This is a genomic window from uncultured Clostridium sp. (assembly GCF_900547735.1).
GTDB lineage: Bacteria > Bacillota > Clostridia > Lachnospirales > Lachnospiraceae > Otoolea.
Window position 1 is genome coordinate 1 of record NZ_URHZ01000008.1, and the last position, 57,671, is coordinate 57,671.

The window sequence follows — 57,671 nt, forward strand, 5'->3', positions numbered from 1 at the left end:
ACAAGCGGGAGCGAGTCCCCGTAGGAATTTTTTCTCCTGGATTCCCCCTCACCACTACCAACCGCCGGGACTGAAGACTCATATACACCCTCCCACCACCCCGTCCGCCGTCTTACAGAGGCGTCCTCGCATCTCAACTAAATCCTCACTTAAAGCAGTACCACCACCGCACAACCTACTTTTCATACATAAACAGTTGACCAAAATTTTAACCTATAGTAAAATTAGCAGAAGTTATTATCGATATAATTATGATATAATCATAATCACAGGAGGATACAAATGAAAATCACGGGTATGAAAATTGAAAAAGTCCAGATTCCGTTAAAAGAGCCTTTCAAGGTGGCCTTTACCGTCGTTAACTATCTGGAAAGCGTATTGATTCAGGTGACAACGGATGAGGGTTATGTCGGATATGGAGAGGCCGCCCCGTTTGCACCGGTAACCGGAGAAACGGTGGACGGCGTAATTGCGGTTCTGGAAATTTTCAAACAGGGGCTGATTGGGATGAATCCGATGGACATCGAAGCGGTACATGCCATGATGGACGGCGTGATTGTAGGAAACGGAGCCGCAAAATGCGCCGTGGATCTTGCAATGTATGATCTGATGGGTAAATCTATGGGACAGCCTGTCTACAAACTGCTCGGCGGCTTCAGTAATACGGTGCAGAATGACATCACCATTGGAATCGGCGCTCCGGAAGCAATGGCAGCCGAAGCAAAACGTCTTGTAACGGAAGAAGGATACCACATTTTAAAAATCAAGGCAGGCATCGACTATAAGGAAGATATCCGCGCTATGAAACTGATACGTGAAGCGGTCGGCCCGGACATCCGCCTCCGCGCAGACGCAAACCAGGGATACACGGTTTCAGACGCGGTCTGCGCTCTGGAGGGTTTCCGTGAATTCGGTATCGAAGCCGTGGAACAGTGCCTGCCGCACTGGGATATGGAGGGTTCCGCCTTTATCCGCAGCAAGGTTAACGGAATCCAGATTATGCTGGACGAATCCATCCATGGCCCGGTGGACGCCGCCAGAGCCTGTCGGATCGGAGCAGCCGATATCCTGAATATTAAACTGATGAAATGCGGCGGCCTTTATCCGGCTGCAAAAATCAATGCCATCGCCGAAGCGAACGGCGTCACCTGTATGGTAGGCTGTATGCTGGAGACAAAGCTTGCAATCACCGCTGGTTTGAGCCTTGTAGCGGCCAAAAAGAATGTGACGGAGGCAGACTGCGACAGCTTCCTCTATTACAGGGAAAATCCGGTGGAAGGCGGATTTATCCAGAAAAATGACACCTTTGTGCTGCTTGATGAACCGGGATTCGGCGTAAACTTCAATATGTAGCCGCATTACCCTGTCATTACATAATGAGAAACCATAGTAAACAACGAAAGAGGTACAATTATGCAATTCCCTATTTTTCAGACAACAGACGAATTACTGACGGTTGTTTTGGTGATGGTGGCATTTTCCCTGTGGGTCCAGCGCTTTAAGGTATTTAAATACATCGGTCCGGCCCTCACGGTAATTGTCATCGGACTTGTGCTCGTCAATCTGCACATTGTTCCCGGGTATCAGGACGTGTATGGCGTTATCATCACCTACTGTGTCCCGATGTCCATCTCCATCTATCTGCTAAACATTAACTTAAAGGAACTGGCAAAGCTGTCCGGAAAGGCCGTGGTCGGCCTCGTATCGGCTGTTTTCAGCGTCTGCCTGGTAGCCACCGTGTTCGGTGTGATTTTCAGCGGAAAGATGTTTGAGGGCTGGAAAATCGCCGGAATGTTTGTCGGAACTTATACGGGAGGCAGCTCCAACCTGACCGCAATCGCGGTCGGCCTGGATGCGGCCAACGAAACCATCGCCGCCGCCAATGCCGCAGACTATGTGGTGGGCATGCCGACGCTGTTTCTGATGTTCGCCGCCCCGGCCCTGTTCCAGAATATCAAATTCCTGAGGAAAATCTGGCCGTACCGCCTGTCCGACGAAGACCGCTTCGGCGACGGGGAGGAGCCGGTCCTGATGGCCGAACAGAAATGGAGCATTCAGGATATCGCATGTCTTCTGGCAATCTCAATCACCATCGTGACAATTGCCACCAGGCTGGCGGCCTTTCTGCCGTCCGACTTTGCAAGCGCAGGACGGATACTCCTCATTTCCACACTCTCCATTGCGGCTGCTCAGATTCCGGCTGTTGGAAGGCTTAAGGGAAATTTGAATCTGGGACTGTTCTTCGGAATGATGTATCTGGCCATCATTGGATTCAGCGTGGATCTGGCTTCCTTCTTCGGCTCCACCATGACGATCACGCTTTTCTGCTTCTGTGTCATCGTTGGAAGTATCACGCTCCATCTGCTCCTGTCCAGACTGTTCAGGGTACCGTATGAATATGTAATTCTCGGCATCACCGGGGCGATTGCAGACGGAACCACCGCCTCCCTGGTCGCATCCAGCGCCAAGTGGAACCGGCTGGTCAGCGTGGGCCTGCTCATGGGTGTCATCGGCGGCGTCTGCGGAAACTATGTGGGTATTTTAGTTGCCTATCTGATTAAATTTATCATAGGGGCATAAGGCATAAAAAAGGAGTCAGCATATGGAACAATGGAATTTTTACCTGTCCGGAATCCTGTACGGAGTCTGTGAGCGCAGGGATAATCAGATCTTTCATCAGCCCCTTGACGTGTACGCCGGCCGTCTGGAAGAATGGCAGGAACTTACGAAGGAAGACATCTGGTATTTGGAACTTGGAAAAATGAATGTCCGTGAAGCCCTTCTGCGTCTGCCGGACTATGAAGCAGGTATCGCAGAAACCGCCGGGCGAACGGATCCAGAAGACTCAGAGACTGACGGCACTTCCTGTTGCAGGCGTCAATTTCAAACCGCGCACGGGGAAACTTTCGAAAAAAAAGACAGCCATACTTTTATCCAGCGTAATATAAAATTCCCTAAGGATCTGGTTACGGAGGATGAAAAAGTAATCGCATTTATCACCCCCTTCCGCGATCAGTGCGCGGTGCTGGTAAAAGAAGGATTTGAGGACAGAACCATTTTAAAGGACTGGAAAGAAATGGACGTAAGTCCCCTTTTCCCTGTGGAACCTCCGGTGACGGAAATGGTTCCGATGCGGGATCGGATACGCCTTGCGACCGACGTTTACCTTCCAAAGGGCGCCGGGAAAGTACCTGCCGTGTTGGTACGCACCCCCTATGGAAAGGGTGTCGGAACCGCAGCCTATTTCCGCTTCATACAGCGCGGCTATGCCGTGGTGATACAGGACGTGCGGGGGCGCGAAGACAGCGAAGGGGAATGGCTCCCCATGTACTATGAAGTTGAGGACGGCGACGATACCCTGACCTGGATTGCGGCACAGCCGTGGAGCGACGGAAATGTCGGCATGACGGGTGGTTCCTATCTGGGATACGTCCAGTGGGCGGCCGCCGCCAGCGAAAATCCCCATTTAAAGGCAATGCTCAGCAGCGTCTGCGCCGGAAGCCCGTTTATCGACGTTCCCCGGCGGGGCGGCTGTTTCAACTCCGGCATGCTGGCATGGGCATTCCTGGTTTCCGGACAGCACGCCAATCCAGAGCTGATGGCGCGTGACGACTGGGAGGAAGTTCTGGACATCAGGCCGCTCGAGGATCTGGCGCCGAAAGCGCTCGGATATGATATCCCCTTCCTGAAAAAATGGTTTGAGCATATGGATTACGACGATCTCTGGAAACGCGGAAACTGGAAGGAGCGGACCGGAAATCACCGCGTCCCCGCCCTGATTATGTCCGGCTGGTTCGACGACAACGGCATGGGCACAACGGAGGCCCTGGAGCTTTATCATGACTATGAAGAAAAGAAGGTCATCCTGGGCCCATGGATGCACGGCGGCAATGCCGACTATGACATTCACGGATTTGCACTCGGTAACAATGCCCTCCGTTATGATATGGATCTGGTCTGCCTGGCATGGCTGGAACATTACTTAAAAGGCGTGGACAACGGCATTGAGAAGACGCCCCGGGTCGAGTATTATACCATGGGCAGCAATGAGTGGAAGACGGCCGATAACTGGCCCGTTCCGGGAACGCGGGAACTGAGCCTCTATCTGGACGGAACGCGCCCAAACGCGGCTACGGCCAATGAGGGGCTCCTCTCTTCTTCCGCCCCGGTGCATCCCTCCTATGATTCCTACCTCTATGATCCAAAAAATCCGGCTGTCCATCTCGTGGACATGTCGGAAAATGAGCTGGAAGTGCCGGAAGATTATACGGAAGAGGAAAAACGGCCCGATTTTCTGTGCTACTCCACCGGTATGCTTACATCGGATTTAACGATTACCGGAGATGCAACGGCAGAACTGTTTATCTCCTCCGACTGTGAAGATACGGATTTGATGGTCCGAATCACGGACGTGGATGAAAACGGCCGCTCCATAAAGCTGGCCGACGGTGTCATAAGCGTCCGCTACCGCAACCAGTTTGAGCATCCCGAGTTCATGGAGCCCGGTCAGGTCTATCAGGTAAAGATCCGCACTACGAAGCTGTCCCACACCTTTCAAACAGGCCATCGGCTTCGCGTGACCGTCACCTCCAGTGCAAAGAATTTCATCTTCCCGAACCGGAATACACGGAACGGTTTTAACAGCGTGACGGTTCGGACCGCCGATAACCGGATTCACCGGGGAGGCGCTTATGCATCACGGGTGATTCTGCATAAGGAAGGGTAGACGGTAATCTGCGGGGAGCGTGCACGGGGTTCCGCTGCTAATAATAACGATAATAATAATGAAGACGTCAAAGATATCGTCTGTAAAGACAAGGTGATATCGGCAGAACGTAAAAATCCCCATCAGGAAACATGAACTGATGGGGATTTTTACATTTCGCATTTGAACTCCGATTTTTTATCTTCTGTTTTCCGTTACTTCCTGAACAGCACGATTTGTTCTTTCCCAATTCCTATCACATTTACAAATGCCCGGATCCTTTTTAAATCAGAGGAATTATGCCAGCCCAGATTCCATACCGCCCTGCCTGTTTTCTGCTTAATTTCTTTAAAGTATGGATAATCCACATATGACAGGGAATGTCCGATTACCACAATGACTTTTATATCACTCAGCGCTTCAAAACGTTCCCTGTTATTTTCAATTATCATATCTGAACGCTTCGTCGTAATATCATAATACTCCGCCACATGCCGTCCGGCCGTCATATGCATATCATAGGAAGTTTGGTTATGAAACCGCGGTTTCCACTCCTTTTTATGATACTCCAGCGCCTCTTCCGCCCCCGGCGCATGGCCGAGAATTAATTCCTGTTTTTTCTTTCTCCTGTCGCCGTGGATATACAAAACATTTTCCGACGGAACACCGTAAATCGACTCAAGAAATACTGTATAATTAAAGTTAATATAATATCCGTTATTATTGATGACCGATACCAACGGCTTTGCCGTACCAGCGGGCCTGAGACGTTCAATCCACTTGCGAAACCGTTTTGGAAGTTCCGCCTCAATAACCTGCAAAGGATAAACGGCCCATTCCGCCGCAGAAAAGAAATCGGCCGCCGAGAAATCATCGTCGTCCTCTTCAGGAACCCCCATAATATCCATCATATCCGGAACCGTTCCCATCATTCCTTCATCGTCCATATGAGCCAGACTATCTTCAAGGTCGGACCACAAATCCTCTTTCAGGTTCCAATCCTCCAATTGTTTTCTAAGCTCAGAATGTTTTCCGAGATAATCCCGGAACTCAGTATATCTTGACGGGACACCATGCATTAAGTCGAAGCCGTTTCCTATAATGTAAAGCGTACGCATTGAATGATCCAAAGGCAGCTCTGCCAAAGCTCTATCTTCCGCTTCTTTTTTTAGTCTGTCAAATCTTTCTTTTTTTATTTTGCGGCAACCCTTACAACGTTTAGGGGGAAATAAATGATGTTTATCGTAATATGCTTTTTCCCCTGCAGTAAAGAAAGGTCTGCCACACTGAAAACATGTTAGGAGTAATTATTCCGGCATAAATAGCTTCTTCCTTTCCCGTTCACTCCGGCGTATGAATGTGCTTATTGGATAGAACTTTTTATGGGATCTTACTTTTTGCTTCTTTACTTTTAATTTGTACAGTCCTCGCGGACTGTGACGTGATATCCATCCAATCCTCTTGTGTGTCCATTGAATTTCAATCCACACAGTCCTCGCGGACTGTGACCGCAATTATGCATGATATTCTCCGCCAATCATAGCACATTCTCACACATAATGCACAATCATCATCTCATATTATACTATATCTTCACTTGAAATCAAATATTATATGCCTTATTCTGGTGCGAATCTCCTGGGTATTTTAAGTTTGCTAGGGATTCGCACCAGAATTCTTACACCACATTTTCATTATAATTAATTCAAACTGCCTATTCCATATCCTAAAGCAGTCTTTACTCCAATCACATACTGTTTAAGTATGCACTTAACAATAATTTCTATTTCTTTCTGCCAACGTTTCCACACAACTTCATTGTTCAGCCATATATTTTCATCTAGATAGCGCATCTCAAAGCTATCTGTACTATCTAAAGAGCATAAAGAATATCTCCTTACACCCTGCATTTCTGAATTCCCTATTCTACAATACCCTTTAAAATTAACTTATCCAGGGTTGTGTTAAGTTTATAACACCCTTTCTGCCATTTTATATATTAATCGGGAACATTCTTCGATAGTCTGACGTTCTCCCCATTTATATACATCGCAAGCCGGTATCCCCTAACCACATTGTTTTCCCGACCCGTTTATCCTGCATAGAAAATATATTTATACATTTAAAACTCTATTGGGCTATTACTTTTTTGCTCTCTCTGTAAAATAAAATCACTTATCATAAAAAAAGTCCTGTTCTTCTGTCTCCGCATTTAAGACCAACTCCATAGTTTCATCTATATCTTTACATTCTGCATATAATTTCCTTGCAGCTTCAGCCTTCGGCATAAACTCTTCCGCCCTTTTTCTTTATATCAAACAGAGGCGATGCTAAAAGCCAGCTTTACCAACCTTTCAGACCCTAACTGTGTCATTTATCATACCGAAATTATATCAAAAGAAAAGGCGTAAAGAAATTTTTCTTTACACCCTTCCATATTCACCATATTTTAACGAGATTACTTGATCCAAACTCCATTCTCATCCACCTTAAACCCATCCGGTGTCGTCCCTCCCGTAAACAGGGAGCCGTTATCATCTACATAATACCACATTCCATTGGTCTCCACCCATCTGGTCTTCGCCAGGCCGCCGCTGTTTCTGAAGAAATACCAAACGCCGTCGATCTGGTTCCAGCCTCTGACCATCTGGCTGTCGTTGTTGAAGTGGTAGATTTCATTATTGATCATCATGGACTCATTCTTTGCATACGTTCCGTCGGACTTTATAAACTTCCATACATCGCCGTTCTGATCCCACTTATTGACGTCCTGGGAGGAAACTCCCGGGCCTGCCGAGGGTGAGGAGGACGGTCCGCCTCCCGGGCCTGTCTGCTGGCCGCCGGCCGGGCTGCCCGTCTGGTTCTGCTCCTGCGTCAGATAGGCAAAACCGTAATCGAGAAGCGCCTTGGTATCTGTATAATGCGTCTGCTTGCTCTTCAGCACAACGGCAATCAGCCGTCTGCCGTCCCGCTCCGCACAGGTGACGAGCGTATTGCCCGCAAGGGATGTATATCCCGTCTTTCCGCCCACGATGCCCTGATAGTACTCCGCATTGGCGGAACTTATCATCTTGTGGCCTATCGTCAGCTTTCTGACGGTCGGAACACTGGCCGTAGCAGGGAAATCGTAGCTTATCGTGGAAGCAATCTGCGAGAGTGTCGGGTTCGCGAATGCCGCTTTAGCAATCAGGGCCATGTCTCTGGCCGTTGTATAATGTTCCGTATTATTGAGGCCGTTCGGATTGACAAAATGTGTATTCGTGCATCCGAGGGAAGCCGCTTTCTGGTTCATCAGATCGGCAAAGCCGCTGACGCTGCCGGATACGTGTTCGGCCAGGCCGTTTGCCACCTCGTTGGCTGATTTAAGGAGCAGGGCGTATAGACAGTCTTTCACGGAAAACTTGTCCCCTGCCTTGATTTTCAAAGTTACCGCTCCCGATTCCAGGTTTGATACCGCGCTCTGGGAAAAGGTTACCGTGTCGTTTAAATTGCTGTTTTCCAGCACCAGCAACGCCGTCATCAGCTTTGTAATGCTGGCCGGATAAAATCTTGTATCCGCATTCTGTTCGAACAGGAAACGGTTGTTGCTAACATCGTACAGTACGGCTCCCTGGGAAGCCACCACCGGTTTCTCGGCCGCTCCGTTTGTCTGTCCCTGCGATGTACCCGCACCGGATGCCTGGTTCCCCTGGGAGGTCGTAACGGTGCCGGAAAGCGCCGGAAGACGCGAAGGGCTGGATGAACCGGTCTGGCTCTGCACCGTCTGCTGGCCCGCTCCCGGTCCGGCGGCAGGTGTGGAAACGTCTGCTGATACGGTAGAAACTATGGCCATCGACATGGCCAGTCCAAGACAAAGGGCTGCTTTTATGTTTTTCCATCTGTTCATCGGTAATACTCCTGTATATTTCTGTATTTTTATTGCCTGCCTGAAAATATGATATCTCATATTCCACATTTCGTACTTTACCATTGTACAGCATTTCAGTCTTTATTACAATCCGATCCGAAAGTTATAATTATTACAATTTTATTACAGACTATTGGTATATGATCAGAAAAAAAAGGATATCGTTTAAAACACTACATTTCTCACAAATCGCAGATTTTAATCGGACAGATCGGCGTATATATCATGCCAGACCGGACACAATCCAGTCATATATACTTTAAAATCATATACAGGGGTGATAAAATGTACGAAGAATTATTTTATAAAAGATTAATTGAATTACGCTTGAATAAAGGTGTCTCAGCCCGCGATATGAGCCTCTCAATCGGTCAGAGCGCGGGATATATTAACTCGCTTGAAAATAAAAAAGGCATGCCGTCTCTGACCGTCCTTTTTTATATCTGTGAATATCTGGGCGTCACTCCCTCGGAGTTCTTTGATGAGGGAAACGGTTATCCCGCCGAACTGAAAGATATTATGGAAGATTTGCGCCACCTCAACCGGTCTTACCTGCAGAATATAGGGGTGATTATAAAGGGACTGCGCAAGTGAACAGGCTTAAGGATGGAGTCCGGGCAGGCGGACTCATCTATTCCTTTTCTATCTGCTCCTCAGAGCCTGATCACTCTACGCCCGGACTCCCGGCGCCTATCCCAGCTTACACACATCAACCCACATCTCATACCCGGAACACCGCTCCAGCTCCTCCATCGTCAGCTCTATCGCGCTGTTGCTGCTTCCGCATGCCGGAAATACCGTCTCAAAGCGTTTCATCGATTCGTCCAGGTAGACCTTCACCCCTTCATTAATGCCGAAGGGACATACGCCGCCTATTCCGTGTCCGATCTTCTCCGTCACTTCGTCCGGTGAAAGCATCTTGGCCTTAACCGAAAACTGTTCTTTATATTTGTGATTATCGATCTTGGCGTCGCCCGCCGTAACGATGAGGATCGCCTCTTCTCCGATCTTAAAGGACAGAGTCTTTGCAATCCTGGCCGGCTCGCAGCCGACCGCCAGGGCCGCCAGCTCCACCGTGGCGCTGGACGTCTCAAACTCCAGGACTTTGTCCTCCATTCCCCATTTTCTCATATGTTCTCTTGCCCGTTCAATTGACATTTCTTTTCCCTCTCTGTTCAAAATGCCGAATCCGGCAGCGGTTCCTGCGGATTCGGCAATCTATATTATAAGTATTTCTTTCTCAGCTCCGCTGCGCTCTCTGCAACGAGATAGCCCGGCGCAATGTCGAATACGGTCCTGCATCCGCTCTGCCCTTCCGCATTCATCTTATAGGCCGCCCTGGCATAGGCGACAATGATTGAGGATGTGAATTCGGGATTGGAATCCAGTTTCAGGCTATACTCGATCACATGGCCATTCTCTTTATTCCAGCCTGTCTTTCCTCCCCTTAATACGAAACCTCCGTGAGGGAGACGGCTGTGGTCTCTCTTCATCTCTTCTTCCGTTATAAAATGAACGGTCGTATCATAGTCGGAGAAGTAGTTCGGCATTGTCTTGATTTCATTCTCGATTTTTGCCTTATCTGCCCCGTCCTCCACTACGACGAAGCACTCTCTCGTGTGTTTCTGTCTCGTGGTCAGTTCCGGGTTTGTCCCGCTTCTGACTTCCTTAAGCGCGCTCTCCACCGGAATCGTATACTGCCTGGCATCCTTCACGCCCTCAAGCCTTCTGATGGCATCTGAATGGCCCTGGCTTACGCCCTTACCCCAGAATGTGTAATTCTCCCCATCCGGAAGGGCCGCCATCGCGTATAAACGGGTAATAGAGAACATGCCCGGATCCCAGCCGGCCGAGATAACGGCAATCCTGCCGCCCTTCTTTGCCGTCTTGTCCACATCGTCAAAATGCTCCGGAATCTTTGCATGTGTGTCAAAGCTGTCCACCACATTGAACCACTGTGAATAATGAGGCGTCTGCTCCGGAAGATCGGTAGCGCTGCCTCCGCAGAGAATCATGACATCGATCTGATCCTTCATCTTCTCCGCCTCTTCCACCATAAGCACCGGAACACCCTCAGTGAGGATCTTCACCGTCTCGGGGGCACGTCTTGTAAATACGGCCTTTAATTCCATGTCGGGATTCTGCCTGATTGCGCATTCAACTCCCCTTCCCAGATTTCCATAGCCTAAAATACCGATTCTGATACTCATATTCTCTTTCCTCCATCTGTGTTTTTGGGCATAAAAAGGGAGTGATTCCTCACTCCCTCGTCAGTTGTTCCCTATTATACAATAAATTAATAAAATTTTCCAGATCTATTCTTTATATTCTTTCTACAACTGTTTTTCCTTTTGCTGCCCGCTCCTGCCGGCCTGTTTAACCGTTCTCTTTAAGAGACATCTGTTCAATCCTCCTGATCCAGGTTGTTGAACAAATCACAGGCATAGAATTCCCGAATCGACATGTTGAATCCTTCGGCAATCTTTTGGATATTGACTATGCCCGGATTTTTACTGCGTCCATTGAGAATACATTTCAGCGTTGAGAGCGGCATCCCGGCCTTATACGACAGGGCATACAAAGTGAGCCGGTCCCTTTTGAGAAGCTCCCTGATCCTTTTCACAGTCGCCTCACATATCTGCATCTTATGACCTCCAATCTTTCGTATGAATCTAGTTTATACGAAAAATCGCAAAGAGCCGGGCGATATATCATCCTGAATGTAAGGTTGTGGAAATTTTTTCCAGCTTACAACTTTTCCGCTGTCTAAGATAGCTCTCCGGTATCCCAATTATTACCGGTTTGCGGAAAAATGCCTTCTGGACAGTTACCGTAAAAGTACATTATTCCAGCTCGCTTAGTCCGGTGTACAATTGATAGTAGCGGCCTTTCTGGCGGATTAGATCTTCATGATCACCTCTTTCTATTATCTTACCGTGCTCCAGCACCATAATGGCGTTGGCGTTGCGGACCGTGGAAAGGCGGTGCGCGATTACAAGCGTTGTCCTGTCTTTCATCAGCCGGTCCATGCCGTGCTCGATATGCTTTTCTGTCCTGGTGTCTACCGAACTTGTCGCTTCATCTAAAATCAGTATCGGCGCCTTTGAAACCGAGGCCCTGGCAATGTTCAGAAGCTGCCTCTGGCCCTGGCTTAAGTTGGCTCCGTCCCCTTCCAGCATGGTGTCGTATCCTTTCGGCAGACGCATGATAAATGAATGGGCGGAGGCCGTCTTTGCAGCATCAATTACTTCCTCGTCAGTCGCGTCCAGGCGGCCGTAACGGATGTTCTCCATGACTGTGCCCGTGAACAGATGGGTATCCTGAAGAACCATTGCGATATTCTGCCTCAGTTCGTTGCGTTTCATGTGACGGACGTCAACTCCGTCCACCGTAATGCTTCCCGACTGGATGTCATAAAAACGGTTAATCAGGTTGGTGATCGTCGTCTTACCGGCTCCCGTGGAACCGACAAACGCGATTTTCTGCCCCGGTTTTGCATAGAGGCTGATATCATCCAGAATCACCTTATCCGGATTGTATCCGAAGGTTACGCGGTCTAGCACCACCTCGCCTCTTACCGGCTGAAGGGACACCGCATCCGCATCGTCCGCCTGCTCCGGCTCCGTATCCATCACGGCAAATACACGCTCCGCACCGGCCAGCGCGGAAAATACGTTACTGATCTGCATTGAAATTTCGTTGATCGGCCTTGAAAACTGCCTTGAGAAGTTCAGGAAAACCGTGAGGCCGCCCACATCAAAGTTTTTAAATACGCAGAGCAGCCCTCCGATACAGGCCGTCAGCGCGTAATTGACCTGGCTTAAGTTTCCCATTACCGGTCCCATAATTCCGCCGAAGAACTGGGCCCTTATCTGTTTATCCCTTAAATCGCCGTTCAGATAGCCGAATTCCTCCTTCGCTACCTCCTCATGGCAGAATACCTTCACTACCTTCTGTCCCTGGATCGTCTCCTCAATATAGCCGTTGAGGGCGCCGAGGGCCGACTGCTGGGCCGAGAAATACTTCTGGCTTCTGGATGCCACAAAGCCTCCCGCCTTCATCATCAGCGGAATCATCACCACCGTGATCACAGTCAGGTAAATATTCGTGTAAATCATCAGTATCAGCGTCCCTATAATGCTGAGCGCTCCCGAAAACAACTGTACGAGCGTGCTGCTCAGCATATTGCCGATGGTGTCCACGTCGTTTGTAAAACGGCTCATCAAATCGCCGTTGTTATTGGTGTCATAAAATCTCAGCGGAAGTTTCTGCATCTTTGCAAACAGCTCTTCCCTGATACGCTGCAGCGCGTTCTGGGCAATGGTCAGCATAATGCGGGACTGCGTATAGTTGGCCGCCACGCTGAGCAGATAGATGGCCGCCATCACGATCAGCGCCCGGAACAGGCCTGCGCTGTCCCCTCTGCTGCCGTCCAGAGGCACGATATAGGTATTGATAATCGGACGCAGCATATACGCTCCCGCCAGATTGGTCAGGGTGCTCACAATAACGCAGGCAAATGCAACAATCATCCACATCCTGTCTTTTTCCAGATAAGATAAAAGCCGTTTTACCGTCTCCTTACTGTTCTGCGGTTTTCCGCCGCCTTTTGCCGCCATACGGCCGGGTCCGTGCTTCTTCTTCGGAGCGTCCGCCACCCTGTTTCCGTAGCGCCGTTTCAGGCTCTCAACTCTTCTCTGATCCATCATGCCTGCACCTCCTGTCTGCCGTTTCCGTCCGTCACTTCCTGCGCCGGCTCTTCTGCGTTTACGCCGTTCTCTTTTTCACTGCCGTTCTTTTTGCCGTACTGGGTTTCATAAATCTCCCTGTAGGCCTCACAGGAGGCGAGAAGTTCGCCGTGCCTTCCCATACCGATGATTTTTCCGTCATCCAGTACAATAATCTTGTCGGCATCCTCCACGGAGCTGATTCTCTGTGCAATGATGAATTTCGTCGTATCTTTGAGCGTTGTCCTGAAGGCCTTTCGTATCCCGGCTTCCGTGGCGGTATCCACGGCGCTGGTGCTGTCGTCCAGGATCAGGATTTTCGGTTTCTTCAAAAGCGCCCTGGCAATACAGAGCCTCTGCTTCTGTCCGCCCGACACATTGACTCCGCCCTGGCCCATTTCCGTATCGTAGCCCTGGACGAATGAGGTTACAAAACCGTCCGCCTGGGCGCTCTCCGCAGCCAGCCTGACCGTCTCCATATCGGCCTCCTCATTGCCCCATTTTAAGTTCTCTTCGATTGTGCCGGAAAACAGCACGTTTTTCTGGAGCACCATGCCCACGCCGTCTCTCAGATGTTTAAGCGAGTAGTCCCTCACGTCGATTCCATCGATCAGCACCTGCCCCGCCGTGGCCTCGTAAAGCCTTGGTATGAGCTGTACCAGGGACGTCTTCCCGCTTCCGGTGGAGCCGATAATTCCCACCGTCTCGCCGCCGTTCACCTGGAAATCAATATGCTCCAGGACGTAATCGCGGTCATTGTCATAGGAAAAACAGACATCCTTAAACTCCACACGCCCTTCCGTGACGAGCGCATCCTTTCTGCCCGCATCCTCATCGGTCAGATCAATTTCCGTATCCATGACCTCATTGATACGTTTTACCGAAGCCATGGCCCTGGAACTCTGTAAAAATACCATGGACAGCATCATTAAGGACATCAGGATCTGCACAATGTAGGTGGTAAATGCGGTCAGATCACCGACTGCCATCCCGCCTGCAATAATGATATTGCCTCCGTACCAGACAACGGCGATTGTCGTCACATTCATTGCCAGCATCATGACAGGCATTGTTGCAATGACGATACGCATCGCTTTTAAACTGCTCTCCTTTAAGTCCGCATTCATCTCTTTAAAGCGGCCGCTTTCATAATCCTCCCTGACGAAGGATTTCACTACCCTGACATTGGTCAGGACTTCCTGGATGCCGCTGTTGAGACGGTCCAGTTTCTTCTGCATCACCTCAAACCGCGGGAACGCCAGCCTCAGTATCGTTGCAATCGCCGCCGTCAGAAGCGGGATGACAATCAGGATGATCACCGCCAGACGCGCATTCATCAGAAATGCCATGATAAGCGCCCCGATCAGCATTCCGGGAGCGCGCAGCATCAGGCGCAGTCCCATCATCATAACGTTCTGGACCTGCTGGATATCATTGGTCAGCCTGGTGACCAGGGAACCCGTGCTGAATTCGTCTATATTTTTAAATGAAAACTGCTGGACTCTGGAAAATACATCCTTCCTCAAATCACTGGTAAAACTGATCGATGCCTTAGCTGAAAAATAGGCGCCCAGGATTCCTCCCGCCGCCATCAGCACCGTAGTCAGAATCATCACAAATCCGATTCTGATAATATAGCCCGCATCACGTTCCGCCACACCGTTATTGATAATCATCGACATCAGTTTCGGAAGCATAATCTCTCCGAACACCTCCGTCAGCATCATAAGCGGCCCTATGATAAAGGCGCTCAGATACGGGGTGACATATTTCTTATATCTCTTCATATTATTTTGCCCTCCAACTAATCCTGTGTTACCGTCCGCTCCGTAACCGGCGGCATGCTTAAGGAGCAATGCAGTGAACGGTAACCATCCTATTCTGTCTTTGTATCACTTTCCTGGAAAAGATATTCCAGATTGAGGCGTACTTTATCCAGGAACCCCTCAAACTGATCCAGTTCTTCGTCGGTAAATCCGGCAAAAAGGGCGTTCTCCACCTTTTTAAATATTTTCTCACTGCCTTCCACAACCGCCTGGCCCTTGGGTGTAATGCAGATCTGGTTAAAACGATTGTCGTCTTTATCCGCGACGCGGCTGATATATCCGCCTTTTTCCATCTTTTTTAAGGAGACGGCTATGGTCGCGGTAGAAACATGCTGCCTGTTTGCAATTTCCTTCTGTGATGCGTTAGGGCATCTGGAAATGAACATCAGGATCTGATGCTGGCTCCGGTATACTCCCGATTTATTCAGTTCCCGCTCAAGATACATCCTGTGCAGTTTATTTGCCATAAAATATTTTTCTACCAGTTCATGATTACGGGTTTCCATATTGTCATGAAAGTCACAGTTCATTTTTTAACCTCCTTGTTAGCCTTCTAATAATTAACTATATGATAATTAGTTAGTTAACTTATGTCAAGTGAATTTTTTGTGAAGAGAGGGGAGGCGCTTGTCGCTGCCACTACATTTCTATAAGAATGCCTGAAAACTACATCCTGTTCACTATGAGACTATGTAAACTTATAACCTTATAATCTTAGAGTGTTTATTCTGATACTCTTTTATGTATCCCAGGATATCGTCAGAATGTAAAATAGTTACGACTATATCGTGGACGCGACAATACCGCCTCCACACTTGACGAAAGAGACAATCAGCCCCTGAAGCCGGCGGACGGGGCAATCACCTTCCCTGAGTCTTCAGTCCCGCCAACCACCTGCCCGGGGAAGGAAGGAGAAAACTTTCCGAAGGGGACCTTGGAATCCGCCGGTGCTTGCTGACACATTGAGCACTTAGCGAGGTCCTATCGAGCTTAGTGCAAAAGCGTGCGGTGGCAGGTTTCTCACGAAGCTAGCATCCGCTGCGCAGTCCACAAGCGGGAGCGAGTCCCCGTAGGAATTTTTTCTCCTGGATTCCCCCTCATCACAACCTATAAACCGGGACTGAAGACTCATATCCACTCTCCCACTCCCCCGTCCGCCGTCTTCCAGAGGCGTCCTCCCATCTCAATTAAATTTTTCCTGAAACTTTTTCCCCTCCCCGCCCGTCTAATCTCTGAAAAACATAAGAGGAGGAAATTATCTATGAAAAAAAGTAAATTAATTATCGTATCTCTGCTGGCCGTTGCCGTTATGGCAACCGCAACCGCATGTGGGGGTAAAAAAAACGAAATTTCTAAGCCGCCGGTAACCACGTCGGCCGAAACAGCAGCCGCATCTACGGCTAATGAAGAAACGGAAACGGTTGAGAAAAATGAAGCTGATGATACAACAGCCTCATCCGATTCCAAAGAAAGCGGACAGATGACAGGCACGCTGGATGAAAATAAAGGGTTTATGTTCCTGATTATTTCCGATGAAAACAAAGAATCCTATGCATTCAGCGTCGATGATGAAAATGCCCTGGCCGGTTTCAAGGAGGGTGATAAAATCACTGTCTCCTATGAAGGCGGAGACCCGGCCGACCATGATAGCGACTGTGTAGTTACAAACATTGAAAAGGCGAAATAATATCCGGAACATTCTGTGGCCGGGATTATGTCATCAATAACAGGCCGGCCATATTATACAGAAAACCGGAATCCCCCTATAAACCCAAAATCCCTCTGTAAACCCGGAATCCCTCTGTAAACACAGAGTCCCTCTGTAAACACAGAATCCCTCTGTAAACACAGAGTCTCTCTGTAAACACAGAATCCCTCTATGATCCAAAAAGGACTGCTCCCGTATGCAGTCCTTTCTTGGATTATGATTATTTTATTCTCTACGGCTTTATCAGTACAATCCCGTCTTTGTCATATATTCATCCAGTTTTTCCAGCCGTTTTCTGCCTTCTTCCCCACTCATCTTTCCCGTCAGCGTCACGATGATTTCCATCGAAAGCGCCAGTGAGGATATGGAGTTGGCAAAGCTGAACGAATCCACCTGGTTTACAACCGTAACTTCGGCGTTCTCCGCCACCGGGGACGTCACGCTGTCCGTAAATACAATCACCGGACAGCCCGCTCTGTGCGCCATCTCCGCTACCGTCAGGGCATGGCCCGAATAGCGCGGGAGGCTGAACAGGATCAGGACATCTTTCTCCCCCATATCCATTGCCTCATCTTCAAATCCGTCTCTCCGGTTGACGTTTCTGACATCTTTCAGAATATGGGACAGAACCGTTGTAAAGTAGTCGGCTAGCCCGGCCGTATTTCTGAATCCGGCAATATATTTTTTCTCCGCTTTTAAAAGCATCCCGGCGATTTTTAAGTACTTTTCATTCCCGTTCTCCACCTGATCGCAGGCGGCCCGGCTGGCGTGCTGCCTCCTGACCGCATCGGGAATTTCCTCCGGCGTGAGACGGTCGGCGTTCTTAATCTTCTCATATGGAAGCCTGGAACGGCTGATGGCCTGTTTTACCGTCAGGGCGTCCTCCTGAAGGAAACGGCGGAAACTCCTGAAATTCTCAAACCCCAGCGTTTTAGCCAGACGGATTACCGAGGTGTCCCCCACTCCCGATGCGGCGGCCAGCTCCATGGATGTCATGACGGCCGCCTCATTCCTATGGGTCAGGAGATAATCAAAAACAAGCTGTTCTTTTTTAGACAGTTTTACCGTCCCGGCAATTTCTTCGAGCCGCACCGCTCTACTCCGCTTTCACTTCTGCGGCAGCCTCCAGCTCCAGGAGGCAGCCTTTATTCAGTCTTCCAACCGGAAGCACAATTCTGGCCGGTTTATGCGCTCCGAAAAATTCACTGTAAACCTTATTTACGTCACCCCAGTAATCCATGGAACTAACATAAATCCGGCACATTACCACGTCTTCTTTTGTACATCCGGCCGCGTTCAGCACGCTCTCCATCTTTCCGAGCGCCATCCTTGTCTCTGCCTCAATACCGCCTTCCGCCGGCAGTCCCGTCGCCGGATCGGCGGATGTCTGCCCCGATATGTAAAGCGTTCCGTTGCTGATCATTCCCGGTGTGTAGTGTCCCGATGGGCTGTTTTCATTAAATACCTGTTTCATTTTAATTTTACCTCCTTCTTATAAGTACTTAGCAGATTGATTCAAGCTTCATTATCTGATCGAGACCGACATTGCCGCCGGAAACGACAAAGCAGACCTTGTCCGACTCTTTTACATCCCATTTTTTAAGTTCTCCCTGGAGCGCCGCGCCAATCCCAATACAGGAGGACGGCTCGGCCAGAATTTTTCCTTCCATGAGGAGAAGCTTCATTGCCTTTAACATGAACTCGTCTTTTACTCCCACAAAACCCTCTACATTGGCGGTGACAATCGGATAATTCCTCTCGCCCGGTTTCTGGGTCAGCAGCGCATCGGCAACCGATTTCTGCTCTTCCAGGTTTACCCGCTCTCCCACTTCCACGCTTTTCGCATATCTGCGGAGGACGGCAGGCTCCGCGCCGATTACTTTAGTTCCCGGAATCTTAGACTTAACCGCGGTGCTCACGCCTCCAATCAGGCCTCCGCCTCCGATTGGTACCACCACATAATCGGCATCGGGAAGCTGCTCGGCAATCTCAAGTCCCAGGGTTCCCTGGCCTGCAATTATCTGGTAATCATCATAGGGATGGATGATCGTATAACCGTACTTTTCGCTGAGCTGTCCGGCGATGACATGGCGTTCGCTCAGTTTACACTGGACCACCTCGGCTCCCAGATTCCTGATTCCGTCAACCTTCACCTGCGGTGCATTGTCCGGTATGACGATGGTTGCCTTCACTCCAAGAAGTTTTGCCGCAAATGCCACCCCTTTACCGTGGTTTCCCGAGGATGCGGCTACCACTCCGTTTTTAAGCTCCTCCTTTGGCAGCGTCAGCATCTTATTCAGGGCGCCCCTGATTTTAAATGAGTTCGTGCGCTGCATGCACTCCGGCTTGATATACACCTGACATCCCAGTGTTTCATCCAGATTCTGCAGATGAATCACCGGCGTCTGGTAAATATAGGGAGCAAGACGCTCCCTTGCCGCCTGGATTTCTTCGATTCCAAACATGGTAATTGACTCCTTTCATTGCTGTTCGATTGACATAGTATCTGCTTGATTGACATAGTATCTGCTTGATTGACGTAGTATCTGCTTGATTGACGTAGTATCTGCTTGATTGATATAGTATCGTTATTCGAAAATACATAATAAATATTTAAAATTATTTCATATCAATATAAATGATAATATTTATTTTATCATTTTTACCAGTCTCTGTCAAGAAGCCGGTACCGTATTTTACACTGCGAATCACACTATTACACTGCACTTGTGCTTCACTCACAAATCGCCGCCCGGGACAGCATACCTCCTCTTCGCCGGGTATACCTTCTTATATCTCCTTTGAACAGTGACAGGAAACCGGCCGCCTTCTTCCCTGGAAAACAACGAAAAACAAACTTCGCGAACTTTTCATTGCCACTCAACAAAAAACCGCTGTCCGGTCACTTTCTTATACCGGTACAGCGGTCGTTCTGTAAACGAATATTTTATATTTCCAAGACACATTTGCTATACAAGCGGCCTGTGGCAGAGCACATAATGCCCCGGAACCGGTTCCTGCATCTTCGGCGTCTCGCAAAAGCATCTTTCATCCGCATACTCGCACCTGGGCGCAAACCGGCACCCGGGACGCGGATCAATGGGCGAGGAAATCTCCCCCTTCAGCAGCACACGCTCGTTCTTCGCATCCACATCGGGGATGGGAACCGCCGCCAAAAGCGCCTTTGTATACGGGTGCATCTGCCGCTCGAAAAGTTCATCCGTGTCGGCATATTCCACCATATTTCCCAGATACATCACCAGAATGTGGTTTGAAATATGTTTCACCACCGACAAATCGTGGGTGATAAACAGGTATGTCAGTTTCCGTTCCTCCTGCAAATCCTGCATCAGGTTCAGAATCTGTGCCTGAATCGAAACATCCAGCGAGGAAACGGGTTCATCACAGACAATGAATTCCGGGTTGAGGGCCAGCGCCCTGGCAATTCCGATTCTCTGGCGGCGCCCTCCATCCAGCTCATGAGGATAGGAATCCGCAAGCCGTCTGGAAAGTCCGACGATGTCCATCAGCTCCTCCACCTTCCTGTCCGCCTCCTCTTTTGTCGGAAACATCTTATAGATGGTCAGCGGTTCGGAGATAATCCGGCTGACCGTCATCCTGGGATTGAGGGATGAAAAGGGATCCTGAAATACAATCTGCATATTCCGGCGCAGATCCTTAAACTGTTTCTTTGTGATGTTGGTGATGTCATTTCCATTGAAGAAAATCTGTCCGCCGGTATTGTCCAGCAGATGGAGGATGGTTCTTCCAAGCGTAGATTTACCGCATCCGCTCTCCCCAACGACTCCCAAAGTCTGTCCCCGTTCCAGGCGGAAGCTGATTCCGTCCACTGCGTGCAGCATCCCCTTCGGTGTTTTAAAATACTTTTTTAGTTCTCTTACTTCCAGAAGCACATCCATCAAAAACCGGCCTCCTTTCCCTCCAGGCACAGCCTGCATTTTACAAAATGGCCCGGCTCTACTTCACATATTCCGGGATCGGACTGCTCACACGCCTCCGTCTTCATATCACAGCGGTCTGCAAAGCTGCATCCGGCCGGAAGATTCGACGGGTCCGGCATCAGGCCCTTGATTGGTTTCAGCCGCTTCACCTTGTCTTTCAGATTGGGAAGCGAGTTAAAAAGGCCCCTGGTATAGGGATGTTTTGTATTTCTATAGATCTGCCGGAGAGTCCCGCACTCGACGATTTCCCCCGCATACATAATCGCCACTCTGTCGCACACTTCCGCTACAACGCCCAGGTCATGGGTGATCAGAATCATGGACGTGTCAAACTGCTGTTTTAACCTGGTCATCAGTTCCAGCACCTGCGCCTGAATTGTCACATCCAGAGCCGTCGTCGGCTCATCGGCCACTAAAAGCTCCGGGTTGCAGGCCAGTGCGATGGCAATCACCACCCTCTGTTTCATGCCGCCCGAAAACTGATGCGGATATTCTGCAAAACGGTCGGACCTGATTCCCACCAGTTCCAGCATGTCCATTGCCTTCTTCTGGGCCTGCTCCGGTGAAATCTTTTCATGCAGGCGGATCACCTCGGTAATCTGGTCTCCGACCGTAAGCACCGGATTCAGCGCCGTCATCGGATCCTGGAAAATCATTGAGATCTTATGGCCTCTGATTTTCCTCATTTCCCTGGATGACTTCTTCAGAAGATTCTCCCCCTCAAACTCAATTTCCCCGCTTACAATTCTTCCGGGAGGATCCGGAATCAGTCCCATGATTCCCAGGGCCGTCGTCGTCTTTCCGGCTCCGGTTTCACCCACCAGTCCCAGCGTCTCACCCTTTTGCAGGCTGAATGATACCCGATTGACCGCCTTTACGACGTTCTCATCCGTTTCATAATATATGGTCAAATCACTGACCTTTAATAATTCTTCCGCCATGATGCCGCCCTCCTAATTCTTTAAACGTGGATCCAGCGCATCCCGCAGGCCGTCACCAAAGAGATTCAGCGAATAAATCGTCATCATAATCATCAGACCCGGGAATGTAACTATATACCAGTAATCCCGGATATACTGACGACCTGCCGAAAGCATGCCGCCCCAGTCCGGTATCGGCGGCTGGATTCCAAGGCCGATAAAGCTTAAGCCCGCCGCATCCAGAATGGCCGTTGCCACTCCGATGGTTGCCTGTACGATCATCGGCGCCAGGCAGTTGGGCAGAATATGGAACAAAATAATATGGAAATCACTGGCTCCAACCGCCCGGGCCGCCTCCACAAATTCCTGATCCTTGACCGACAGAATCTGTGCGCGCACCACTCTGGCATACCGCGGAATTTCACTGACTCCGATGGCTATCATCAGATTAAACAGTCCCTGCCCGAGCATGGCCGCGATGGAGATCGCCAGTAGAATACTGGGAATCGAAAGGACAATGTCAATGGCGCGCATGATCACATTGTCCAGCACATTGCCGTAATATCCCGCAATAGAGCCAAGAATTGTTCCGAATACAACGGAAATGCTCACGGAAACAAGACCGACCGCCAGCGAGATACGGCTTCCGTAGATCACGCGGCTCAGTATATCACGGCCCAGGTTATCGGTTCCGAATGGAAACTCCCGGCAAGGAAATATAAATCTCCGGCTCAGCAACTGATCATCATATCCGTATGGTGCGATAACGGGCGCCAGAACGGCACAGATAATCAGGAGAATAATGACAATCAGACCCAACATGGCCGCCTTATTCTTTTTCAGTCTGCGCCAGATTCCTTTTAGCTGGCTCTGCCGCTTTCTGGCCCCAGTTCCGTTCTTTTTTACATCTGCTGCCAACACAAAGCCACCCCCTTATTTTCTATCTGTTTCCTGATTCGCCGTCTGAACCGCTTCGCGGCTCACGGTCCGTGTGTTTTCTTTTCTTCGTTTCTGCGCCTTATACTGTGATTTTATCCTTGGGTCAATAAAGGCGTATAAAAGATCGACGACAAGATTGACCAGGCTGACCACAATGGCTACAAACAGGACACCGCCCTGCACCACCGGATAATTCCGGGCATTGATCGCATCCACCATCATTTTCCCGAGTCCGGGGATGGAGAAAATCGTCTCCGCCATGACGGCTCCGCCAAGCAGGCCGCCGAAGGACAGGCCGGCTACGGTGATAATGGGAATCAGTGCATTTTTAAGCGCATGCTTTACAATTACGACCCGCTCCGTCTGTCCTTTGGCCCTGGCCGTGCGGATATAATCCTGCCGCAGGACTTCCAGCATACTGGAACGCGTCATTCGCATAATTGTAGAAGCGGTGCTGGGTCCGATGGCCAGCACAGGCAGAACCCAGTAGCGCGGACCGGAAAAACCGGATGCAGGCAGAACCCGGAGCCAGACGGCAAATACGATAATTAACATTAGTCCCTGCCAGAACGTCGGCATCGACACGCCTAACAGAGACAGCCCCGTGGCCAAATTGTCGAATATGGAATACTGTTTGGTCGCCGCGATTACGCCTGCCACAATTCCGATAATCAGCGCCAGCGTGATACTCAATGTTGCCAGCAAAAGCGTTGTCGGGAAGCGATCGAGAATTTCTTCCAGAACCGGACGCTTGGTTGAATAGGAAATTCCCAGATCTCCCTCCGTGACGATTCCTTTAATGTACTTTCCATAGCGGACGAGAAACGGTTCATTTAACCCCATTTCCTCCCGCAGCTCCTCCACAACGGATTCCTCTGCACGCTCTCCCAGCAGCATTCTCGCCGGATCGCCCGGTGTGAAATACATCATTGTAAAAATAACAAAAGAGATGCCAAGCAAAACCGGCAGCATCATAAATAAACGTCTGACTATATAACGATACAACGATATTTCACCTCACTTTGCAGCTGCCATACAGCCGCGTTTTCCGTTTTCTGCATGGCAGCATATCACTATGTCATTTCATTATTCATGTACAATAACCTTGGCCAGATTCGGCGTGTTTCCCGGGCTGCATTCCAGATTTTCGACTTTTGCGGAAGTCGCATAGACAACATCGGAGAATGCAATCGGGATCATGTAATGTGTATCCCACATATATTTCTGTGCTTCTTTATATAATGCGGCACGTTCGGTTTCATCGTAAATCGTGCGTCCTTCGTCCAGATATGCGTCGATCTTATCGTCATTTCCCTGTAAAACGCCGCCGTAGCCGCTCTTCCATAGACCCAATGCCTGATCCGGATCCCCGGAGCTGGCCGTAAATGCGGAGATTCCAAGCTGTACTTCACCGGCTGCTTCCTGCTCTGCAAAGGATGCATATTCCATGATATCGACTTTGGCATTCACGCCCACTGCCTTCCACATATTCTGGGCGATTTCCAGAATATCCACAAACTGTGTATTATCATATCCTTTTACCGTAATGTCCAGACCGTTCTCATAACCGGCTTCTTTCAGAAGCGCTTTTGCCTGATCCGGATCATAGGGGTTGATTCCCATCGATACATAACCAAAGATATTGGGTGACATAACGGAATCCGAAGTTTTTGCGGTGCCTGTAAATACGGCGTCTACAATCGAGTCCATATCCAGGGCGTATGCCAGAGCCTGGCGCACACGGATGTCTTTCATCACCGGATCTTCCATGCTGATACTGATATAGGTGTGTTTCAGGCCTGTTCCGCTGACAAGGCGCAGTTCCTGGTTCTCTTTGATTCTGTCAATATCGTTTGTGGAAACATCGTAGATCAGGTCAACTCCGCCTGTTTCCAGCTCAATCGTCCTGTTGGCCGGTTCTGCGATAAATTTGATGAGAAGTGTCTTATAAGTTGGCTTCTCTCCCCAGTAATCTTCGTTGCGTTCCAGTTCGATACTGGTTCCCGTTGTCCAGTTTTTCATTTTTAGAGGACCGGAACCTACAGGATTGCGGCCGAACTCATCGTCGCCCATTTCCTCGACAGCTTTCTTACAGAGAATTCCACCTTCCGGCGCGGACAGGAAGTTGAAAATCGGAGCCATCGGCTCTTTCAGCTTCAGCTCTAAGGTCACATCGTCAATCACCTTTGTATTTTCCGTGTCAATGGACTGGAACAGAGGAGCGCTTCCCGATTTTTCGCTGGCGCGCACCAGTGTGTAACGCACGTCCTCGGCGGTCATTTTTTCGCCGTTATGAAAGATTACGTCGTCACGAAGCGTAAAGCGGATTGTGGTGTCATCCACGTTTTCCCAGCTTGTGGCTACGGATGGAACCAGATTTCCGTCCTCATCCTTTACCACCAGGAAATCGTATATTTCACGGCGCACCGCCTCGGAAACAAGCTGGGTGTTCAGATGCGGATCCAGGCTGGCCGGTTCGTCCCTAATCGCGACGGACAGCGTGTCTTTAAATTCGGAGCCTTTTGCCCCGGAATCGCCGGCTCCGGCGCTTTCTTCCGATTCTGCCGGTGCGCTTTTTTCAGGAGCGGCGCCCGTTTTCCCGGAACCGCAGCCCGTCAGAATTAAAGCGGCCGCCGTAATCAGTACAAAGCTTTTTTTCATCAGGCTTTTCTTAACAAAATTTTTCTTCATAATCTCCCTCTCTTTCTCTTGTGTGTTTTTGTTACTCCTCACATTCTGTTTATTCTTCAAACTGGGCAAACAGCGAGCCAAATCCTCCCGTATGCAGGAAGCATACATTGCCCTCTGTCTTTCCTTTTCGAATCCGGTCAATCATGCCTGCCATTACTTTGCTGTTATAGACATTTTCAAGGTACAGGCCTTCCTCCGCCGGGAATTGTAACACCATTCCGGAACTTTCGGGCGTATTGCTTCCCCAGCCTCCGCCCCTGTAATCATCAAGGATAATGAAACCTTCCTCCGTTCCCCGTTCAAAGGACAATCCCGTTATTTTCTCCACCTGGGAGAGCGCCGATTCTATTCCTTCCGACAGCAGGATTCTGTCGTCATCCACGCTGATTACATTAATGCGGAACGGACACCCTAGCTGCGCGTTTCCGAAGATCAGTCCGGCCGCCACTCCGCCGTTGCCTCCGGGTACAAACAAATCGCGGATCCCCAGTTTCTGTTCCTCATTCTGGCGCATCAGCTCCACCGCCGCATTCACATATCCAAGCGCCCCAAAACCGGTTGTGGCTCCATTTTCAATGACATACGGGTTCCTCCCCTGGGCACGGTATGCCTCGCACAGGTTTGATACGTACTCGTCTCTCCGGGGGCGGCTGATTGCTCCTGCATAATACGTCTTGACCTGGCTCAAATGGTTAAGCAGTTCGTTTCCGCAGAATTTTTCAGGTTTTTCACCATTGTGGACGATGACGCATTCGACTCTCAGCCTTGCGCAGGCATTGGCTGCAAGCGTACACAGGTTGGACTGCATCGGACCCGAAACTATTACGAGATCGTGATGTCCGTCCAACACCTGCTTCATAATAAATTCAAGGCTGCGGACCTTATTTCCCCCGGGTCCCAATCCGGTCATATCATCTCTTTTAATAAAGATTTTCCCAAACTCAAGCGTCTCCTCCAGATTGTACAATCGGTGCAGCGGCGTGGGGAAAATTCCTATTTCAGTTTTCCCAATCTTTTGCAGGCAGCCGTTCAGCCGCTCCATTTCCGTATCGGTGATGACCATCGTATTCCCTCCCTTCTCTTTACTCTATAAAACAGCAATTTGCGTGCCAAATTTTAAAAAAACAAAATTCAGCACGCAAACTCAACAAAAATCAGCTTTTTTAAGTTGTTCTTGACGATTGCACAGAAAAGACAGGCTTTTTTCTCCTTCATTTTCAGGTTGTTCTGGTTGTTTATTCAACCAGATATTCATGTAAACATGACAGTACGGAACGTACCATCCCGTTTTTTCTCTCCTTTTACCTCCCGCTCCATATATCTCAGCGCTCTGGCTCCAAAATCGGTGATGGCCGTCCCGCCTCTTCCCGGGAATATCTGCACCATCGTATAATTGGACAGATTCTTTAATATGGTTCTCACCTCCTGCTCCGTACAGCGCAGTCCCTTCAGCGCCATCCGGTCACTGATACTTTTGCGTCCCAGTTTTTCTCCCTCTTCTTCCCCCTCCTGCAGGACGCGGAGCACTGCGGTATAACGTCTTCCCTGGCTGCCGAACTGACGCAGAAACTGTTTCATCAATGTCTCTTCCTCATCCCTCAGGCAGGGTTCTTCCTGAATCTCATCATCGTCCATCAACTGCAGGACATCTTTGACATCCATCTTCTGTTTTCCGAAATACATCAGGCGCTCTGCAAAATTGCTGAGTTCGCGTACATTGCCCTCCCAGCGGCCGCGGCAGATTGCATCCATCGCCTCCTTTGTAAATTCAAAGTTCGTCTTGAATTTTTCCTGGAACCGCTCCAGCAGGATGGGTATGTCTCCCCTTCTCTGGCAGAGAGGGGGAAGCTGCAGTGACAGCACATTGAGGCGGTAATAAAGATCCTGCCGGAACTGATTTTTCCGCACCAGTTCCTTCAGGTTTTTATTGCTGGCCGAGATAATGCGCACATCGATATTAATAACCCGGTCTCCTCCGATTCTGATAATCTCTTTTTCCTGCAGCACGCGGAGCAGCCTGGTCTGTAAGGCAAAGTTCATTTCACTGATTTCATCTAAAAACAGGGTTCCCTTGTCGGCCAGCTCAAAGTAACCAACCTTTCCTCCTTTTTTTGCTCCTGTGAAGGCGCCTTCATTGTAGCCGAACAATTCACTTTCCAGCAGGTTCTCCGGAATGGAGGCACAGTTAATCGCAATAAAGGGATTATCCTTTCTGTTGGAACTGTTATGGATGGACTGGGCAAACAGCTCTTTCCCCGTACCGCTCTGGCCGTAGATTAGAACGGCGGAATCGGAATAGGCCATCTTTCTGGCCGTCTCCTTCAGCATCGTGATACCGGCGCTCTTTCCGACAATATCATCAAATGTATACTTGGCAGCATAGCCGCGGGAAACAATCTGACGGCGGATGGTATACTGCTCCTTCTCAATATCCGTGAATCTTTTAATCAGAATCAGATGGCCCGAAATTCCCTCCGGATCGGAAAGCGGATAGACCGAAATAGACAGAAGCTGTTCCTCAAAAGTGATAATCCGATCCTTCAGCGATTCCGCTTCCTCCGGGAACCCCTTAAACGCCTCATCCCCAATCTTCGGCACCAGTTTCGCCAGCGGAGCAATCGTCTCCTCCAGCGTGCAGCCCAGAATCTGCTCCTGCCTCCGGTTCAGAATCTTTTCGGCCGACTTATTGATAAAATTGATCTTCCTGCTGCGGTTCAGGGTAATAATACTGCCGTCAAATATTTTCATCACCAGATTCAGCTTCTTTTCCATCGAACTGACCTCATCCAGAAGCTGCTCCGTGCCGTAGTCCGCCTTTGCCAGTGTCTGAAAGTAATTCTCAAATACCGCGGTCTGAAGCAGATACTCCAGATTGAGCCTGGTCGCAACGTTTACAATCGTCCTGGTGGATAGAACCCGGTCCTGCAGATCGATCACGTCGGTAACCCAGGGCGGAACCAGATCCCGTTCTCCCGGCGTTATGGCGAGACTGCAGGCGGGAGGTTCCTTCATCCCGGGATAAAACGGCACTATTTCCACATGGGAAATCCCTGAGTTATAAATCAGGCCGATCGTCTCCACCGCCATCTCCAGCGTAATATTTACAAGCATCGCCTTGGTGCCGGACGGCAGCATCTTCATCTGGTTCAGCGACTGCTTTTTCAGTGTGATATCGGCAATAAAGATATCATCGCAGTTGCGCACGTACCGTTTAACAAGATCGTAGACTCCATGTGTGGAAACCAGAATCAGGTCGGCCGTAATCCCCATCAGGATGCCGGGACCGTCTTCCACCGAATAGACCTCCGTTTCCAGGTGCTCCTGAAACAGGTTCTTCAGTTCGTCCGCGTAGAACTGTGCTATATTTCTTTGATTGGTTACCACTGCTATCTTCTTCATTACGGGTTTTCTCCTCTTTGCGGGTAAGTCTCCATTCCTTCTTGTGGGATTGACTGGTCTTGTCGGATTTTGTCTGATATTGCTATTATAAATACTTTCACATGGCAGGACAAGGAATTTAATTATTTGACACCCCAATCCCCGCCATATATACTGAATAAAAAGACATCTTTAATTCAAAGGAGGCTGTCACATATGGATAACACAGAAAGAACGAACACGCCGCAGACACCGGCTCAAAACGATTCCCAGGCTGCGGATACATGTCATGTTCCCAAGCTGCACACCTGTACGGACTGCGGTCTTTTAGGCTGCGGTACTGAAGACGGCAGTTACCCGCCGTTCTGCCTGACCGAACAGGCCGACAGGGACGAGCTGGACGAGATTGCTTCTCTTTACGCATCCGACACGATCGACGGAAGGATGGCGAGAGCTTCCGCTAAAATCGAGGGAAATTATTACTGCCAGAAGACCCGGGTGGAGGAGACCGTCCTCTTTATCAAGGCCATTGGTGCAAAACGCGTGGGGATTGCTACCTGCTCCGGGCTGATTAATGAGGCTAAAACATTTGCCAGGATACTGAAGAAAAACGGAATTGATTATGTAAGCGTAATCTGCAAGGTGGGCAGCCGCGATAAGAAGGAGATGGGCCTCGCCGAGGAAGATAAGATTCATCCGAACCAGTTTGAGCCTATGTGCAATCCCGTTCTGCAGGCCCGCTATCTGAACCGGGCAGGCACTGATTTGAATATTGTCATCGGCTTATGCGTCGGCCATGACGCCCTGTTCAATAAGCACTCCGAAGCTCCGGTCACAACTCTGATTGCAAAAGACCGTGTTCTGGCGCATAATCCTGTGGCGGCGCTGTACTGTCATTATTATGATAAGCTTTATAAATAGGAGTTTGAATGAGCGGGAGTTCTACTAAGCGGCAGTCTCACTTACAAAGCCGGAGGAATCATTTCCTCCGGCTTCACCGCTGTCATTCGTTTCAGTATGCGATCCTGATGATCCATTTACCGCCATTCAGCAGTTTCCCACCTTCACAAACCTCAGATAGCCTCTGGCTGTATCCGCCAGCCGTAGCAGTGTCTCAATGTTTGTCGCTTCCCGGTCCGTCATCCTGTATCTGGGGAAAAACCGGTTCAGATGAAGCGGGATATCCGGCCGGATCGATGCAAGCCACCGGGCCAGTTCCTCTATCTCTTCCTCCGAATCATTGAGTCCCGGAATTACAAGCGTTGTCACCTCCACATGGCTTTTCCCGGCCGCGGTGACGATGAACCTCTTCACATCCTCCAGGCTGCCGTGAACCATCCGGTAAAACTCCGGGCTCAGATCACGGATGGGCAGCGCTCCGCTCAAAATCTCCTCCTCTCCTGCCATGGAAATCTCATAGTTCTGGCAGAAAGGACAGGAAAAACTGCAGCCGTAGCTTCCAAGTGACAATATGCGGCTCCCCGGATAGAAATAGTGGAGCGGCTTCTTTTCAATCGGATCCAGGGAGACCGAAGTCACTTTCCCATAGGCATTGCTTTTAATCTGTCCGCCCCGGTTATATCTCACCCTGCACAGGCCTGTCCGGCCTTCCTCCGGCATACAGTGGTTTGCACATACATTACAGGCTGTTTTCAATAATGTCTCACCACCTCAAAACGTTCCAGTTTATAGTCTTCTTCCTCGTCGATTCCGGCCTTTTTAAGGGCGATAAAAATCTGCTGTTCCACCGTATCGACCCCCTCCAGGTTGGGAAGGAGAAGCCCCCTTCTCCGCCCGCAGCTCACGATGACGCCGTATCGCTTTACATCCAGTTCTTTTATTGCGTGAACGGGTTCGGCCTCCCCCAGCACATCCACGGTGCAGATAATTTCAGGAAGTTCCTCTCTTTTTACCTCCGGAAATCTGGGATCATAGATTCCAGCGCTGACCGCATTATCGATGATTTCAAGCGCCACATTCTTTTGTACTCCCTGGATTGTCCCGATGCATCCCCGCAGTTCCCCGTCCTTTTTCAGGGAAACAAATACTCCGGCCCGGGTTTTAAGCATCTCCTCCGGCACTTTAAAGGATGCCTGTTCCGGCTCCTGCATTTCACGGCCGTTCTCCAGAAAACAGGTCAGGGATTCCCTGGCCAGCGCCACATAGGCGTCCTGGAATGCGGCCACCGCGTAGCCCACTCCAAACGGCCCCTCATACGACAGGAGACGTGAGCGAAGTGTCTTTCCTTCGAGGCATCCGGCCATGATACAAAAGGCGCGATGACCGCATTCTCCCGCTTTCCCGCAGAACTCTTCCGAAAATTCAAGCATCCGGTGCAGCTCTCCTCCCGCCATGATCTCCGTTACTCTCCGGTCATACTCCGGTCCCTCTTTTGTGTATTCATAAGGGCCGCTGTCCAGCAGGCAGTGCGAAAGATCGCCGCTGGCGATTACCACAATCCTGCGTTCCAGCCTCCCGGCCGCCTCCGCAATACAGCGTCCAAGCCTGAAATGTTCCTCAAACGGAAGACCCGAAAGACCGATCCTGACCACCTTAAAATCCTTCATCTCCCTGTTCAGGAAATAGAGCGGTATCATTGTGGCATGGTCAAGCTCCCGTCCTCTCTCCCCTTCCGTCCCCGCCGCGATATTCTCCTCCTCGGCGAGTCCGCAAAGCTCCGCAACAAACTCCGTGTCATAGATACCGCCAATCTCTAAATCCGGGTATCCATAGAGGCCGAAGTCCCCCTTAGCCCGCGTTCCCGGGGATATATGGAAATAGTCCCGGTACATGACGCTGTGCGGTGAGAGAATGACCACCGTATCCGGATGCATGGCGGCGGCCTCCTTCGCAATTTCCCGGTAGGCATCAATGGTTTTCTGAATTCTCCGCTCTTCCCCTCTCCCTATATCCGGCAGGATAAGGGGAGGATGAGGTACAATAAATGCTCCTGCTACCGCCATACGGCACCCTCCTTTTGTGATATGCACACCCTGTTCGCTTTTATATTTTTACGATAACACCGATTGCAAAATTATTCAACCAAAACTCCCCCACACAGGACATCAAGGATTTGGTGTCCTGCATGGGGGAGTATAGACGAGGAGGGCTCCCCTGTCTAATATTGTTATAGTTGACTCCCCTGCCGGCAAGTGGCGGTGCAGAGAACTGTAACACTCATCGTGTTATTCTGCCGTCGGCAGAAGGGTTATACACTGCGGCTCTGCGCCCTGTACTGGCCAGGGGTCATATCATATGTTTTCTTAAACAAACGGTTAAAATGCTCCACCGTCTCATATCCGACGGTCTCCGCAATGGATTCCACCGACTGGTTCGACTCTTTCAGCATTTTTCTCGCCTTTTTAAGTCTCGCCTTTTTGACGGCTTCCTGGAATGTCATTCCCGATTTCTGCCTGATATATCTGGACAGATACGGTTTTGACAAATTAAAACTTTCCGCCAGATTCTCCAGAGTCACGTCGCAGTAATGGCTCTGTACATATTTCATAATATCAACGATTCTCTCTTCCCGGCCCTCTTTCACATTCTGGCTGGCAGCCAGTTTATTGGCGGCTGAGACAAGCGCCTCAATGGAGCTTATAATAATATCCTCATCAATGCCCACGCCCCAGAACATATTGCCCTGGTTCATAATGCCCACGTAGGAAGCTGCCTTGGAGGAAGATCCCCTGGAAACGGCATGCTCTTCGTAAATACTCAGTTCATAGCTCAGGCCGAAATAAAGTTTGATTGCATTGCTGACGGCATCTAACCGGCCGTTTCCTGTGGCCTCAATCACGCGTCTTTCCTTATTCTGCTCAATTGTCACCTGTGCTGCAATTCCTTCCTCGGTCTGTCTGAAATCGTATTCGGTAATATTGAAAATATTTCTCGGTGCAATATAGTGATCCTCGAATATCTGGTAAATCTCCGCGGGAGCCAGTTCCTGATGCTTTCTGTCGGAAACTCCCTTCACGAGGTAGCCTACCTCCTCACGCATCTTATCCGGCACATCGATGCCAAAGTTCTGTTTCAGGATAAAGGCTACTCCGCCCTTGCCGGACTGGCTGTTGATACGGATAACGTCAGACTCATACTCACGTCCGACATCGGCCGGATCGATGGGAAGATACGGAACATCCCATCTCTCTCCGCTCTTTCCTTCTTCTCTCCAGGACATGCCCTTGGAAATAGCATCCTGATGGGAACCGGAAAATGCGGTAAATACGAGATCGCCCGCATACGGCGTCCTCTCATAAACCTTCATGCCGGTCAGGGTCTCATATGTCTCCCTGACTTTTGCAATATTGCTAAAATCCAGCTTCGGCTCCACACCGTGGCAGAACATGTTCATTGCAACCGTGACGAGATCCACGTTACCCGTCCTCTCACCGTTTCCAAAGAGCGTCCCTTCTATACGGTCCGCACCGGCCAGCACTCCCATCTCCGCGTCGCTGATTCCACAGCCTCTGTCATTGTGCGGATGGACACTGAGAACCACGCTGTCCCTGTATTTTAAACATTTATGGATATACTCAACCTGTGAGGCAAATACGTGAGGCATGGCAATCTGGACCGTGGTGGGAATGTTGATAATCACCTTTTTCTCCGGTGTCGGTTTCCACACGTCCAGGACTGCGTTGCAGACTTCCACCGCATAGTCGACCTCTGTTCCCGGGAAACTCTCCGGGCTGTATTCAAATGTAAAGTTACCTTCCGTCGCATCGGCCAGGCTCTTCAAAAGCACGGCGCCGTCCACTGCTATTTTCTTAACCTCGTCGCGTCCCTTCTTAAATACCTGTTCCCTCTGTGCAACAGAGGTGGAATTGTAAAGATGCACGATGGCGTGGGGAGCGCCCTTTACCGCCTCAAATGTCTTTTTGATAATATGTTCTCTCGCCTGGGTCAGCACCTGGATCGTCACATCGTCCGGAATCATGTTCCGCTCGATAAGAGCCCTGATAAACTGGTATTCCGTATCGGAAGCAGCCGGAAAACCGACCTCAATCTCCTTGAATCCAACCTCGACGAGCATTTTGAAAAACTCCAGCTTTTCACTCAGTCCCATCGGCTCCACAAGGGCCTGGTTTCCGTCGCGCAAATCCACGCTGCACCAGATCGGCGCTTTATCAATATAATCTTTTTTCACCCAGTCGTAGGTAACGACCGGGGGCATAAAATAAGATTTACCATACTTTTCCGCTACATTTACATTCATTTTCATTTCCTCCCTTATACGGTTATCGCTATTTCCTGAGAACTTCTGGGGAACTTTTCCGAACAACGAAAAGCACGCTTCGCGAACTTTTCATTGCCGCTCAAAAAAAGTCCCCATAAAAATGTTTACCCGAAACATTTTTATAGAGACGCAATGTAATCATATACGCGGTACCACTCTATTTCACGGCGCAATCGCCATGCCCTCACCGGCACTTCATGCCATTCCCCTTTCTACGGCGGGAATTCCGTCCGCACCTACCCAATCCCTATGGACCTTCAGCCGGCTGCTCTGAGGCCAGTTCACTGTTTTTCCCCGACCGCCTCGCACCACCCGGCAGCTCTCTGCATTTTCCGTAAAAACAATTACTCTTCCTCTTCTTCGCTTTATTCTATTCAATTTTCGCTGTCAATTTCTGTTGCTTTATAAATGTTAACACACTTCATTTCGGCTTACAAGGTACGAATTTAATCAATTTTCTTGATTTATTTTATCTTTTCAGGGTTTTATGGAGAAAATCATTCCACTCCATCCTGCTTCAGCTCGTTAATACCGGCCGCCTGCAATACTGTTTCCCCCTGTTCCGGTTCTTCCGGGTCCACCGTCTTCCGCTCCGGTCCTTCCAGGTCCACCGTTTTCCGCTCCGGTCCTTCCGGGTCCACCGTCATCCGCTCCGGCTCTTCCAGGCAAAGCTCCTCCCGCCGCATCCTGCGCAGCTCCGACCTTGCCATCGAAATGGCAACCACAGCGGCCACGAGATCGGCAATAGGCCCCGCATACATGATCCCGTCGATCCCGAAAAAAACAGGGAAAATAAGAATCAGCGGAAGCAGAAATAAAAGCTGCCTTGTCAGGGAAAGGAAAATTCCTTTTTTCGGCTTCCCGATGGATGTAAACAGATTGGAGGAAATCGGCTGAACGCAGTTTAAAAACGTAAAAAAGAGATAGATTCTGAAATACTTGGCCGCGAACAGAAAATACTGCTCCGAACCGCGCCCGAACAGGGCGATGATCTGCCTGGGAATTAACTGGAAACAGGCAAAAGACAGCACGGACACAACGGCTCCGCGGCGTATGGCCAGCAGATACACTTCCCGCACTCTGGCGTAATTTTTTGCCCCGTAATTAAAGCTGGCAATTGGCTGCATTCCCTGGGACAGTCCGATTACAACGGAGAAAAACACCTGGTTCACCTTTGTGATAATTCCCGCGCAGGCCAAAGGAACCGATTCCCCATAGGAGGATAACGCCCCGTAGTAGGTCAGCGATTTATTCAACACGATCTGAACAATCATCATCGCAAGCTGGTTAAAAAACGAGGCCGCCCCCAGCGAGGCGAGCAGGCCCGCATATTCTTTTCTAAGAATCAGATGACGCCGCTCTAAACGCACCGTTTTAAATCGGCAGAGATAACGGATTACCAGACATCCCGAAAAGATCTGGCCGATAATGGTAGCCAACGCCGCCCCGGCCATTCCCATGCCAAACCCGAAAATAAAAAGGGGATCAAGAATGGTGTTGATGACCGCTCCCGACAAGTTGTAAATCATGGATTTTCTCGGACTGCCGTCCGCCCTGACCAGATGGCCTCCACCGCTTGTCAGAATCAGAAAGGGAAAACCAAAAGAGGTGATTCCGGTATACGTCCTGGCATAGTCCAGGATATTTTCCGGGGAGCCGAAAAAGCGCAGCAGAGGGGTCAAAAAGATTTGTACCACAATACAGAGCAGAGCGCCGCAGCCCACCATTAATACGGCGGCATTGCCTATAAAGTGAGGCGCCTTCCCGCTGTCCCCCCTCCCCATCGTAAGATTAAAAGCGGAGGCCCCTCCGACTCCGCATAAAAGCGCAATCGCAATGCAGGACGTGCTGAGCGGAAAAGCCACATTCGTCGCCGCATTTCCCAACTCTCCCACACTTCTTCCGATAAAAAACTGATCTACAATATTATATAAAGCTCCCACCAGCATGGCAATAATGCTGGGAACCGCAAATTTCCCAAGCAAACGTCCAACCGGAAGTGTTCCAAGAATATTATCTGATTTTCCCTGAACCGCCTCTCCCATCGTAAAATCCCCCATCTCTTATTCTTCTCATTTCAGTATACTCCCGCGCAGGGCCGGACACAAATACTTTCAGGTAAAAAAGCCGGTTAAAGAATGCGGACGCCTCAACAAATTCCCAAATACAGGAAACACAAAATTCCGGAAACGTATTGACTATCCCATCCAGGCGTGCTATTCTTTAGGCAGAAATACATTTAGACATTTCTCTAAACGTCTAAATGAGACACTCCTGCCTGCCACGGGCAACGGTCTTGGGCGGGCTCAACGGAAGGGAGGTAATTATGGCCTTTGGAGACACCTTTAAAGCATTGTCCGATCCCACCAGACGTGAAATCCTGAACCTGCTGAAGGACGGAGCAATGGCGGCAGGCGATATTGTGGATCATTTTCAGATGACGGGCGCAACGATTTCCCACCACCTGTCTATCCTCAAATCAGCGGGCCTGATTGACGACGAAAAAAACGGGAAATATATTTACTATTCCCTCAATACGACCGTCATGGACGATATTATGAACTGGATATTAACATTGAAAGGGGAGACATCCGATGAAAAATAAGAAACTCAGAATATTAAATTACGCCCTTGCCGTGTTGGGCATTCTCATAACGGCCGCCCTGTATCCGTGGCTTCCCGATAAGATTCCCACAAACTGGGGATTTAACGGTACCGTGACCTACAGTCCGAAACCAACAATCTGGCTATGCTGCGGCCTGCTCCCGTTTATGGCCTTTTTATTTGATAATATGCCCAAAATTGATCCCCGCAAAAGGAATTTGATAAAGTTTGCGCCATATTACGACTCCTTCTGTATTTTCATGCAGTTCTTTCTGCTTGTAATGCTGGGAATCACACTGAGCGAATCATTCTTTCCCGGTCATATTTCGGTAGGCAGAATTGTTACGATCGTTGTTGGAATCCTCTTCATGTTCCTGGGCAACGTCCTGCCGAAGACAAAGAGTAATTTCTACATGGGCCTCAAAACGCCATGGACCTTATCCGACGATGAAATCTGGAGAAAAACCCACCGGCTGGGAGGCAAAACCATGTTTACGGCCGGGGCTCTGTCTTTGATTTTCGGCTGGTCCATGACCGATCAAGGCGGCAAATATATTATCATGGCTCTCCTGCTGGGCAGCATGGCCATTCCCTGTATTATGTCCTATGTCTGGTGGCGTCAAAAAACGGAAAAACCGGATTAAAACATAAACCGGAACAACGAAAAACACGCTTTGCGAACTTTTCATTGTCACTCAACAAGACATAAAAAGAAGCTCTTCGGAATTTTAACATCAAATCCGAAGAGCTTCTTTTTGCCTGCCGTCCTTACTGATTTGCAGGCTCTTTTTCCTGTGTAAAAAGACTGACGGCAACATAGATAATCAGCGAGGGAATAAACGGCGTCAATGAAACATAGGGAATCGGCACGCCGAACTTAGACAGTAATACGACTGCAACGCCGGCCAGTGCGCCTGCAACCGCCCCCTCCTTTGTTCCCTTCTTCCAATACAGAGCGCCCAGAACCATTACCAGAGAGCCTGCATTCTGGAGCGAATAGGCGGACGAGAGCAGGGAAATGATATTTGAAAACTGCAGGGAAATAATGAGGCCGCAGATTCCGACGGCAAAGGTAACCGCCACCGTAATTTTACTGAGCTTCTCCTCATCGGCCTTCGGATTGATAATGCCTGCATAAATATCATGAACCAGGTTCGCCGAGATATTCAGGATAATAATATCCACGGTCGACATAACCGCTGCCAGAATCGCCGCGAGCATAAGGCCTGCCAGGATAGGCGGACATGCGTCGAGAACCACCATAAATAAGATGGAAGCGCTCTCCGCCTCCGGGAAAAGGGCTTTTCCGTACATGCCGATAATAACGGGAATAACGACAAAGGGCAGTGAGGCAACGGCGCCGATAATCGGTGCCCAGAACGCAGTTTTCTCATCTTTACACGATGCATTTCTCTGGAAAGACGGGCCGGAAATTAAACCGATTAAAGCGCTGGGCGCCAGCATCATTAAGAAAGTTTCCGTATCAAAAGGAACGGCCTCGAAATTACTCGGGGGAAGTGCTGCTGAAATAGTGTCGAATCCTCCTTTCATGGCAATGGTAATAATACAGAAACAGGCTCCGAACAGCATTACGACAGCCTGAATGGAGTCGGTCATAACAACGCCCCACATTCCGGAGAATCCACAGTAGAGAATAACAACTACACCAAGTAAAATAATACCGAGCTTGGGGTTCAGTCCCAGAGAGCTGAAAAGAGCCGCTCCGGCCAGGAACTGGGAAGCCATGATTCCAAGGCTGCATGAGATTGCAAGCAGCGCGATAATAACTGCTGCTGCTTTACTGTTGTAACGGTTCATGATTAACTGGGGAATTGTAATAACACCCCTGCGGTGAAGCGCCTTTGACATAACTAAGCCGAAAAGCACCAGTGACAGAACGGAACCAATGCCAAACCACAGGCCTCCGATACCGTAATTAAAACCATTTTGGGCGCCGCCCACGAAAACCCCGTTTCCTACGGTTGAGCCCAAATAGGCACATGCCATGAGAAACAATCCGTTTTTTCCGCCGGCGGTAAGGTAATCTTTCATAGACTGGGATTTTTTACCCCTGAAGCCGATGTACAGCATGCCAGCCATGTAAACTACTAAAACAGCAATAATAATAGTCATATTTTACCCCCTCTGTCGTGATAATATCTTTCACAGTTCCCGGAACGTATCGGGAAAATTGTCCCCGATACGTTCTAAGGTTCTAAGCGTTAATCAATCGAATATCCCGCACAATAGCCGCTTCTCACAGCCTCCATGATGCGGGCGGTGCGCTCACAGTCACCGATAATCCGCAGATCGGGAACAAGTTTATCCCACTCACTGAACATATCGTTGTCCTCGGTCATGCCTGTCGCAATCAGGACGGTATCGGCAGGCAGCATTTTTTCCTCCCCATCCGGACCCGCCGCCAATACGCCGTCATCCAGGATCTCTTTTACCTGCGTGCTGCGCATGGCTGTGATATGAGGCTCTCCGGCAATTACACGGAGCAGGTGCTTCCAGTATACAAAGTGCGCTTCACGGGCAAGTTCAGGCTGCACTTCGACGATCGTAACCTCGTGTCCCTTTGCGGCAAGAGCAAGGGCCTCCTCGCATCCAGCCTGGCCTCCGCCGATCATGACTACATTTTTTCCCGGCTTCAGCTCTTTCTTAAACAGGTCTGTAACGGAATGGACGATGGGCAGGTTCACGCCCGGGATCGGAGGTATCACGGGAACTGCACCGCAGGCGGCAATCAGTACGTCCGGTTTTTCCTCTTTGATAAGCTCTGCCGTAACCGGTGTATTCAGCCTGACTTCCAGGTTCTCCGCCTGCTCTACGTTGGCTATAATACTCTTGCGGTATGCGACCAGATCGCTCTTAAATGGAATGCCGTCCGCATAATACAAGTTCGCGCCCAGGCGGTCCGACTTTTCAAACAGGGTGACCCGATGTCCCCTGCGTGCCGCCGTCAGGGCCGCTTCCATGCCGCCAGGGCCTCCGCCTGCCACCATGACCTTTTTTACCGTATCCGGCGGAGTCTGGTGATGGCTTGTCTCGAACTCACGGCCCAGGGTCGGATTGACGGAACAGCGCAGAGTACCGGAGGAGAAGGGAACATGGGGAATAAAACCGACGCTGTTACAGGAGGAACAGCGCATGCAGTGCACAATTGTATCGGCATGGCCGGTGCGTGCCTTTTTCGGGAAGTCCGGATCCGCCAGGAATGCCCGGGCGGCGACAACGATATCTGCCTTTCCCTTTGCCAGGATGTCTTCCATGATATCCGGGTCGTTCAGGCCTCCTACCACCGCAACCACCGCATGTTTACAGACTTTCTTCACGGCTTCGGAGACATGGGTGTTGCAGCCTCTGGGCGTAAAGACCGTCGGGAACATCCGGCAGGCCGTGTCGGTGAGGTGGAAGGTTCCTGCAGAAATATGGATTATATCGACTTTATCATCCAGCATCTTTGCCAGCTCTACGGTATCCTCTTTGGTAAGTCCGCCGTCCACGGCCTCCTCTCCGCTGACGCGGACTTCCAGTATCATCCTGCTGCCGCATTTCTGCCGGATACGGTCAATGACCATAAGCGGAAAACGCGCCCTGTTTTCAAGGCTTCCTCCGTATTCATCCGTACGGTGGTTATCCAGATTGGATAAAAATTGGGAAAGCAGCCAGCCATGGCCAAGATGAATATTTATAATGTCAATTCCCGCATACTGGGCCATATAAGCGGCATATGCGTATTTATCGGCCGTCTCATTCATCATTGCCTCATCCATTGCTATGACGGATGCCCCGTAAAGATTGGTCATTTCACAGGGGCCGATGATTTTAGAGCCGGAAGGTATGTAGTCGGGATGCGCACGGTTCCCCGAATGAACCAGCTCCACGGAAGCCAGGGCGCCCCACAGGTGGATCGCATCAATGGCGCCCGCCAGAGAGGGAAGGATCACCGGGTGGTCTAAGTGGGAATCATAGGGATGGCAAATATCCACCCTGGAATCTACACCGGCTTCACCCATTGCAACAATACCGGCTCCGCCCTTTGCAATGCTGCTGAAAAATTCCTGTGCCTGCCGCGTATATCTGGGGATCTCTCCCCTGTGGCTCATGGGAGCGCTTGCAATACGGTTTCGTACCCGTCTTCCATTAATTATGATAGGGGAAAACAAATGTGGATAATCACAAGACATAATTTTTTTCCTTCCGTAACGATTCAGAGCCTCCGCTGTTACCGCTTTACCGCTTCGCGGAATGCTTTTTTCCGAACCGTTACTCCCTTTCTTTAGAATATTATTCTTTGTGCATTTTCACAAAAATTAAATTGGCCGCGCGCGCCTTTTTGTATTGTTATTATAAAAAATGTTTGCTACAATGTAAAAGATCAATAAATTTGCGTTGGTCATAACAATAGCTTATACCATGTTAAAAATACTCTTTTGGGGAAAGGAGTAGTTCATGAACACACAACAGATGAAGGTCTTTGTCGCTATTGCAGAAAATAAAAATATCACGCAGGCCGCGGGGAAACTGTTTCTCTCCCAGCCCGCTCTTTCCCGGCAGTTGACGCTCTTAGAGGAGGAACTGGGATGTCAGCTTGTCGTCCGTAACAACCATGGCGTGGATTTGACGCCTGCCGGTGAAGTCCTGTATAAAAGGAGCAAGAAGATCCAGGAAGATCTGCTTAATACGGTGGAGGCGGTGCGTGAAGCGGCATCCGGGGTACACGGACAGATTAATGTCGGAACAATCTATACCGATTTCCCGCATCTGATACCGTATCTGGCCGACTTCCGAAAGCAGTACCCCCATATTATGATTAGAATTACACCCCAGGTGCCGAGTCAACTGTTAGAGCAGCTCGCACAGGGGACCGTCCACGTTGTCTGCCTGCGTCTCCCCATGTCTGATGTCAAAAACTGGCCCTATATCCCACTAAACAAAGAAAAATCAATGCTTGCAATCCACGAAACCATGGATCCCTGTCCGGATCAGAAGGAAATTCCCATCGAACTGCTGCGCGGAATTCCATTTTGCTCCGGCACAAACGTAGACCGGGAACGCCATATCTGGGATTATGCAAATTTACTGCAGGAGGAATGCCGCCTGCACGGTTTTGAACTGAATATGGCATTCGAATGCAGCGGCGTCATGAGCCGTATTATGCTCACCTCCGCGGGGCTGGCCGCCTGCTTTATCCCGGCAGAAATTACCAAGCTGTTTGACTGCAGGCGGATCCATCTGAAGGAGATAGCGGGAGTAACGGTCGAGACGATCCCGATTATCGCCTGGAACGACCGCACCTATATGAGCAGGCCGCTGCAGCTTTTCCTGGAGTATTTCCATAAACTGCAGGCCGGGCGGGAAGAGTGATTCGATGAAGTGTTCTATGCAAAAAAGTTCCGGTTTCGCAGTTTACAGTCTGCGAAACCGGAACTTTTTTGCACCTCTTCAGGGATTTACTCCCTGCTCTTTTTCCTGTTTGCCATCACCGCACAGATCGTGATCAGGATGATCGCGATTCCTGTGACTAAAAACCACATATGCACGCCTATTTTCTCGGCGGCCGGGCTGGCGACCAGCAGGCCGATCGGCATTGCCAGGGAACCGGCCATTCCCATAAGTGAAAAGGCCCGGCCCATTTTTTCCGGCGCTATCGTCTCCTGCATATAGGCCACGATAGGAATACTGTGTATATTACCGCTTGCTCCCAGCAGACCGCAGAAGAAGGTGAACATCCACCACCCCCACATGGTCGGCGGCGTAAGGCCGCACAGGGCCGACATGATCCCGATTGCAACGAGGCCGATATAGGCCGTCTTGATCTTATCCTTTACCTCTATCACACTTCCCAGAAGTACGGCGGAACCCATCATTCCAACTGCGAACGACAGTTCCACCGCGCTGGCATGCCAGGCTCCCAGGTTAAAGTAGCTGCTGGTCATCAGCGGATAAAAGGAGGACAGCGGAAGGAAAAAAATCATGCTGAATGTCTGAGCCGCCATGAGAATCAGAAGCTTCGGATCTTCCAGATAAACCTCCGCCCCCTCTTTAAGCTCCCTGAAGAATTTTCCCTTTTCCCTATCTTTCTTCTCTCCGTTTCCACTCTCCTCCCCTGCTTTTGCAACAGGAGGTATTTTAACTGCTCCCAGGAGCAGACTGGCAATGACCGCTCCCAGCGTATCCGTAAGCAGCACAAGAGGCATCGGCAGCGCTGCAAAGAGCGCCGCTCCCAATACAGGTCCCAGCATAAAGGCGCCGGACTGCATAAACTGGCTCCAGCCGTTGGCCTTTACAAGGCTTTCTGAGGGCACCAGCTGAGGGATAATCGCCCTGATGGACGGCTGATGAAAGGTGTCACCGATTCCCCTTAAAAAGAGAACCAGAATTGCATATTCACAGGGCACATCATAGTTCCACATGAACCATGCAAATACCATGGCCGACAATCCGATAAACAGGTCCGCACAGATACAGATCGCCTTCCGGTTAAAACGGTCCGCCAGCACTCCTGCCACAGGACTTAAAAACGTCATCGGCAGAAAAGCCGCCAGTCCTGAAATTCCAAGCATCATCGGTGACTGTGTCTCACTGGCCAGCCACCAGATAAGCGCAAACTGTACGGCCGAACTGCCAATCAGCGAAACCGTCTGCCCCACTGTAATTGTAAAGAAACGCTGTTTCCATTTGCCGCTGCTACTGTTGCTGCTATTGATGTTACCGCTGTTGTTATATCCGTCACTATTTCTGTTATTTTTTTCCGTCATATTTAAATCTCCATAATCATATCTGTTGTCAGTTCCACTCTCCCACCGACATCCTTCCCCGCTTTTCCGCTCTGTAACGGCGGCATCAAAAAAGCAGGACCCCTCAAAGGTTTCCTGCCTAAATCTACAGATATAAAAAGCGGCCGCTCCGACCCATAAAGCCACGGAACAATCCCACAATAAATTGGATAAACAGCCGCGCATCTCAGTCTGCACGTCTGCCGCAGTTCCGGTAGACTTCCATCCAGAGTATCCGGGATACCCCTCCATAATGGTCTATAACTTTTTATTCATCCGCAAATCAGGTACAAGAAAAAAACCTCCGAAAAATCAGGATTCAGTTCCTTTCTCATCTTAAACGGATAGAATAAATCATTATATACCTCCCTCTGTCAAAACTGTGTCCAGTATATCAGAGTCTCTGTTCCTTGTCAATCCTGTTACTTTCCCAATTCCGATTCCCGATACGCCTCTAATTCCTCATCCCACAGTGTATAGTCCCGCTCAAACAATTCCTCGCATATCTGCGGTTTTAAATCTTCCCATTGCATCTTCTCAAGCAGCTTCTGCCGGACGAATTTCTTGCTCTTCCGTTTATAGGCGGGCAGATGGTTGGCTGCAAGCAGATTCTGTAGTTCCGGGCGCCAGAGGAGTGTAATCTGATGCTCCTTCTTCATTTTCGGATTGGGTGACGCGGCTTTTTTCTCGCTGATGACAATCTCACCCCCCATTGCCTCCACCACGAGAATCCCCCACCAGGCCGGAATGTGTTCTTCCACATGTTTTACATGGGATTTGCCGATGACCACATAATTTTCGTCACAGAATTTGTCGTAATCCCGGATCTGTCTCTTCAGGCGCTCATATGTATCGGCATCACTCTTAATCTCCAGGCCAATCAGACGGTTCTCCGTCAGCATAATAATATCGGCCCTGGATCTCCCCATTATCTTTTCTTCAAACATCCTGGTCTTTCCAAAACGCTCCTCCAGATAATCAAAAAGCGGTTCGCGGATATCTCTGTCATAGAGCACTGCATTTATTGTCTCTGTTTCCATACTGATTATTTCCTTCAATGATCGGCGTACTTTGCCCCGATGCAAAAGGGGCAGCCTGTCTGTTTCAATATCCGGCGGGAGCAGTCCGTCGGTCCCTCGCTCCCGCCGCCGATCTCGAGTATAACAAACCTGTTTTCAATCGTCAATCCGTGTGAACAGAAACATCAATCGTGCAATTTGTATTCTTCCCCATTTATAACAACCGCCTCCATCTCACCTGAATCCAGCGCCGATGAAAATTCGATTGTCATCCTGCTTCCCTCCCCGTCCGACCATGAAAATGAAATCCCCGAAACGATGTCATTCTCATCCGTGCCGTTCACTTTATCATAGAGCCGCAGTACACGGCCGTCTTTCATCTTCAGCAGGATTTCCTCCGCCGGGCAGTCCTCCAGTTCGGAAATAGAATTGTCCATGTACAGGGTAAGGCCCATGCCGGAAATTTTTGCTTCCAGGCATTCCGGTATTTTTATGTCATCCAATGCAATTTCACGGATGGCCGACGGCCCTCCAATCACAAATTCTCCTATCGTTTCCGAACTGTAAATCCCCTTTTCCCTGTCCCAGACGAAAAGATTGGCTGATGAACTCAGTTCCCCGGACTCTCTCAGATTCATTCTGACGGAAACCTCCACGGAACCATCTTCCCTGTCTTTCAGTTTTGTCTCTGATGATTCGGCCGATAATGTCCCAAATGTAATCTGCCTGAGCAGGCCGTCGCCGTCAATTGCACTTCCATCCAGGGAAGACACCCCGAATTTTGCCAGCAGGATCCTCTCGGTATAGCTGTAGCCCTCAAACACAATTTCCATGTTTTTATAGGTGATCTTCTGATCGGATACCAGTACGTATGTATTGTTGATTTCTTCCGTCACCGGGTCACCGCCGTTGTCAAAGAAAGAGCGGAAAAAGCGGATTGGGCCTTCACCCGTCATGGCATAGGCTGCCGTTGCCGCAAACATCATAATCGCCGTTGCCGCAATACACGCCAGGATTGGTTTGCGAAGTTTCCTGTGCTGCCTCCGCCCTTCCGGCTGCATCTGCCCCGCATTCGAAGCATGCAGCTTTGAAAACGTTTCCTTGTATAAGTCACTGTTCTTCATCCCACACCTCCTGTAATTTTTCTTTCAGCATCTTTCTTGCCCTCAAAAGCCTCGTGCTCACCGCTGTTTCCCTGATTTTAAGAATCTGCGCAATCTCCCTGATTGAGTAGTCCTCATAATAATAGAGATGCACAACAATGCGGTAGTTTTTGGACAGAGACATTACGGCCGTAAAAAGTTCGCTCTGTTCCTTATCCTCAAATTGCAGCGTGTCCGCATACTCTTCCAGGTTCTGGCACCTGCTCCGCCACGGCGAAAATAAAAGTTTCTTGCACTCATTGACAGCAACCCGGATTAACCAGTTTCTCCTGTGTTCCTCCGATTCAAAAATCTTTTCGCTGCAGTAATACTTCATCAGCACATTCTGTGTGATATCATCGGCATCATAGCTGTTTTTCAGGTAATTATATGCAATTGCAAAAATACGATCCCGATACCGATTTGCCGCCTCTATCATGTCTTTTTCCAACATATCCGTGACGTTCTCCTTTGTTTTTATCGTGTCTAAACACTCATTACGGTTCATTCCGTACCCGGTAACAAACACGCTTCACTTATAATACCTTTCAGGAAGGCAAAATATCACATCGCGGAATAATGGCTGTGAATCGTAACAGCGTGTTACATAAAAACTGTTGGCGGTAATGCCGCAATCCGCAGCCCGCCAACAGCTTAAATGACTCTCTATTCACCGAAAAGCTCACCATCCAAACCGGTCAGTTCACTGAACGGAATTTCAAATGTAATGTAATCTCCTATGGAATGGGGAACCCCTAAAACAAAACCAAGCGTTCTTTCCCTGCTTGATAACTCCTACCGGCAGAACAGAATAATATATTCCGTACCGTACATCTCCCTGTATTCTTCCGGCAGTTTCTCAAGATAAAAAACGGTCCCGCTTTCATATTCGTCAATTGTGTTATTCCGCATCCCGTTAACCAATACCGGAACCGAGTTTGTCCCGTCGGTGAGAATGCCGCTTAAGGATCCTTTCTCATCACCGGCTATGGAATGCATGTTTCCCCGAACACGGTAACGATTGGTATTCTTGCTTAATGACTTCCGGTCCACCGTGACCGCCATCAGTTCCGAAAGAGAGATGTCGGTCAGGCCATCCATGTTCTCATAAATTTTACATTTCATCTCGTAGGGACTCATTTGCATGGTAAACTGGCTGTTGCTCCGCATTCCCTCCGGAAGAGATTCGTTCGCCGCCAGACAGTCATACGGACAGTTGTACCCGTTTATTCTCTTAAACCAGTAGCGGCTCCGAATCTGATTCGAATCTTTTTTAATTACCTCCGAGACACCGCGTCCCACCTCCTCCGGGAATTCTCCCGGATCTCCGCTTAAAAGACAGCAGGCAAACCGGACCATACGCTCCACCTCTCCCGTGTCAAAGTCTTTGCGGTTCTTCGTTTCGTATCTTATATATCCCACGGCATTGCCGTCAATGTACTGAAAGCTCATATCCTTATAGGCAGAATAAGCGCTTTCCTTTAAAGTTACGGTAACTCCGTGATCTTCATAGCTCAGCTCACATCCTTCCAGACCGTTGTCCCATTTGCCGTACAGGCTTGTGACCGCGTTTTTCAGTTCAACGGCGCTGCCGTAGACCGGTTTCTGTCCGTCCGTATGCAACTCTTCCGTCTCCCCGCAGTAAACCGTCATTCCCATCCCCAATATCAGTAAAAGGCAGATGAGCGGAAAAAGGCAGTAACGTAGTTCCCTGCCATGTCTGGCCGTATCATCCCGTTTTAACTCTCCCATACTCACTCCTCCCTGCGCTCTACCGCCTTTTCGATCATCTCTTCAAAGACTCCGCTGTCGTCTAAATCACAAAGATACCCCCGCTGCCCCGTCACTTCCATGGTGATGGGCAGCCCGTTAATATCGGCGGATACACCGGCGTCGCCGCTGCTGCCGACCGCAAGCCGGTTGTCGAGAACCAGCAGTACGAGGCGGCTTTTTCCCTCTTCCAGACCATGATACAGTTCATATCTTCTCTCATGGCCGCCTGATTTTACTCTGATATACAGAAACTCTTTGATCATTATGGATGCCGGAACCGCCTGAATGGAGACCGCATCTCCCAAATCCATTGGAACCGTTTTCCCCAGCGCCATATTCCTGATCCCCCGGCGGACAGGCTCTGCCTCCTCCGAATTCATCCATCTTTGTGTGATTTCAGGTTCGTCTTTTCCGTCCTCATACTCACACCGGACTGCCACGGCGTCATCCCAGGGCATCCACGCAACTTCCTCAAGGATCCGGTTCCCCTCCGATTCCCGTCCCGGATCGATGATCTGGTAGGACAGAATCCGGCAGCCCTCCTCCATTACCCGCAGCTTCAGTCTCTGGTAATTGGTCACGGGGGAAATATCCTCCCTGTACTCTATTTCAAGCAGAACCATACCGTTGTCCAGGAGTTCCCTGTTGACCAGCTCCATGCCGTCCGGGCTGTAGAGCTTCATGCCGGAGATTTCCTCTTCGGTAAATACAATGGAATCGCTTGACCAGTCCTCCTGCTCATACGCCGAGGTGTCATTTTTTCCGTAGGGATAACTGTATTCGTGAACCGTATTCCTGTAATTCTCATCACTGCCCAGATACTCCCATATCCTGCTTCCCACCTGCCTGTCGGTAAAGCGGTACCGTTTTTTCTCTCTGACATGCGCCGCCTCCCACTCCGGCTCCTCCAGGGTACCCAGATAAAAATACAGATAATCCTCTGCTCCCAGTTCCCCGGGCGACAGAAAGCCGCTTCTGGCCGTGTCCGAATTTAAACAGGCCGCGGACGCCATTGTAAAAAGCCGGAAGATTTCCCCGTTGTCCGCCTCCTCGATAAATGCCTGCCCGTACTCCCTGTTTTTTACGGTCAAGGGTTCATTGCCCTCCCAGTCATACGGCGCCTCATTCGTAAACCGGGTCAGATACCAGTTTCCGTTGGATGCCTGAATAACCCCCAGCCAGATATCCCGGTACATGTCATCCTCCGTCTCTTTGGAACCTTCATGATAACTGTAATCCCTGCGGGTTACTTTCCGGTGGCCTCTGGACTTAAAAAGTATCTCACCGCTGTCCTGCCATATCACCTTTACCGGTTCGGCAAATTCAAAATTATGTAAACTATCCCAGGCCGATTCCACCATTTTGTCATACCCGGAACGGGCCCCCAGCGCGTCCATAAGCTGGTTATACCGATAAATCCGGCGGACCTCCTCCGGTTCCTGTGAGGTTCCCTTGCCTGTCTTTTCGATAAAATGGTACAGGCTCACCTTTTTCGGATATTTTCCGTCACCGCTGTTCAGTTCCTCAATGCACTTTAGGGCGGCCGATTCCGGTGTTTCCAGATATCCGTCGTATTTGTGGAAATTGTAATCATCCAGCCTGTGAAAACCTGCTGTGGCAAGTACCACAAATGCCGCGATAAGCGCATAAATATAAACCCAGGTCCGCCTGCCGATTTTGACTTCTTCGCTGTAAAACACCGGTTTGCCGCCTCCCCCTGCCCGTAAGTACGTTTTTTCTTCAAAGCCTGTCCGCTATAATCTCTGCTTCAATTATATGTCATTTTCACCATTTTTGAAATACGTAACTTGGTTCAGAACCGGAAGTTCCAGCACAAAGGTGCTTCCGCCTCCGGCCGTATCCTTCACGGTCAGCTTTCCCTGGTGAAGCCTGACAAGCTCCGTGGCAATACTCAGCCCCAGCCCATAATGCGTCTTGTCATTCCTGGACTTATCGGCGCGGTAGAAACGGTCGAATATCCTTTTTTTATCTTCATCCGAAATACCGCATCCATGGTCTTCCACTTCGATAGAAACATGCTTCTGGTCCGACCGGGCGGTGACGGATACCGCGCTGCCCTCCGGCGAATAGCTGGACGCATTATCCGTCAGAATCATCAGAATCTGTTCCATGCGCTGCCGGTCCCCGGAAAATACGGGCAGCTCTTCCTCCGGCAGCCTCAGTTCAAACGGCTGTCTCTTTTTCCGGCACAGCTCCGACAGGGAATCATAAAGCGAGATAAGAAATGTATCCACGCTCAGAGGCACCATCTTCATTGTCCATGTACTTGCATCCGCCAGGGCCAGTTGAAGCATATCGTCGATGAGCACGGTCATACGCTCCCCTTCCTTCTCTATCCCAGGAAGAAACTGCTTCGCCTTCCTCTCATCCATGGAAACGGCATGAATTCCCGCCCGTATAACGGTCAGCGGCGCACGCAGTTCATGGGACGCCGCGGCGATAAACTCGCTCTGCCTTTTCAGACCTGTTTCCAGAGGCTTTAAACTTCGGTCCACAAATGTCCGGCAGATTAAAAACAGGATAACAAGCCCCATGAGATTGACGGTTGAATACAGCAAAATAGAACGCCGGTAAAACTGTCTTTCATCGGTCAATGACTTCAGGACAAGAATCTTCTGCTCCTTTCCGGATTGCTTTTTCAGGTAAATACTCCCGTAATAATGCTCTCCTTTTTCGCCATAAATAGAATAAACCGGACTCTTCACCTCTCCCTGGCCAATTTTAAGTGAATTCCCGGGGAATCCGTCCTGTTCTGCAAAAAGCTCAAGCTTTTCAAGCAGTTTTTCCCTCCCGGTAGGCGGTGTCCAGGCGCCTTTAAACGACAGGGGGACAGCGTTACTATAAATAGAAATGATAAGATTCCCGTTTATTTCACTTTCAGACAGCCAGGCATGGGTAATTTTACTGCTGTCTTTGACAGCGTCCACCACATTTCCAAATGACGCCTGATACCCTCTGATATTATTATTTTCATACTGCTTAAACGATAAAAATAACAGTCCCGCTACAATTACGGTCAGCAAAAGTCCGGTAGCCAGTACATAGGCGACAATGAGTTTTTTTCTTAACTGCTTTACCATGACCGCATCCCTTTCTTTCCCGCTTCGCGGAATACATCCCGAATGAACAGTATCCTACTCCTTAAGGGAATATCCAACCGACCTGACCGTCCTGATAGTTACACCGCTCCCCACCTGCTTAAGCCTTCTCCTGAGAAAATAAATATAATTATCGAGATTTCCTTCTTCCACCGCGCTGTCCAATCCCCATACGCGGTTTAACAGCAGCTCCCTTGTCAGTATCTGCCCCTTGTTTCTGATTAAAAATTCCAGTAGATCCATCTCCTTTTTGGAGAGTTCCACCTTTTTTTCGCCCTTTGATAAGACCCGGTTGGAGAGATTTAATACTAGATCTCCGAACTCAAGCTGCTTGTTAAGCTCCATTTTAACCGGGCGCCGTTCCAGTGCGCGGATTCTGGCAAACAGCTCCTCGGGCGCAAAGGGTTTAACAAGATAATCATCCGCTCCCGCGTCCAGTCCGTCCACCCTGTCTTCCAGCGTTCCGAGGGCCGTCACCATAATAACGGGAGTGGTAATCCCCTGTTTTCTCATGAGCTGCAGTATCTGTATTCCGTCCATCCCCGGCAGCATCCGGTCCAGAATCACCACATTATATACCTGCCTGTTCAGATAATAAAATGCATCCTGGCTGTTTTGGCAGATGTCGGCCAGGTATCCTTTTTCTTCAAACCAGAATCCCATGAATCTGCACAGTTCCAAATCATCTTCAACCAGTAAAATCCTCACGGCATTTTTCTCCTTTCCGTGCCTTATTCCTGAAGGTACAGCGTCATTTTACCCATTAATTCCTCCACCGCCTGATCAAGTGATATTGCTCCGTCAAAATAATTTCCCGAATAGGTCAGCAGAATCTCTTTTAATTTTCCGTTTCTTCCCGCAGAGTGTTCCACGCTCCTGCAGAATTCCGCCAGCCTCCGGCGCAGGGGCTCGCCGGGCCAGGAGGTTTTGAACTCATACGTTCTTCCGTCGATGCCGTCTATCGGGCCGCCGTATGCATCGGCCGAATTCCGTTCGGTTCCACATAAAAATTCCAGCGCATTTCCATTGACCGAAAATCCGTCATAAAAATCGGAGCGCTGCACCTTCTCCGACAGAGCGGTTCTCAAAAATTCAATTGCTTTCTCTTTATTTTCACCGGCATTATTGATTCCGATTGTGCCGTACGGCAGATAGGTTTTGTTCAGCACCGTCATATCCGCCATAAGCTCTCCCATTGCCTGCTCCATGATGGACGTACCCTGGCTGGATTCAAAAAAGCCCGCTGTCTCTTCGGAATGCAGGAATGTCCCCTTCTCCAGCAGCCCCCATATATTCGTGGGCCTGTTGTCCCTTGTGCCGTCGGACATACGGCTTCCATCAAAGATTTCCTTCATACAAAGGAGGAAATTCCTTAATTCCTGTTCCTTTATCACGCCGTCTTCACCGACCGCATCACCCAGAAATGCGTCCGCATAGAGGGAAAGAAATGCGTTCCTGTCAACAGTCCCGAATATTTGTCCGTTTTCATGTGTCTGAACCAGATTTGCTAGGGTATCTAATCGTCCTGCCTCCTGTAGCACTTCTTTCCTGCCGAAAGTCATGGGGAGCCCGATTTTTACCGGCACCGAGTAAATGCGCCCGTCCAGACGGCTGCCGTCCGCGATATTTGCCAGAAAATCGCCGGAGGAAATAAGAGATTCAACCACGTCCGTTATGTCTTCCAGGACCCCTTTTTCAATATAGGAGGTTTCCGATAATCCGTCTAAAATAAGAATATCCGGGCCTTTGCCCGCCAGCAGTTCCGTATTTAAAGTCCTTACATAGTCATCGGGAACCGCCCCGTCTCCCTCTTCCATCAGGGGTTCAAATTCCACCCTCACATCGGGATTCTCAATCTGATAGACACTGACCGCCTGCCTGATCGTCTGATTGTCATAAAGGCCGAAAATGGTAAGCACCGTCTCCGGTTCAGAAGGCATATCCGGCTGATAAACATAGCGGACAAGCTTGCTGGTTTCATCCATGGAGTCATAATAAACAAAATAATCATCCTCTTTTCCGCGGGCAAATCCGGTCGGATAAAACTGAGGAGAACCCATGGTATTTCTGTCCCCCTCCACTATCTGCTCCCAAATGTCCGAACCGTTTTTCAAAATCTGGATTCCTTCGTTCGAAACCAGGCTTACGTCGCCGTTTTCACCGGCAATCACCTTTGCCTCATAAAAGCTGTTCAGTTCAAGAGGGTACTTTGCCTTTTCCGTCCCCTTATCTCCATCATATAATATCAGGCTCCGGGATGCCTCGTCAATGACATAAAACTGGTTACGGCCGACCGTAAAATGGCTGCCGTCGCCTATTGTCTCTGCAATTTTGTGCTGCCCCGATGTATCATACAGGAGGAGCCTGCCACTCCCCGAGTCCAGAAGAAGATTTCCGTTTTCGAGTGCCGTGATCCTGTCCGGATAATAGGCATATCCTATTTCATTTTTCTCCTCCAGCAGGGGCATCTGGATTTCCCGGCCGTTTTCCCAGTCCTCCGTTACAATAATCCGATGCCTGACCGTTACTTCCTCATCATCCTCATCCGAATAGACCGCATACAGCCTTTTATCCTCTCCGTACGAAATATCGGCCCTGCCGTATTCATATGACAGCTCGAGCCGGTTCAGCCATCCGCATTCCTTTTCTTCCCATGACATATCCTCCGAGAGCAGATAACCGGTGAACTCCGTCACCCCATTTATGTCCCTCCGGGTAAACAACAGCGGTTTCCCGTCCGGCCCGTCCTGGAAGCTGATTACGGAATCAAATGTAATTCCCTCCGGCAGCGGAATTTCACTCTCCACATATCTTCCCATGGCCTGGTTTTTCTGTTCTCTGCCCGTGTCCTCCCCCGAACCGGACACTACTTTTCCATCCTTTCCGCACCCATACAGGGTGGCTGATATAAGTAAAAGTGACGCCGCTTGCAGGAGCGCCCTTCTGCCTCTGAATTTTATCATAAAAATACTCCTTTCCGGCTGAACATCGCCAAACAACTTTTTATGATCGGCATTCTATCACCGCTGTCTCTAAATCATCTCAAATACCGGAGACTCTTTTCATTGGCAAAAAATGCACATACCGGCAAAATACCGTACCTGCGGCCGTTGAGGCCGCTGATACGGTATTTTATAAAATCATTTTTATTAATAACTTTCCGCCCGGAAACTCCAACGCCTCCTCACGTGTAATTCCCTTAAAATTAATCACTTCAAAAAAGTAAAGCAGAATGCTGAACAGGACGGATATCAAAATGGCTGTCACATTACTTTTAACATAATGGAAAATCAGGGCATAGAGCCCCCGTCCCAGCGCCCCCATGATGACCGCGCTCAGCAGCGGAATAAAAAATACTTTTCTGTACTTATTACGGTATTTTAAGTGCTTGTTCAGATATAACGCATTCAAGATCATAACGATAAGCGGAAACAGTACATTTCCTAAAACTAAGGCAAATACTCCCATCGGTGTATACCGCAGGCAGATGCACACGGCAAAAACATGGATCACCAGGGCCGCCGCAGAATTGATTACAGGAATTTTCATTCGATTGACTCCCTGTAAAACGGTGCTCGTGGTTGTTGAGTATGCATAAAAAATCACCGCACACGATCCCCAGAACAGCATCCGGCTGCCCAGGCCAATGTCATAGGACGGGAATAAAAGCTGTAATATGGGCGTTCCAAACGCCATCAGACCGATTGCGCTGGGAATGGAAATATTCATATTAAACAGAAGCGCCTTATCAATATTGGCCGTAACCCTCTTACTGTCTTTCGTTGCGTGGGAGGCCGCGACACCAGGTATTAACGAGGCGGAAAACGCAGTAGAAATGGCAATCGGCACACTGATCAGTAATTTATATAACGTGCTGTAACCTCCCTGGAGGGCGCTGATTTCCGCGGCCGATATCTCCTTCTTCCCCATAAGGCCGTTGAACAGCGTGATATCAATAATTCCGCTGATTTGGTAGATGGTCTGGCTTAAAATTATAGGAATCATCGTGGCAATGATAACGAGATAGATATTTAATGTTTTGTTCACCGGCTTATGGTCACACCGGATTTGCTTAAAAAGCCGCGGAAGGTTAACTCCCATAGCCAGCATCAGAAACAGGAGGCCGCCGAGCGCTCCGATACAGGTGCCTAAGGTTCCGCCCGCCGCCCCCCATGCAGCCTGTCTGTCAAGATCCGAATATAAACCTACAAAATAAACAGCCGCTCCGATGCTGACAAGGGCATTGATAATTTGCTCGATGATCTGGGAAACGGCAGTCTGAACCATGTTGCCCGTGCCCTGGAAAAAGCCCCTCATCACTCCCATCAATGAGACAAAAAAGATCGTCGGCGCCAGTATTTTTAACGATACCGCAATCCCGGTATAATTGCTGAAAAAAGCTTTTTCTACCCACTGTGCATTGAAAAACAAAAACAAAGCCGCAATCCCGCCCGAAATCGCTGAAAATATCATCGCATTCAGCAGACACTTACAGCCGTTCCTGTATTCGGAACGGCTGAACTTTATGGAAATCAGTTTAGACACGGCGGTCGGCATACTGTAGGAGGACAGTATCAGCAAAATATTGTAAACCTCAAATGCGGCGGAATAAATTCCCATCGCATTCTCACCAATGATATTAGCCATGGGTATCCGGTAAAGCAGCCCTATGATTCTGACCACCACCGATGCCATAGCCAGTATGCTCCCCTGTTTTATGATATTGGAATTGATTACGTTTTCTTCTTTCATCCTGTTCCCTTTTACTTTATGTTTATGTTTGAACCATATTACTTCATTGGAAGATATTTGTCAAATTTTGGAAGATCCATCCTTTCCACAAAAAAATCCCAGGCCGGCTATAACCGTCAACCTGGGATTCCTTATTATTGTTAAAATTATCATTTAGCCAACTCCAGAAATGCTTCCATATTTTCTTCAATCAAAGTGTCTGCTGTCATTTCTAACTTTTTTTCTCTTGCCTCTCTGATTCCTTTTATCGCTTCGTATTCCTCAAACCTATTTTTTAGCAATCATGCTTCTCCCCGTCATTTGTGATACGGCTCTCCATTGATAATTCTGTAGCTTCTGTATATCTGTTCCAGCAGAATCACCCGCATCAGTTGATGCGGAAACGTCATTTTTGAAAAACTCAGTTTATAATCCGCACGGCTCAGAACCTTCTTAGACAGCCCCAATGAGCCTCCGATTACAAACTGGATATGGCTCTCACCCCTGACGCCCAGACCGTCTATCAACTCCGCCAGTTCCTCCGAGGATACCATGCGGCCGTCGATGGCAAGGGCTATGACATAGGCTCCGTCTTTTACATGGGAGAGGATTTTTTCCCCTTCCTTGTCCTTTATCTGTTCCTCCATCACCTCGCCGGCCCGGTCGGGCGTCTTTTCATCGGCCACCTGGACGATCTCCAGTTTACAGTATCGGCTCAGCCTTTTACTGTACTCCGCAATGGCATCCTCCAGGTATTTTTCTTTGATTTTTCCTACCGTAATCAGTGTGATTTTCATGTTATAAAATCTCCCGTTTCAGAAAGGCCAGCAGATTCAGTCTTGCCCTGTCTTCCGTATCTTTTCTTCTTCTTTTTACCTTCTTCACTACTTTTCCCTGGGGCGCAATGCGGATCTGGTAGACGATTTTCATAAATTCCCCTACCTCTTCCCAGGCCTCGCGGCTCTCCGGTATCAAATCGAGTCCCATCTGGAATACATGGAACATTCCGTCATAGACAGAGGTCCGGACCCGGACACCGGCCTTCTTTGCCTTTTCAGAGACCGACTGTGTGTCACTCAGGAGAACCTCATAGCTTCCCACCTGCATCAGCATCGGAGGAAATCCCGTATAGTCGCCAAACAGTGGAGACAAATACGGATTCTTCGGATCGGCGTCTCCTATATAACTGCACTGGTAAAGCATATTTTCCTTGGAATTGCCAAACAGGGGATCAATCTCATAATTGCTCTCATACGTTTCTCCGCTCAGTGTCACGTCTGTCCAGGGAGACATAGTGATAATTCCTCCGGGGAGCGGCAGTCCGTGATCCTTTGCATACATGCAGAGAGCCAGAGCCAGTCCCCCTCCCGCCGAGTCGCCCGCCACCACGATCTGATCCGGCTTGTAATTCTTTTCCTCCAGAAGCCACCGGTAAGCGTACACCGCATCCTCCACAGCAGCGGGAAACGGGTTTTCCGGAGCCACTCTGTAATCAATCGTCAGGACATCGGCGCCGTAACTGAGTTTTGAATACTTCACGGCAAATCTTCTGTAAATATTCTTCATCGGTCCGATATACCCGCCTCCGTGGAGCTGGAGAATCACCCTTCCGGTCACAACGCTCTGAGGCCTTAAATATTCCATTACAAAATTATCCGCATCAATTAATTCATATAAATACTCCGCCGGACATCTCCACGCCGGCTCTACCGGATTCTTTCTGAACTCACCCGTCTGAATCGGCTTTTTAAGCGCCGTCTCCATTACATCATTCATCATATCCCGGGTCAGGTTTCCTATCATGCTGACATTTTTCTTGCGCATCTGTTTTCTCTCCTTTAAATATCATCCTGGTATCTGCCTTCTCCCCGAGCCAAAAAGTCCGATTCATCGTCCAAATTAACCGGGTAATTAGAAATAAAACCTTCTTTTCAGTTCCTTTTTCACACTTCTGTCCCCCAGGATTATCGTGATAAACAACACCGAAACCGACAAAATCACGGTAATGACGGACATCAGCGGACTTGTAATCAACCCTGCCGCCCACAGAATCAGCGGAATAAAGCTGAAAATTGTTATTGCAATCTGGTACATAAAATAGCTTTGCCAGTTCAGCCTGTTAATCAGAATCAGAAAGACCACGGCTATTACATCGAATAAAATCAGGCTGGGAATCGCATAATTGAATGACCACCGGCTAAACCCCGTCATATAATCGATAATCACCAGCAGAACCTGCACTCCAAGGGACTGCCGGATGAGAATTCCCGCCAGACTGGCCCTTCTCATTATGGAGTACCGGAGCGTCATTGCCACATAGGCGATACTCCCTATCGCAATCAGTGACCACCATGTTTCCGTGATGCCATAGGTCAGGACGTTGACGAGTCCCGTTATGGCCGCTGCGGTAAACAGCACCAGATAAAGGATATTGGTCAGTTTTTTAAGCTTTCCCCGGTCGTAACTGATGGATGGGTAATTCCCTTTGTCATACTT

Annotated in this window: 47 protein-coding genes, 1 pseudogene and 1 other annotated feature (1 of these 49 running past the window's edge); of the genes and pseudogenes, 9 read left to right on the forward strand and 39 right to left on the reverse strand. The window is 49.4% G+C overall.

All coding sequences use genetic code 11. The features are described 5' to 3' along the window. Window positions 1–282: 282 nt before the first annotated feature. From QZT18_RS03820 to QZT18_RS03830, 3 genes are read left to right on the forward strand one after another with little or no spacing between them, the layout of a single operon-like run. On the forward strand, window positions 283–1,353 hold the full coding sequence (locus QZT18_RS03820) for a mandelate racemase/muconate lactonizing enzyme family protein (RefSeq protein ID WP_294144695.1): 1,071 nt from the start codon (window positions 283–285) through the stop codon (window positions 1,351–1,353). Between the two features lie 60 nt (window positions 1,354–1,413). Further along, entirely contained in the window at window positions 1,414–2,580 is a 1,167-nt protein-coding gene (locus QZT18_RS03825) for a DUF819 domain-containing protein (RefSeq protein ID WP_294144697.1), read from the forward strand. A 22-nt stretch (window positions 2,581–2,602) separates the two neighbouring features. Beyond that, window positions 2,603–4,726, forward strand: coding sequence for a CocE/NonD family hydrolase (locus QZT18_RS03830; protein ID WP_294144699.1), 2,124 nt, complete (start codon window positions 2,603–2,605; stop codon window positions 4,724–4,726). Window positions 4,727–4,920: 194 nt separating this feature from the next. Here QZT18_RS03830 and QZT18_RS03835 read toward each other — a convergent pair whose 3' ends face one another. From QZT18_RS03835 to QZT18_RS03845, 3 genes and pseudogenes are all read right to left on the reverse strand, one after another. After that, complete coding sequence (locus QZT18_RS03835; RefSeq protein WP_294144701.1) at window positions 4,921–5,835, reverse strand: bacteriophage abortive infection AbiH family protein; 915 nt, start codon at window positions 5,833–5,835, stop codon at window positions 4,921–4,923. Window positions 5,836–5,898: 63 nt separating this feature from the next. Further along, window positions 5,899–5,994 (reverse strand): annotated as a pseudogene (locus tag QZT18_RS03840) (zinc-ribbon domain containing protein); the annotation flags it as partial. Between the two features lie 1,169 nt (window positions 5,995–7,163). Further along, window positions 7,164–8,591 (reverse strand): D-alanyl-D-alanine carboxypeptidase family protein, encoded by a 1,428-nt coding sequence (locus QZT18_RS03845; protein ID WP_294144702.1) that lies wholly within the window; start codon window positions 8,589–8,591, stop codon window positions 7,164–7,166. Between the two features lie 306 nt (window positions 8,592–8,897). On the opposite strand from QZT18_RS03845, the gene QZT18_RS03850 reads away from it, so the two are divergent. Beyond that, the gene (locus QZT18_RS03850; protein WP_294144708.1) at window positions 8,898–9,206 is read left to right on the forward strand and encodes a helix-turn-helix domain-containing protein; all 309 of its coding nucleotides are present in this window, start codon (window positions 8,898–8,900) and stop codon (window positions 9,204–9,206) included. A 96-nt stretch (window positions 9,207–9,302) separates the two neighbouring features. Here QZT18_RS03850 and QZT18_RS03855 read toward each other — a convergent pair whose 3' ends face one another. The 6 genes from QZT18_RS03855 to QZT18_RS03880 form a co-directional block, all read right to left on the reverse strand. Continuing rightward, the gene (locus tag QZT18_RS03855; protein WP_294144712.1) at window positions 9,303–9,770 is read right to left on the reverse strand and encodes a YbaK/EbsC family protein; all 468 of its coding nucleotides are present in this window, start codon (window positions 9,768–9,770) and stop codon (window positions 9,303–9,305) included. Window positions 9,771–9,835: 65 nt separating this feature from the next. Further along, window positions 9,836–10,822 carry a diaminopimelate dehydrogenase gene (locus QZT18_RS03860; RefSeq protein ID WP_294144714.1) on the reverse strand — a complete coding sequence of 329 codons (987 nt, stop codon included), beginning with the start codon at window positions 10,820–10,822 and terminating at the stop codon, window positions 9,836–9,838. A 194-nt stretch (window positions 10,823–11,016) separates the two neighbouring features. Next, entirely contained in the window at window positions 11,017–11,256 is a 240-nt protein-coding gene (locus QZT18_RS03865) for a helix-turn-helix transcriptional regulator (RefSeq protein WP_294144716.1), read from the reverse strand. 199 nt (window positions 11,257–11,455) lie between these two features. Next, the gene (locus QZT18_RS03870; protein ID WP_294144718.1) at window positions 11,456–13,321 is read right to left on the reverse strand and encodes an ABC transporter ATP-binding protein; all 1,866 of its coding nucleotides are present in this window, start codon (window positions 13,319–13,321) and stop codon (window positions 11,456–11,458) included. Further along, on the reverse strand, window positions 13,318–15,126 hold the full coding sequence (locus tag QZT18_RS03875) for an ABC transporter ATP-binding protein (RefSeq protein WP_294144720.1): 1,809 nt from the start codon (window positions 15,124–15,126) through the stop codon (window positions 13,318–13,320). The genes QZT18_RS03870 and QZT18_RS03875 overlap by 4 nt, the downstream gene beginning before the upstream one ends. An 89-nt stretch (window positions 15,127–15,215) precedes the next feature. Then, entirely contained in the window at window positions 15,216–15,695 is a 480-nt protein-coding gene (locus QZT18_RS03880) for a MarR family winged helix-turn-helix transcriptional regulator (RefSeq protein ID WP_227029400.1), read from the reverse strand. Between the two features lie 731 nt (window positions 15,696–16,426). On the opposite strand from QZT18_RS03880, the gene QZT18_RS03885 reads away from it, so the two are divergent. Beyond that, complete coding sequence (locus QZT18_RS03885; protein ID WP_294144729.1) at window positions 16,427–16,852, forward strand: hypothetical protein; 426 nt, start codon at window positions 16,427–16,429, stop codon at window positions 16,850–16,852. Window positions 16,853–17,116: 264 nt separating this feature from the next. On the opposite strand, the gene QZT18_RS03890 is transcribed toward QZT18_RS03885, so the two are convergent. From QZT18_RS03890 to QZT18_RS03935, 10 genes are all read right to left on the reverse strand, one after another. Further along, window positions 17,117–17,965, reverse strand: coding sequence for a MurR/RpiR family transcriptional regulator (locus QZT18_RS03890; RefSeq protein ID WP_294144731.1), 849 nt, complete (start codon window positions 17,963–17,965; stop codon window positions 17,117–17,119). A gap of 4 nt (window positions 17,966–17,969) precedes the next feature. Next, window positions 17,970–18,347 (reverse strand): RidA family protein, encoded by a 378-nt coding sequence (locus QZT18_RS03895; RefSeq protein WP_294144733.1) that lies wholly within the window; start codon window positions 18,345–18,347, stop codon window positions 17,970–17,972. Window positions 18,348–18,375: 28 nt separating this feature from the next. Further along, a complete protein-coding gene (locus QZT18_RS03900; RefSeq protein WP_294144735.1) occupies window positions 18,376–19,338 on the reverse strand; it encodes a threonine/serine dehydratase in 963 nt (320 codons plus the stop codon). A gap of 504 nt (window positions 19,339–19,842) precedes the next feature. Beyond that, window positions 19,843–20,793 (reverse strand): ABC transporter ATP-binding protein, encoded by a 951-nt coding sequence (locus QZT18_RS03905; protein WP_294144939.1) that lies wholly within the window; start codon window positions 20,791–20,793, stop codon window positions 19,843–19,845. Further along, window positions 20,793–21,776, reverse strand: coding sequence for an ABC transporter ATP-binding protein (locus QZT18_RS03910; RefSeq protein ID WP_294144737.1), 984 nt, complete (start codon window positions 21,774–21,776; stop codon window positions 20,793–20,795). The genes QZT18_RS03905 and QZT18_RS03910 overlap by 1 nt, the downstream gene beginning before the upstream one ends. 12 nt (window positions 21,777–21,788) lie before the next feature. Then, window positions 21,789–22,676 carry an ABC transporter permease gene (locus tag QZT18_RS03915; protein ID WP_294144739.1) on the reverse strand — a complete coding sequence of 296 codons (888 nt, stop codon included), beginning with the start codon at window positions 22,674–22,676 and terminating at the stop codon, window positions 21,789–21,791. A gap of 12 nt (window positions 22,677–22,688) precedes the next feature. Beyond that, window positions 22,689–23,699: an ABC transporter permease gene (locus QZT18_RS03920; RefSeq protein ID WP_294144741.1), complete on the reverse strand. Its 1,011-nt coding sequence runs from the start codon at window positions 23,697–23,699 to the stop codon at window positions 22,689–22,691. Window positions 23,700–23,780: 81 nt separating this feature from the next. Continuing rightward, entirely contained in the window at window positions 23,781–25,385 is a 1,605-nt protein-coding gene (locus QZT18_RS03925; RefSeq protein WP_294144743.1) for an ABC transporter substrate-binding protein, read from the reverse strand. A gap of 49 nt (window positions 25,386–25,434) precedes the next feature. Next, complete coding sequence (locus tag QZT18_RS03930) at window positions 25,435–26,448, reverse strand: pyridoxal-phosphate dependent enzyme (RefSeq protein WP_294144745.1); 1,014 nt, start codon at window positions 26,446–26,448, stop codon at window positions 25,435–25,437. Between the two features lie 188 nt (window positions 26,449–26,636). After that, entirely contained in the window at window positions 26,637–28,784 is a 2,148-nt protein-coding gene (locus QZT18_RS03935; RefSeq protein WP_294144747.1) for a sigma-54-dependent Fis family transcriptional regulator, read from the reverse strand. Window positions 28,785–28,979: 195 nt separating this feature from the next. Between QZT18_RS03935 and QZT18_RS03940 the strand changes: the two genes are divergently transcribed. Continuing rightward, window positions 28,980–29,684, forward strand: coding sequence for a DUF1847 domain-containing protein (locus QZT18_RS03940; RefSeq protein ID WP_294144748.1), 705 nt, complete (start codon window positions 28,980–28,982; stop codon window positions 29,682–29,684). Between the two features lie 126 nt (window positions 29,685–29,810). Here QZT18_RS03940 and QZT18_RS03945 read toward each other — a convergent pair whose 3' ends face one another. From QZT18_RS03945 to QZT18_RS03960, 4 genes are all read right to left on the reverse strand, one after another. Continuing rightward, window positions 29,811–30,419, reverse strand: coding sequence for a radical SAM protein (locus tag QZT18_RS03945; protein WP_294144750.1), 609 nt, complete (start codon window positions 30,417–30,419; stop codon window positions 29,811–29,813). Next, window positions 30,416–31,726, reverse strand: a complete 1,311-nt coding sequence (amrA, locus tag QZT18_RS03950) for an AmmeMemoRadiSam system protein A (RefSeq protein ID WP_294144753.1) — start codon at window positions 31,724–31,726, stop codon at window positions 30,416–30,418. The genes QZT18_RS03945 and amrA overlap by 4 nt, the downstream gene beginning before the upstream one ends. A 245-nt stretch (window positions 31,727–31,971) precedes the next feature. Then, a complete protein-coding gene (locus QZT18_RS03955) occupies window positions 31,972–33,981 on the reverse strand; it encodes a 2-isopropylmalate synthase (RefSeq protein WP_366925786.1) in 2,010 nt (669 codons plus the stop codon). 141 nt (window positions 33,982–34,122) lie between these two features. Continuing rightward, window positions 34,123–34,372, reverse strand: a binding site (T-box leader). Window positions 34,373–34,499: 127 nt separating this feature from the next. After that, window positions 34,500–36,062 (reverse strand): MATE family efflux transporter, encoded by a 1,563-nt coding sequence (locus tag QZT18_RS03960; RefSeq protein ID WP_294144758.1) that lies wholly within the window; start codon window positions 36,060–36,062, stop codon window positions 34,500–34,502. 266 nt (window positions 36,063–36,328) lie between these two features. Between QZT18_RS03960 and QZT18_RS03965 the strand changes: the two genes are divergently transcribed. Beyond that, complete coding sequence (locus tag QZT18_RS03965) at window positions 36,329–36,607, forward strand: autorepressor SdpR family transcription factor (RefSeq protein WP_294144782.1); 279 nt, start codon at window positions 36,329–36,331, stop codon at window positions 36,605–36,607. Further along, the gene (locus QZT18_RS03970) at window positions 36,597–37,250 is read left to right on the forward strand and encodes an SdpI family protein (protein WP_294144784.1); all 654 of its coding nucleotides are present in this window, start codon (window positions 36,597–36,599) and stop codon (window positions 37,248–37,250) included. The genes QZT18_RS03965 and QZT18_RS03970 overlap by 11 nt, the downstream gene beginning before the upstream one ends. Window positions 37,251–37,374: 124 nt before the next feature. Here the strand turns inward: QZT18_RS03970 and QZT18_RS03975 are convergent, their stop codons facing one another. Next, the gene (locus QZT18_RS03975) at window positions 37,375–38,739 is read right to left on the reverse strand and encodes a sodium:solute symporter (protein WP_294144786.1); all 1,365 of its coding nucleotides are present in this window, start codon (window positions 38,737–38,739) and stop codon (window positions 37,375–37,377) included. Window positions 38,740–38,828: 89 nt separating this feature from the next. After that, window positions 38,829–40,799: an FAD-dependent oxidoreductase gene (locus QZT18_RS03980; protein ID WP_294144789.1), complete on the reverse strand. Its 1,971-nt coding sequence runs from the start codon at window positions 40,797–40,799 to the stop codon at window positions 38,829–38,831. Window positions 40,800–41,064: 265 nt separating this feature from the next. Between QZT18_RS03980 and QZT18_RS03985 the strand changes: the two genes are divergently transcribed. Then, entirely contained in the window at window positions 41,065–41,979 is a 915-nt protein-coding gene (locus tag QZT18_RS03985; RefSeq protein WP_294144791.1) for a LysR family transcriptional regulator, read from the forward strand. An 86-nt stretch (window positions 41,980–42,065) separates the two neighbouring features. Here the strand turns inward: QZT18_RS03985 and QZT18_RS03990 are convergent, their stop codons facing one another. From QZT18_RS03990 to QZT18_RS04055, 14 genes are all read right to left on the reverse strand, one after another. Further along, window positions 42,066–43,373: an MFS transporter gene (locus QZT18_RS03990; RefSeq protein WP_294144793.1), complete on the reverse strand. Its 1,308-nt coding sequence runs from the start codon at window positions 43,371–43,373 to the stop codon at window positions 42,066–42,068. Window positions 43,374–43,813: 440 nt separating this feature from the next. After that, complete coding sequence (locus QZT18_RS03995; RefSeq protein ID WP_366925787.1) at window positions 43,814–44,431, reverse strand: MmcB family DNA repair protein; 618 nt, start codon at window positions 44,429–44,431, stop codon at window positions 43,814–43,816. Between the two features lie 164 nt (window positions 44,432–44,595). Continuing rightward, complete coding sequence (locus QZT18_RS04000; RefSeq protein ID WP_294144795.1) at window positions 44,596–45,534, reverse strand: hypothetical protein; 939 nt, start codon at window positions 45,532–45,534, stop codon at window positions 44,596–44,598. Next, a complete protein-coding gene (locus QZT18_RS04005; protein ID WP_294144796.1) occupies window positions 45,521–46,006 on the reverse strand; it encodes a sigma-70 family RNA polymerase sigma factor in 486 nt (161 codons plus the stop codon). Before QZT18_RS04005 ends, QZT18_RS04000 begins: the two co-directional genes overlap by 14 nt. Before the next feature lie 341 nt (window positions 46,007–46,347). After that, window positions 46,348–47,304 carry a hypothetical protein gene (locus QZT18_RS04010; RefSeq protein WP_294144797.1) on the reverse strand — a complete coding sequence of 319 codons (957 nt, stop codon included), beginning with the start codon at window positions 47,302–47,304 and terminating at the stop codon, window positions 46,348–46,350. A gap of 2 nt (window positions 47,305–47,306) precedes the next feature. Next, entirely contained in the window at window positions 47,307–49,025 is a 1,719-nt protein-coding gene (locus QZT18_RS04015) for a hypothetical protein (RefSeq protein ID WP_294144799.1), read from the reverse strand. 72 nt (window positions 49,026–49,097) lie between these two features. Further along, the gene (locus tag QZT18_RS04020) at window positions 49,098–50,426 is read right to left on the reverse strand and encodes a cell wall metabolism sensor histidine kinase WalK (protein WP_294144801.1); all 1,329 of its coding nucleotides are present in this window, start codon (window positions 50,424–50,426) and stop codon (window positions 49,098–49,100) included. A gap of 54 nt (window positions 50,427–50,480) precedes the next feature. Next, a complete protein-coding gene (locus tag QZT18_RS04025; RefSeq protein WP_294144803.1) occupies window positions 50,481–51,152 on the reverse strand; it encodes a response regulator transcription factor in 672 nt (223 codons plus the stop codon). 23 nt (window positions 51,153–51,175) lie between these two features. After that, window positions 51,176–53,407 carry an ABC transporter substrate-binding protein gene (locus tag QZT18_RS04030; protein ID WP_294144805.1) on the reverse strand — a complete coding sequence of 744 codons (2,232 nt, stop codon included), beginning with the start codon at window positions 53,405–53,407 and terminating at the stop codon, window positions 51,176–51,178. 169 nt (window positions 53,408–53,576) lie between these two features. Further along, on the reverse strand, window positions 53,577–55,196 hold the full coding sequence (locus QZT18_RS04035) for a polysaccharide biosynthesis protein (RefSeq protein ID WP_294144807.1): 1,620 nt from the start codon (window positions 55,194–55,196) through the stop codon (window positions 53,577–53,579). Window positions 55,197–55,345: 149 nt separating this feature from the next. Continuing rightward, window positions 55,346–55,477, reverse strand: a complete 132-nt coding sequence (locus tag QZT18_RS04040; protein ID WP_294144809.1) for a hypothetical protein — start codon at window positions 55,475–55,477, stop codon at window positions 55,346–55,348. A 15-nt stretch (window positions 55,478–55,492) separates the two neighbouring features. Then, complete coding sequence (rlmH, locus tag QZT18_RS04045; protein ID WP_294144811.1) at window positions 55,493–55,972, reverse strand: 23S rRNA (pseudouridine(1915)-N(3))-methyltransferase RlmH; 480 nt, start codon at window positions 55,970–55,972, stop codon at window positions 55,493–55,495. A 1-nt stretch (window position 55,973) separates the two neighbouring features. Then, window positions 55,974–56,999 (reverse strand): alpha/beta hydrolase, encoded by a 1,026-nt coding sequence (locus tag QZT18_RS04050; RefSeq protein ID WP_294144813.1) that lies wholly within the window; start codon window positions 56,997–56,999, stop codon window positions 55,974–55,976. An 87-nt stretch (window positions 57,000–57,086) separates the two neighbouring features. Then, a protein-coding gene (locus tag QZT18_RS04055) for a DUF6320 domain-containing protein (protein WP_294144815.1) crosses the window boundary here: on the reverse strand, window positions 57,087–57,671 show its 3' portion. 1,377 nt of this gene lie beyond the right edge of the window; the window shows 585 of its 1,962 coding nt (coding positions 1,378–1,962); its start codon lies off the right edge, out of view; the stop codon is at window positions 57,087–57,089.

Coding starts and splice junctions, on each gene's coding strand:
- QZT18_RS03860 (WP_294144714.1), bottom strand. CDS start 10,822: ATGAGTATCAGAATCGGTATTTTAGGCTATGGAAATCTGGGAAGGGGA.
- QZT18_RS03900 (WP_294144735.1), bottom strand. CDS start 19,338: ATGTTTGGAATCGAAGAAATCCAGGCGGCAAGGGAGCGTCTTGCTCCC.
- QZT18_RS03855 (WP_294144712.1), bottom strand. CDS start 9,770: ATGTCAATTGAACGGGCAAGAGAACATATGAGAAAATGGGGAATGGAG.
- QZT18_RS03975 (WP_294144786.1), bottom strand. CDS start 38,739: ATGACTATTATTATTGCTGTTTTAGTAGTTTACATGGCTGGCATGCTG.
- QZT18_RS03935 (WP_294144747.1), bottom strand. CDS start 28,784: ATGAAGAAGATAGCAGTGGTAACCAATCAAAGAAATATAGCACAGTTC.
- QZT18_RS03925 (WP_294144743.1), bottom strand. CDS start 25,385: ATGAAGAAAAATTTTGTTAAGAAAAGCCTGATGAAAAAAAGCTTTGTA.
- QZT18_RS03850 (WP_294144708.1), top strand. CDS start 8,898: ATGTACGAAGAATTATTTTATAAAAGATTAATTGAATTACGCTTGAAT.
- QZT18_RS03970 (WP_294144784.1), top strand. CDS start 36,597: ATGAAAAATAAGAAACTCAGAATATTAAATTACGCCCTTGCCGTGTTG.
- QZT18_RS04010 (WP_294144797.1), bottom strand. CDS start 47,304: ATGGGAGAGTTAAAACGGGATGATACGGCCAGACATGGCAGGGAACTA.
- QZT18_RS04005 (WP_294144796.1), bottom strand. CDS start 46,006: ATGTTGGAAAAAGACATGATAGAGGCGGCAAATCGGTATCGGGATCGT.
- QZT18_RS03830 (WP_294144699.1), top strand. CDS start 2,603: ATGGAACAATGGAATTTTTACCTGTCCGGAATCCTGTACGGAGTCTGT.
- QZT18_RS03960 (WP_294144758.1), bottom strand. CDS start 36,062: ATGGGGGATTTTACGATGGGAGAGGCGGTTCAGGGAAAATCAGATAAT.
- QZT18_RS03995 (WP_366925787.1), bottom strand. CDS start 44,431: ATGGAAACAGAGACAATAAATGCAGTGCTCTATGACAGAGATATCCGC.
- QZT18_RS03930 (WP_294144745.1), bottom strand. CDS start 26,448: ATGGTCATCACCGATACGGAAATGGAGCGGCTGAACGGCTGCCTGCAA.
- QZT18_RS03985 (WP_294144791.1), top strand. CDS start 41,065: ATGAACACACAACAGATGAAGGTCTTTGTCGCTATTGCAGAAAATAAA.
- QZT18_RS03990 (WP_294144793.1), bottom strand. CDS start 43,373: ATGACGGAAAAAAATAACAGAAATAGTGACGGATATAACAACAGCGGT.
- QZT18_RS03965 (WP_294144782.1), top strand. CDS start 36,329: ATGGCCTTTGGAGACACCTTTAAAGCATTGTCCGATCCCACCAGACGT.
- QZT18_RS03870 (WP_294144718.1), bottom strand. CDS start 13,321: ATGATGGATCAGAGAAGAGTTGAGAGCCTGAAACGGCGCTACGGAAAC.
- QZT18_RS03875 (WP_294144720.1), bottom strand. CDS start 15,126: ATGAAGAGATATAAGAAATATGTCACCCCGTATCTGAGCGCCTTTATC.
- QZT18_RS04020 (WP_294144801.1), bottom strand. CDS start 50,426: ATGGTAAAGCAGTTAAGAAAAAAACTCATTGTCGCCTATGTACTGGCT.
- QZT18_RS04035 (WP_294144807.1), bottom strand. CDS start 55,196: ATGAAAGAAGAAAACGTAATCAATTCCAATATCATAAAACAGGGGAGC.
- QZT18_RS03825 (WP_294144697.1), top strand. CDS start 1,414: ATGCAATTCCCTATTTTTCAGACAACAGACGAATTACTGACGGTTGTT.
- rlmH (WP_294144811.1), bottom strand. CDS start 55,972: ATGAAAATCACACTGATTACGGTAGGAAAAATCAAAGAAAAATACCTG.
- QZT18_RS03910 (WP_294144737.1), bottom strand. CDS start 21,776: ATGGCGGAAGAATTATTAAAGGTCAGTGATTTGACCATATATTATGAA.
- QZT18_RS03895 (WP_294144733.1), bottom strand. CDS start 18,347: ATGAAACAGGTATTTAATGAAAACAGCCCATCGGGACACTACACACCG.
- QZT18_RS03905 (WP_294144939.1), bottom strand. CDS start 20,793: ATGGATGTGCTTCTGGAAGTAAGAGAACTAAAAAAGTATTTTAAAACA.
- QZT18_RS03940 (WP_294144748.1), top strand. CDS start 28,980: ATGGATAACACAGAAAGAACGAACACGCCGCAGACACCGGCTCAAAAC.
- QZT18_RS03885 (WP_294144729.1), top strand. CDS start 16,427: ATGAAAAAAAGTAAATTAATTATCGTATCTCTGCTGGCCGTTGCCGTT.
- QZT18_RS03980 (WP_294144789.1), bottom strand. CDS start 40,799: ATGTCTTGTGATTATCCACATTTGTTTTCCCCTATCATAATTAATGGA.
- QZT18_RS03865 (WP_294144716.1), bottom strand. CDS start 11,256: ATGCAGATATGTGAGGCGACTGTGAAAAGGATCAGGGAGCTTCTCAAA.
- QZT18_RS03820 (WP_294144695.1), top strand. CDS start 283: ATGAAAATCACGGGTATGAAAATTGAAAAAGTCCAGATTCCGTTAAAA.
- QZT18_RS04050 (WP_294144813.1), bottom strand. CDS start 56,999: ATGCGCAAGAAAAATGTCAGCATGATAGGAAACCTGACCCGGGATATG.
- QZT18_RS03845 (WP_294144702.1), bottom strand. CDS start 8,591: ATGAACAGATGGAAAAACATAAAAGCAGCCCTTTGTCTTGGACTGGCC.
- QZT18_RS04030 (WP_294144805.1), bottom strand. CDS start 53,407: ATGATAAAATTCAGAGGCAGAAGGGCGCTCCTGCAAGCGGCGTCACTT.
- QZT18_RS03955 (WP_366925786.1), bottom strand. CDS start 33,981: ATGAATGTAAATGTAGCGGAAAAGTATGGTAAATCTTATTTTATGCCC.
- QZT18_RS04000 (WP_294144795.1), bottom strand. CDS start 45,534: ATGAAGAACAGTGACTTATACAAGGAAACGTTTTCAAAGCTGCATGCT.
- amrA (WP_294144753.1), bottom strand. CDS start 31,726: ATGGCGGTAGCAGGAGCATTTATTGTACCTCATCCTCCCCTTATCCTG.
- QZT18_RS03880 (WP_227029400.1), bottom strand. CDS start 15,695: ATGAACTGTGACTTTCATGACAATATGGAAACCCGTAATCATGAACTG.